At 70.4% G+C, this 45,814-nt stretch carries 21 protein-coding genes (1 of these 21 running past the window's edge); 7 read left to right on the top strand and 14 right to left on the bottom strand.

Annotated features, from left to right (window positions below; all coding sequences use genetic code 11):
* On the bottom strand, positions 1–14,215 hold a 14,215-nt coding region (locus tag KME78_RS49385), incomplete at its 3' end, for a non-ribosomal peptide synthase/polyketide synthase (protein ID WP_219536937.1).
* 121 nt (positions 14,216–14,336) lie between these two features.
* The gene (locus KME78_RS49380; RefSeq protein ID WP_219536936.1) at positions 14,337–16,247 is read right to left on the bottom strand and encodes an ABC transporter ATP-binding protein; all 1,911 of its coding nucleotides are present in this window, start codon (positions 16,245–16,247) and stop codon (positions 14,337–14,339) included.
* Positions 16,248–16,626: 379 nt separating this feature from the next.
* On the opposite strand from KME78_RS49380, the gene KME78_RS49375 reads away from it, so the two are divergent.
* From KME78_RS49375 to KME78_RS49365, 3 genes are all read left to right on the top strand, one after another.
* Positions 16,627–17,646 (top strand): 3-oxoacyl-[acyl-carrier-protein] synthase III C-terminal domain-containing protein, encoded by a 1,020-nt coding sequence (locus KME78_RS49375; RefSeq protein WP_219536935.1) that lies wholly within the window; start codon positions 16,627–16,629, stop codon positions 17,644–17,646.
* A 62-nt stretch (positions 17,647–17,708) separates the two neighbouring features.
* Positions 17,709–19,589 carry an HAD-IIIC family phosphatase gene (locus tag KME78_RS49370; RefSeq protein WP_219536934.1) on the top strand — a complete coding sequence of 627 codons (1,881 nt, stop codon included), beginning with the start codon at positions 17,709–17,711 and terminating at the stop codon, positions 19,587–19,589.
* Positions 19,576–19,827: an acyl carrier protein gene (locus tag KME78_RS49365; protein WP_219536933.1), complete on the top strand. Its 252-nt coding sequence runs from the start codon at positions 19,576–19,578 to the stop codon at positions 19,825–19,827. Before KME78_RS49370 ends, KME78_RS49365 begins: the two co-directional genes overlap by 14 nt.
* On the opposite strand, the gene KME78_RS49360 is transcribed toward KME78_RS49365, so the two are convergent.
* The 10 genes from KME78_RS49360 to dpgA are packed head-to-tail and all read right to left on the bottom strand — an operon-like array spanning position 19,807 to position 30,187.
* Positions 19,807–21,051, bottom strand: coding sequence for a cytochrome P450 family protein (locus KME78_RS49360; protein WP_219536932.1), 1,245 nt, complete (start codon positions 21,049–21,051; stop codon positions 19,807–19,809). The two genes, KME78_RS49365 and KME78_RS49360, sit on opposite strands and share 21 nt — an antisense overlap.
* 37 nt (positions 21,052–21,088) lie before the next feature.
* Positions 21,089–22,396, bottom strand: coding sequence for a cation:proton antiporter (locus KME78_RS49355; protein WP_219536931.1), 1,308 nt, complete (start codon positions 22,394–22,396; stop codon positions 21,089–21,091).
* 7 nt (positions 22,397–22,403) lie between these two features.
* A complete protein-coding gene (gene vioD, locus KME78_RS49350; protein WP_219536930.1) occupies positions 22,404–23,519 on the bottom strand; it encodes a capreomycidine synthase in 1,116 nt (371 codons plus the stop codon).
* 6 nt (positions 23,520–23,525) lie between these two features.
* Entirely contained in the window at positions 23,526–24,350 is an 825-nt protein-coding gene (locus KME78_RS49345) for an alpha/beta fold hydrolase (RefSeq protein ID WP_219536929.1), read from the bottom strand.
* Positions 24,347–24,568 (bottom strand): MbtH family protein, encoded by a 222-nt coding sequence (locus KME78_RS49340; RefSeq protein ID WP_219536928.1) that lies wholly within the window; start codon positions 24,566–24,568, stop codon positions 24,347–24,349. Before KME78_RS49340 ends, KME78_RS49345 begins: the two co-directional genes overlap by 4 nt.
* A 38-nt stretch (positions 24,569–24,606) precedes the next feature.
* Complete coding sequence (locus KME78_RS49335) at positions 24,607–26,190, bottom strand: MBL fold metallo-hydrolase (RefSeq protein ID WP_219536927.1); 1,584 nt, start codon at positions 26,188–26,190, stop codon at positions 24,607–24,609.
* Positions 26,191–26,215: 25 nt separating this feature from the next.
* Positions 26,216–27,046 carry an enoyl-CoA-hydratase DpgD gene (gene dpgD / locus KME78_RS49330; RefSeq protein ID WP_219536926.1) on the bottom strand — a complete coding sequence of 277 codons (831 nt, stop codon included), beginning with the start codon at positions 27,044–27,046 and terminating at the stop codon, positions 26,216–26,218.
* Between the two features lie 41 nt (positions 27,047–27,087).
* The gene (gene dpgC, locus KME78_RS49325) at positions 27,088–28,386 is read right to left on the bottom strand and encodes a (3,5-dihydroxyphenyl)acetyl-CoA 1,2-dioxygenase DpgC (protein ID WP_219536925.1); all 1,299 of its coding nucleotides are present in this window, start codon (positions 28,384–28,386) and stop codon (positions 27,088–27,090) included.
* Complete coding sequence (dpgB, locus tag KME78_RS49320; protein ID WP_219536924.1) at positions 28,383–29,075, bottom strand: enoyl-CoA-hydratase DpgB; 693 nt, start codon at positions 29,073–29,075, stop codon at positions 28,383–28,385. The genes dpgC and dpgB overlap by 4 nt, the downstream gene beginning before the upstream one ends.
* Complete coding sequence (gene dpgA, locus KME78_RS49315; protein ID WP_219536923.1) at positions 29,069–30,187, bottom strand: 3,5-dihydroxyphenylacetyl-CoA synthase DpgA; 1,119 nt, start codon at positions 30,185–30,187, stop codon at positions 29,069–29,071. Before dpgA ends, dpgB begins: the two co-directional genes overlap by 7 nt.
* A 535-nt stretch (positions 30,188–30,722) precedes the next feature.
* Between dpgA and KME78_RS49310 the strand changes: the two genes are divergently transcribed.
* The gene (locus KME78_RS49310; protein WP_219536922.1) at positions 30,723–31,493 is read left to right on the top strand and encodes an AfsR/SARP family transcriptional regulator; all 771 of its coding nucleotides are present in this window, start codon (positions 30,723–30,725) and stop codon (positions 31,491–31,493) included.
* Between the two features lie 47 nt (positions 31,494–31,540).
* Here the strand turns inward: KME78_RS49310 and KME78_RS49305 are convergent, their stop codons facing one another.
* Complete coding sequence (locus KME78_RS49305; RefSeq protein WP_219536921.1) at positions 31,541–32,857, bottom strand: aminotransferase-like domain-containing protein; 1,317 nt, start codon at positions 32,855–32,857, stop codon at positions 31,541–31,543.
* Between the two features lie 108 nt (positions 32,858–32,965).
* A complete protein-coding gene (locus tag KME78_RS49300; RefSeq protein ID WP_219536949.1) occupies positions 32,966–33,226 on the bottom strand; it encodes a hypothetical protein in 261 nt (86 codons plus the stop codon).
* Between the two features lie 25 nt (positions 33,227–33,251).
* Here KME78_RS49300 and KME78_RS49295 point away from each other — a divergent pair, with 25 nt between their 5' ends.
* The 3 genes in view from KME78_RS49295 to KME78_RS49285 are tightly spaced (at most 13 nt apart) and all read left to right on the top strand, a layout consistent with a single transcriptional unit that may run on beyond the window.
* On the top strand, positions 33,252–34,787 hold the full coding sequence (locus KME78_RS49295; RefSeq protein ID WP_246653639.1) for a tryptophan halogenase family protein: 1,536 nt from the start codon (positions 33,252–33,254) through the stop codon (positions 34,785–34,787).
* The gene (locus tag KME78_RS49290; RefSeq protein WP_219536919.1) at positions 34,784–41,743 is read left to right on the top strand and encodes a non-ribosomal peptide synthetase; all 6,960 of its coding nucleotides are present in this window, start codon (positions 34,784–34,786) and stop codon (positions 41,741–41,743) included. Before KME78_RS49295 ends, KME78_RS49290 begins: the two co-directional genes overlap by 4 nt.
* A gap of 13 nt (positions 41,744–41,756) precedes the next feature.
* Positions 41,757–45,814: the 5' portion of a non-ribosomal peptide synthetase gene (locus KME78_RS49285; RefSeq protein WP_219536918.1), read on the top strand. It continues 2,710 nt past the right edge of the window; 4,058 of the gene's 6,768 nt are visible here — the first part of the coding sequence; the start codon lies at positions 41,757–41,759; its stop codon lies off the right edge, out of view.

The raw sequence follows: 45,814 nt of genomic DNA, 5'->3' as shown, positions 1-45,814 counted from the left end.
AGAGCCAGCGGTGGTGGTCGGTGGGGGTGTAGTGGGTGTGGGACCAGGCGGTGTGGAGTGTGGTGAGGTTGTGGTGGGTGATGAGGGTGGCTTTGGGGCGTCCGGTGGTGCCGGAGGTGTAGATGACGGCACTGATCTGCTCGGGGTGAATCTGCGCTGAGGGGTAGGTCGTCGGGTTGGCGGCCAGAGTCATCTGGGTGGCTGGCTCGTCGAGGGTGAGGGTGGCGGTTGGGGTGGGCAATGCCGTGCGGGTGGTGGTTTGGTTGATGAGGAGTCCGGCTTGGCTGTCGGTGAGCATGTAGGTGAGCCGGTCGGTGGGGTAGTCGGGGTCGAGGGGTAGGTAGGCGGCGCCGGTCTTCCATGTGGCGAGGATGGCGATGATGACGTCTATGCCGCGTTCGAGGCAGAGGCCCACGATGGTTTCTGGGCCGGCTCCGAGGGCTTGCAGGTGGTGGGCGAGTTGGTTGGCGCGGGTTTCCAGCTCGGTGTAGGTGAGGGTGGCCTGGTCATGGACGATGGCTTCGGCTTCGGGGCGGGCGAGGGCTTGGGCGGTGATCAGTTCGATCAGTGACTGGTCGGTGGTGGGCTGGTGGGTGGCGTTCCAGTCGGTGATGAGCTGGTGTTCGGCGGGGGTGAGGATGGCCAGGTCGGACAGGTGCTGGTCGGGGTTTTCGGTGATGGCGGTGAGGAGTTCGGTGAGGTGGCTGACCATGCGGTGGATGGTGGCCGGGTCGAACAGGGTGGTGCTGTATTGGATGGAGCCGATGAGGGCGCCGTCGTGGTTGTGGCCTAGCAGGAGGCTCAGGTCGAACAGGACTTGTTCGGCTGATTCGCTGTCGTCGGGGTGTTCTTGGCTGGTGGTGGTGTAGTCGAAGAGGGTTTGCACCAGTGGCGTGTTGGAGCGGTCTCGGTCCACGGCCAGGTCGTCGATGAGCTGCTCGAAGGGCAGGTCTTGATGGGTGTAGGCGGCCAGCGCGGTGGCGCGGATCTGGGCCAGTAAATCGGTGAAGGTCGGATCGGCTCGCAGATCCGTGCGCAGGGCGAGGGTGTTGACGAAGAAGCCGATGAGATTCTCGGTTTCCGCGTGGTTGCGGTTGGCGACCGGGATCCCGACGATCAGGTCATCTTGGCCGGTGTACTTGTTCAGCAGGACGGCGTAGGCGGCCAGCAGCGTCATGAACATGGTGCTGGCGTTCTGGCGCGAGATTTCCTGCAGTCGCCGGGTGGTCTCGGCGTCGAGGTGGAAGGTGATCGCGGCGCCGTCGGTTGAGCGCACGGCCGGGCGCGGCCGGTCGGTCGGCAAGTCCAGGATCGGTGGATCGGCGAGCTGAGTGCGCCAATAGTCGAGCTGTTCCTCCAGCATCGACCCGGTGAGCCAGTCGCGTTGCCACACCGCGAAGTCCGCGTACTGGACGGTCAGGGGCGGCAGCGGGTTGGGTTGGCCTGTCGAGAAGGCCCGGTAGAGGGCATCGAGTTCGCGGCCGAGGATGTCGGCTGACCATTGGTCGGCGACGATGTGGTGCATGCACAGGGCGAGGATGTGCTCGTCGTCGCCCAGCCGCAGGAGGCTGCCGCGGATCAGGGGACCGGTGGCCAGGTCGAACGGTTTGGCCGTGTCCGAGGTCACCCAGGCGCGGGCTGCTTGGGAGGGGTCGGCTTGGCCGGTCAGGTCCACCAGGGGCAGGTCGAATCCGGTTGGTGGGTCGATGATCTGCCAGGGCACTCCGTCGGCGTCGGCCACCAGCCGGGTACGCAGCACCTCGTGCCGCTCAACGACGGTCTCCAGCGCCGCTTCGAGCGCGCTCAAGTGCAGTTCCCCGTCCAACGGCATGGGGAAGGGGACGTTGTATTCGACCGATCCCGGTTCGAGCTGGTTGAGGAACCAGAGTCGTTGCTGGGCGAAGGACAGCGGCAGCTTTTGGTCGCGCGGCACGGCGGCGATGGGCGGTGCCTGCTCGCCGGTCTTACCGGTGTCGATGAGGGTGGCCAGGTCGGCGATGGTGGGGTGGTCGAACAGGTCGGCCACGCTGAGATCCGTGCCGAAGGTGGCGCGGGTGCGGGTGACCGCCTGGGTGGCCAGGAGCGAGTGTCCACCGAGGTCGAAGAAGTTGTCCGCGATGCCCACAAGAGGCAGACCGAGCAGGTCGCCCCAGATTCCGGCCAGCAGTTCCTCGGTGAGGGTGGTGGGCGGCTGGTATGTGTCGGAGCGGTCGTTGCTGGGGGCGGGTAGCGCTGCGCGGTCGATCTTGCCGTTGGGGGTGAGGGGGAAGCTGGCGAGTTCGACGTAGATGGCGGGGATCATGTGGTCGGGCAGGGTGGTTCGCAGGTGGTCGCGTAGTTCGTTGACCGGCGGGAGTGGCTGCTGGTCTGTCAGGAGGTAGGCGACGAGGCGCTGCTGGTGGGCGATGACGTGTGCGGCGGCGATGGCCGGATGGCTGGTCAGCGCGTGTTCGATCTCGGCGGGTTCGATGCGGAAGCCGCGCAGCTTGATCTGCTGGTCGGTGCGGCCGAGGAAGTCGAGCTGGCCGTCCGCCCGCCACCGCACCAGGTCGCCCGTGCGATACAGCCGCGATCCGTCAGGACCGGCGATGAAGCGTTCGGCGGTGAGGGCGGGGCGGTTGTGGTAGCCGCGGCTGATGCCCGCGCCGCCGATGTAGAGCTCGCCGGGGACGCCGACCGGGACGGGCTGGAGGTGCGGGTCCAGGACGTGGGTGTGGGTGTTGACGATAGGGCACCCGATGGAAACAGCGTCCCCATCGTCGATGGCTTCCATCGTGGCGGTGGCGCAGATGGTGGCTTCAGTGGGGCCGTAGGCGTTGATGTGGCGGTGGTGGGTGGCCCAGATTTTGGCCATGTGTGGTGGGCAGGGTTCGCCGCCGGTGATGAGGGTGCGTAGGTGCGGGAGGGTGGTGGTGTCGAGGTGTTGCAGGAGGGTGGGGGTGGCTTGGGTGATGGTGACGTGTTGCGTGTGCATGAGGTGGTGCAGGTCGGGGGTGGATTGGCGGGCGGTGGTGTCGGCGATGATCAGGTGGGCGCCGGTGGTGAGGGTGGTGAAGATTTCGCTGGCTGCGACGTCGAAGCTGAAGGAGGTCAGCTGCAGGGCGGTGTCGTCAGGGGTGACGCCGAAGGCGGTGATCTGGGCGTCGATGATGGCGGCCAGGTTGCGGTGGCTGACGATCGTGCTCTTGGCTGTGCCGGTTGAGCCACTGGTGTAGATGAGGTAGGCGGCCTGGTCGGGGTGAATCACCGTGGCCGGGCTGTGGGAGGGGGCGGCGTCGATGGCCGGGTCGTCGAGATCGACTGTCGGGATGCCAGGGATGGCGGTGTGCCCGATGAGGAGACTGGCTCCGCTGTCGGTGAGCATGTAGGCGAGTCGGCCGGCCGGGTAGTCGGGGTCGAGGGGCAGGTAAGTGGCGCCGGCTTTCCAGACGGCGAGCATGGCGATGATCATGTCGGGGCTGCGGTCCAGGCTCAGGGCGATCACGCTCTCGGGCTGGACGCCCAGGGTGAGCAGGTGGTGGGCGAGCTGGTTGGCACGCGCCTCCAGCCGGCCATAGGTCAAAGCGGCGTCGTTGCAGGTCACTGCCACGCGGTCGGGGTGGAGGGCGGCGCGGGTGCTGATCTGGGCGGGGATCAGCTGGTCCGGAAGAGGACGGTGGGTGTTGTTCCAGCCGGTGATCTGCTCATGTTCGCCGGGCGTGAGGAGCGGCAGCCCGGACAGATGCTGGGCGGGGTCTGCGGTGATCGCGGTCAGCAGATGCTGGAGATGACCGATCAGCCGCTCGATCGTGGCGGCGTCGAACAACGCGGTGCTGTATTCCACGACACCGTTCAGACCATTCCCATCCTCAAGGAACGCGACCATGAGGTCGTGCTTGGCGGGAGGCTCGTCCATCCCGGCCGTCCAGTCGTCCTCGCCGCCTCCCGCGGCGTAGTTGAATCCGGCCTGAACGAGAGGGGTGCGGGAGCGGTCTCGAGGGATGGCCAGCTCGTCGATGAGCTGCTCGAAGGGCAGGTCCTGGTGGGTGTAGGCGGCCAGCGCGGTGGCACGGATCTGGGCCAGTAGATCGGTGAATGTCGGGTCGGCTCGCAGGTCCGCGCGCAGGGCGAGCGTGTTGACGAAGAACCCGATGAGCTGCTCGGTCTCGGGATGGTCGCGGTTGGCGACGGGCGCGCCGACGACCAGGTCGTCCTGGCCGGTGTACTTGCTCAGCAGGACCGTGTACGTGGCCAGCAGGGTCATGAACATCGTGGCACCGTGGCAGCGGGAGATCTCCTGCAGCTGCCGCGCAACCTGCGCGTCCACGCGGAAACGGATAGCCGCCCCGGCAGTGGAGCGCACGGCCGGGCGCGGCCGATCGGTCGGCAGATCGAGTACAGGTGGATCGGCGAGCTGGGTGCGCCAGTAACCCAGCTGCTCGTCGAGCACCGGCCCGGTGAGTCGGCCACGCTGCCACACCGCGAAGTCGGCGTACTGGACAGGAAGCGGCGGCAGTGGGCTGGGCCGGCCCGCCCGGAACGCCTCATACAGGGCCGTCAGCTCGCGGACCAGGATGTTCGCCGACCACTCGTCGGAGACGATGTGGTGCATGCACAGGGCGAGGACGTGCTCGTCCTTCGCCAGCCGCAGCAGGCTGCCGCGGATGAGCGGGCCGGTGGCCAGGTCGAACGGAGTGGACGCGTCCACAGCCAGCCAGGTTCGTGCCGCCCGCGCGTGGTCGGTCAGGTCCACCAGGGGCAGATCGAACCCGGAGGGCGGGTCGATGATCTGCCAGGGCACCCCGCCGGGGTCGGCGACGAGCCGGGTGCGCAGTACCTCGTGCCGCTCGACCACGGCGTTCAGCGCCGCCTGAAGGGCCGCCGGGTCCAGGTCCCCGTGCAGCGAGATCGGGCACGGAACGTTGTACTCGACCGACCCTGGCTCCAGCTGACTCAGGAACCACAGCCGCTGCTGGGCGAAGGACAGCGGGAGTGCCTCGTCGCGGGGGACGAGCGCGATCGGCGCCTGCGCGCTCACCGTACTGGCGTCGATGAGGGTGGCCAGGTCGGCGATGGTGGGGTGGTCGAACAGGTCGGCCACGCCGAGCTCGGTGCCGAACGTGGTGCGGGTGCGGGTGACGGCCTGGGTGGCGAGGAGCGAGTGTCCGCCGAGGTCGAAGAAGTTGTCCGAGATGCCCACAAGAGGCAGGCCGAGGAGGTCGCCCCAGATTCCGGCCAGCGCCTCCTCAACGGGGGTGGCGGGTGGCCGGTAGGCGCCCGCCAGGTCAGGACGGCTGCTGTCGGGCGCCGGCAGCGCGGCGCGGTCGATCTTGCCGTTGGGACTGAGCGGGAAGGCGGCCAGTTCGACGAACGCGGCCGGGACCATGTGGTCCGGCAACGTCTGGAGGAGAAATCGGCGGAGCTCCCCGACCGTGGGGATGCCGTGGTCGGCCGGCACCAGGTAGGCGACGAGCCGTTGGCCGGTGAGAACGACCAGAGCCGCGGTGACGGCGGGGTGGGTGATGAGAGTGCGTTCGATCTCGGCGGGTTCGATGCGATAGCCGCGGAGTTTGATCTGGTGGTCGGTGCGGCCGAGGAAGTCGAGCTGCCCGTCCGCCCGCCACCGGGCGAGATCCCCCGTACGGTACAGGCGCGATCCACCGAGGGTGGCGATGAAGCGTTCGGCGGTGAGGGCCGGACGGGAATGGTAGCCGCGGGCCAGGCCCTCGCCGCCGATGTAGAGCTCACCGGGCACACCGACCGGCACCGGGTTGAGGTGGCGGTCCAGTACGTAGACGTCGGCGTTCGGGATCGGCGGCCCGATGGGGGTGTCCTCGCCGGTGATGACGGCGTTGGTGGCGCAGACGGTCGCCTCGGTCGGCCCGTACGAGTTGATCATTCGGTGGTGTGGCGACCAGGCGCCGGCCAGCGCCGGGCGCAGCCGCTCGCCCGCGCTGATCAGGGTGGTGAGCGTCGGCAGGTCGCCAGGGGCCAGCATGCCCAGCAGGGATGGCGGCAACGTGGCCACGTCGACCTGCTCATCGCGAATGAGCGCGGCCACCAGTTCGGGCCTGCTCCGCTGTTCGGACGTGCAGATGACCAGCCGCGCGCCCGCCGCCAGCGTGACGATGATCTCCCACACGGCCGTGTCGAAACTGAACGAGGCGAACTGCAGCACCGCGCTCGTGTGATCGATGCCGAAGACCGGGCGCATGGTGGTGGCCAGGTTGGTCGCCCCGCGATGGACCACCCGCACCCCCTTGGGGCGGCCGGTGGAGCCTGAGGTGTAGATCAGGTACGCGGCCTGCGCGGGCAGCACCTCGACCGTGGGTGCGGTGCCGGGCTGGGAGTTCAGGACGGCTTCGGTGGCAGGGGCGTCCAAGGTCAGCGTGCGCACCTGGTCGGGCAGGTCCCCGAGCATGGATCTCGTGGCCGCGTGGGTCACCAGCAGCCGGGCGCCGCTGTCGGCGAGCATGTAGGACAGCCGGTCGGGGGGATAGCCCGGGTCCAGCGGCAGGTACGCGCCGCCCGTCTTCCACACGGCCAGGAGCGCGATGATGAAGTCGGCGTTGCGGTCCAGGCACAGGCCGACCACGCTCTCCCGCTGGACGCCCAGAGTGAGCAGATGGTGGGCGAGGCGGTTGGCGCGGTCATCGAGTTCGCCGTAGGTGAGGGCCCGGCCGTCGCAGGACACCGCGATCGCGTCGGGACGGGTGCCGGCGTGGGCGCTGACCAGCTCATGGACCCCGGACACGCTGGGGATCTCGGCCGTGGCGGAGTTCCAGTCGGTGATGAGTTGCCGGTGTTCGGCGGGGGTGAGGAGAGGCAGGGCGGTCAGGTGCCGGGCGGGGTCCTCGGCGATCACCGCGAGCAGCTGGGTCAGGTGATCGACCAGGCGGCGGACGGTGGCCGGGTCGAACAGGGCGGTGCTGTACTCCACGACGCCCTGGAGGGCGTCGCCGTCCTGGTTGAACGCGACGAGCAGGTCGTACTTGGCAGCCGGCTCCGTCAGCTCCGGGGCCTGACCGGTCCTGGTCGTGTAGTCGAAACCGGTCTGCACGAGCGGCGTGCGGGAGCGGTCGCGGGGGATGTTGAGGTCGTCGATGAGCTGCTCGAACGGCAGGTCCTGGTGGGTGTAGGCGGACAGGGCGGCGGTCCGGACGCGGGCCAGGAGTTCGGTGAAGGTGGGGTCGTCGCCGAGGTCCGCGCGCAGGGCGAGGGTGTTGACGAAGAAGCCGATGAGCGGTTCGGTTTCGGCGTGGTCGCGGTTGGCGACCGGGATCCCGACGACCAGGTCGTCCTGGCCGGTGTACTTGCCGAGCAGGACGGCGTAGGCGGCCAGCAGGGTCATGAACATGGTGCTGCCGTTGTGGCGGGCCACCTGCCGCAGCCGCTGCGTGACCTCGGCGTCCAGCTGGAATCGTACGGCCGCGCCGCTGGTCGAGCGGATGGCGGGGCGGGGGCGGTCGGTGGGCAGGTCCAGGACCGGCGGATCGGCCAGTTGGGTGCGCCAGTAATCCAGCTGCCGGTCCAGCACCGGCCCGGTGAGCCGGCCGCGCTGCCACACCGCGAAGTCGGCGTATTGGACGGTCAGAGGTGGCAGGGGGTTGGGCTGGCCTGTCGAGAAGGCTCGGTAGAGGGCGGTCAGTTCGTGGCTGAGGACGTCGGCTGACCAGCCGTCGAAGATGATGTGGTGCATGCACAGGGCGAGGAGGTGCTTGTCCTCGGCCAGGCGCAGGAGTTTGCCGCGGATCAGGGGACCGGTGGCCAGGTCGAAGGGGGTGGCCGCGTCGCCGGCGATCAGTGTTTGGGCGCGATCCGCCTGCCCGGTCAGGTCCACCAGCGGGAGCTCGAACGCCGAGGGCGGGTCGATGACCTGCCAGGGCACGCCGTCGGCGTCGGCGACGAGCCGGGTGCGGAGCACCTCGTGCCGCTCGACGATGGTGTCCAGAGCCGACCGCAGTGCGTGCGCATCCAGCTCTCCGTCCAGCGGCAGGAAGGAGGGGATGTTGTATTCGACCGATCCCGGTTCGAGCTGGTTGAGGAACCAGAGTCGTTGCTGGGCGAAGGACAGCGGCAGCGGCTGGTCGCGTGGGACGGCGGCGATGGGTGGTGCCTGTTGGCTGGTCGTCCCGGTGTCGATGAGGGTGGCCAGGTCGGCGATGGTGGGGTGGTCGAACAGGTCGGCCACGCTGAGATCCGTGCCGAACGCGATGCGGGTGCGGGTGACGGCCTGGGTGGCGAGGAGGGAGTGTCCGCCGAGGTCGAAGAAGTTGTCCGCGATGCCCACAAGGGGCAGGCCGAGGAGGTCGCCCCAGATCCCGGCTAGCAGTTCCTCGGTGAGGGTGGTGGGTGGCTGGTATGTGTCGGAGCGGTCGTTGCTGGGGGCGGGGAGTGCCGCGCGGTCGATCTTGCCGTTGGGGGTGAGGGGGAAGGCGGCGAGTTCGACGTAGATGGCGGGGATCATGTGGTCGGGCAGGCCGGCACGCAGGTGGTCGCGCAGCTCCGCGACCGGCGGCATGTGGATGTCGGCCGGGCTGAGGTAGGCGATGAGCCGCTGGTCGTGGAGGGTGACCACGGCGGCGGAGATGGCCGGGTGCGTGGTCAGCGCGTGTTCGATCTCGGCGGGTTCGATGCGGAAGCCGCGCAGCTTGATCTGCTGGTCGGTGCGGCCGAGGAAGTCGAGCTGGCCGTCCGCCCGCCACCGTACGAGGTCGCCCGTGCGATACAGCCGCGATCCGCCGGGGGCGGCGACGAAGCGTTCGGCGGTGAGAGCCGGGCGGCCGTGGTAGCCGCGGCTGACCCCGGAGCCGCCGATGTACAGCTCGCCGGGCACACCGACCGGAACGAGCTGGAGATGCCGGTCCATGACATGGGTGTTCGTGTTGGCCAGGGGAGCCCCGATCGGGATCGCGTTCCCGTCGTCCCGAGTGGTGCCCATGGTGGCGCAGATGCCGGCCTCGGTCGGGCCGTAGGCGTTGAAGTGCCGGTGATGGGCGGCCCAGAGCTCGGCGAGGTGCGGTGGGCACGGCTCGCCGCCGCTGACCAGCGTGCGCAGGTGGGGCAGGTCGGTGGTGTCCAGGTGCTGCAGCAGCGTGGGGGTGGCCTGCGTGATGGTGACCTGGTGATGGTGCATGAGATGCCGTAGGTGAGCGCTGTTGTGCCGCTCGTCGGCGATGACCAGGTGGGCGCCGTTGGTGAGGGTGGTGAAGATCTCGCTGGCGGCCACGTCGAAGCTGAAGGAGGTCAGCTGCAGTGCCGTGTCGTCAGGAGTGATGGCGAAGGCGGTGGACTGGGCGTCGATCGTGCTGCTCAGATTGCGGTGGCTGACGACCGTGCCCTTGGCCCTGCCGGTGGAACCCGAGGTGTAGATCAGGTACGCGGCCTGGTCGGGATGGATGACCATGCCCGGGGTGTGGGAGGGAGCGGCGTCGATGGCCGGGTCGTCGAGATCGACTGTCGGGATGCCAGGGACGGCGGTGTGGCTGATGAGGAGGTCGGCGTGGCTGTCGGCGAGCATGTAGGACAGCCGGTCGGCGGGGTAGCCGGGGTCCAGAGGCAAGTAGGCTCCGCCGGCCTTCCACACGGCCAGCATGCCGATGATCATGTCGGGGCTACGGTCCAGGCACAGGCCGACCACACTCTCGTGCCGCACGCCGAGGGCGAGGAGATGGTGGGCGAGCCGGTTGGCGCGGGCTTCCAGCTGGCCGTACGTCAGGACCGTGTCGGGGCCGGTGACGGCGATGCGGTCGGGGTGGGTGGCGGCGCGGGCGCTGATCTGGGCGGGGATCAGCTGGTCCGGGAGCGGACGGTGCGTGGTGTTCCACTCGGTGAGCTGCCGGTGTTCCCCGGGGGTCAGCAGGTTCAGTCCGGACAGGCGCTGACCGGGGTCGGCGGTGATGGCGGTCAGCAAGTGCTGGAAGTGGCCGATCAGGCGCTCGATGGTGGCGGCGTCGAACAGCGCGGTGCTGTATTCGACCATGCCGGCCAGACCGTCACCGTCTCGGTTGATCGCGACCATGAGATCGCACTTGGCCGGCGGCTCCGCGAGCTCGGCCGTCCACCCACTGTCCCCGGTGTAGTTGAAGAAGACCTGGGTGAGGGGGGTGCGAGAGCGGTCACGGGGGATGTCGAGCTCGTCGACGAGTTGCTCGAACGGCAGGTCCTGGTGGGTGTAGGCAGCCAGGGCGGTGGTACGGATCCGGGCCAGTAACTCGGTGAAGGTCGGGTCGGCGGCCAGGTTCGCGCGCAGGGCGAGGGTGTTGACGAAGAAGCCGATGAGGTTCTCGGTTTCGGCGTGGTTGCGGTTGGCGACCGGGGTGCCGACGACCAGGTCGTCCTGGCCGCTGTACGTGCCCAGCAGGACGGTGTAGGCGGCCAGCAGGGTCATGAACATCGTGGTCGAGCTCTGACGTGATATCTCCTGCAGCCGCCGGCTGACCTCGGCGTCCACGCGGAAGCGGACGGCCGCGCCAAGGGTCGAGCGGACGGCGGCGCGCGGCCGATCGGTGGGCAGGTCGAGCACGGGAGCACCGGCCAACTGGGTACGCCAGTAGCCGAGCTGCTCCGCCAGCACCGGTCCGGCGAGCCAGCCGCGCTGCCACACCGCGAAGTCCGCGTACTGGACCTTCAGCGGCGGCAGCGGGTCGGGCCGGCCGGCCTGGAGCGCCTCGTACAGGGCCGTCAGTTCGCGGACGAAGATGCTCGCCGACCACTCGTCGGAGACGAGGTGGTGCATGCACAGCGCGAGGATGTGCCGGTCCTTCGCCAGCCGCAGCAGGCCGGCCCGGACCAGCGGGCCGGTGGCCAGATCGAAGGGCGCGGTCACGTCAGCGGCCACCCACCCCCGGGCCGCCCGCGCGGGGTCGCTCTCGCCGGACAGATCCACCAGCGGCAGGTCGAACGCCGCCGGAGGGTCGATGACCTGCCATGGCACGCCCTCGGCGTCGGTCACCAGCCGGGTCCGCAGCACCTCGTGCCGAGCCACGAGCAGGTCCAGCGCCGCGCGCAGAGCGGCGACGTCCAGCTCCCTGTCCAGCGGGATCGGCGCCGGGACGTTGTACTCGACCGACCCCGGCTCCATCTGGTCGAGGAACCACAGCCGCTGCTGCGCGAACGACAGCGGCAACGGCCGGTCACGCGGCACGGCCACGATGGGCGGCGGCTGCTCACCGGCCGCACCGGCGTCGATGACGGCGGCCAGGTCGGCGACGGTGGGCTGGTCGAACAGGTCCGCCACGCCGATGTCAGTACCGAACGCGGCCCGCACCCGCGAGACGACCCGCGTCGCGAGCAGCGAGTGCCCGCCGAGCTCGAAGAAGTCGTCCGCGGCTCCTACCCGGTCGAGCCCGAGCAGGTCGGCCCAGATGCCGGCCAGCACCTCTTCCGTGGGCGTGGCCGGAGGCCGGTAGCCGCCGGTGAGGTCGGGACGGAGGTGGTCGGGCGCGGGCAGGGCGGCGCGGTCGAGCTTGCCGTTCGGCGTACGCGGGAGGGCGGTCAGCTCGATGAAGACCGCGGGCACCATGTAGTCGGGCAGCGTGGCCGCCAGATGGGCGCGCAGCTCATCCACTGGTGGAATCGGGCCCGCACCCGGCACGAGGTAGGCGATGAGGCGGTCGTGGTGGAGGGTGACCACGGCGGTGGCGATGGCCGGATGCGCGGTCAGGGTGTGTTCGATTTCGGCGGGTTCGATGCGGTGGCCGCGGAGTTTGATCTGGTGGTCGGTGCGGCCGAGGAAGTCGAGCTGCCCATCCGCGAGCCACCGCACGAGGTCGCCGGTGCGATAGAGCCGCGATCCGCCTGGAGCGGCGATGAAGCGATCGGCGGTGAGAGCCGGCCGGTGGTGGTAGCCGCGGGCGAGGCCGGCGCCGCCGATGTAGAGCTCACCGGGCACACCGACCGGCACCGGGTTGAGGTGTTGGTCGAGGACATGGAGGTGGGTGTTGGCGATGGGCCGGCCGAGAGTGATGTCCTGGCCCTGGCTGAGGTGCTGGCGGGTGGACCAGATGGTGGTTTCGGTGGGGCCGTAGAGGTTCCACAGTTCGGCGGTGCGTTCGTGCAGAACGCCGGCCAGGTCCGGAGGGAGGGCTTCGCCACCGCATAGGGCACGCAGGCGAAGGGGCCGGTCGTCCTGGGTGAGGAGTTGCCAGGTGGCGGGAGTGGCCTGCATGACGGTGGCGCCAGAGGCGGAGATCAAATGAGCCAAGGCGTCGGGAGTGCGGGTGGTGGCGGCGTCGGCGATGACGACCTGGGCGCCGGTGGTGAGGGGGAGGAAGAGTTCGAGTCCGGCGATGTCGAAGCCGGGGGTGGTGACCGCCAGCAGGATGTCGTCTTGAGTGAGGCCCGGGGTGTGGCCCATCGAGGCGAGGAAGTTGGCGAGGTTGGTGTGGCTGATGACGACGCCTTTGGGGCGGCCGGTGGAGCCACTGGTGTAGATCATGTAGGCGGCTTGCCCGGGCAGGGCCGGGGCGGCGAAGGGCTCGCCCTGGGGGAAAGCGTCGTCCAGATAAAGCGTGGCCGGGGCCTCGAGGCCGGTGGCGCGGTGGGTGATCAGCAAATGGGCGCGGCTGTCGGTGAGCATGTAGGACAGGCGTTCGGCGGGGAAGTCGGGGTCGAGGGGCAGATAGGCACCCCCTGCTTTCCAGACCGCCAGCATGGACACGAGCAGGTCCAGGCCGCGGGGCAGGCACAGCCCGACCACCGTTTCGCGCTGGACGCCGAGAGCCCGAAGGTGCCCGGCCAGGTGGGCGGCGCGGGCGTCGAGCTCGGCGTAGGTCAGGGTGGTGTCGCCGTACCGGACCGCGACCGCGTCCGGCCGTCCGGCGACCAGCTCGTGCACACCACCGGCAGGCACCGGAGCATGGGTGGCGTTCCACCCGGCGGCGGACCGCCGCTCGGCCTCCGACACCATCGGCAGGTCGCCGACGCGCTGCCCGCCGTCGGCCACCATCGCCTGGAGGATCTCCTGGAGATGCGTCAGCAGCCCCTCGATCGTGGCATGGCCGAACCGGGCGAGGTCGTACGCCATGCTGATCTCGATCTGCTCACCCGGATATACCGCTACCGTGAGCGGATAGTTGTTGTGCTCGCGGGCGAAGTTCTCCGACATGCGCAGCGCGTCCCCGCCCGAGGCGATGCCGGGGAAGTTCTCGAAGACGTACACACTGGTGAACAGCGGCTGCCCAGAAGGCACGGCGGTCCAGCTCTGAATGCTGGTCAGCGGCGTGTGCTCGAACCGCCGGGCCGCGGTCTGTTCCCGCTGAAGAGCGCGTAACCAGGCGACCAACGGATCCCCGCGCTCCACGCGGACCCGAGCCGGGATCGAGTTGAGCAACAGGCCGACCATGGACTCGGCGCCGTCGAGGTGGTCGCCGCGGCCGGAGGTGACGCTGCCGTACACGACGTCATCCGAGCCGCTGTACGCCGACATCAGCACCGACCAGGCGCCCTGCACCAGCGTGTTCACCGTGAGGCGATGCCGGCGGGCGAAGGCCGACAGTGACGAGGTGAACGCGCGGTCCAGCCGCGCCCGCCGGGTGTGGTTGCCTTGCCGCCCGGTGTCGCCCTCGACCTCCAGCGCGGTGGCGGACTCGACGCCGCGCAGGCGCTTGCGCCAGAACCGCTCCGCCGGTGCCGCGTCCTGGCCCAAGGCCCAGGCCACGTGGTCGCGGAAGGGCCGGCGGTGCGGGAGGCCGGGCGCCACGCCGGCCAGGACCGCGTGGTAGGCGTCGAGGAACTCGTTGAGCACGATCGGCGTGCTCCAGCCGTCGAGGGCCAGGTGGTGGCGGCTCCACACCATCTGGTGGCGGCGCTCGGCCAGCCGGAGGAGCGTGACGCGTACCATGGTCGGCTGCCCGGGCTCCGCGCCCCGGGCGAGGTCGGCGGCCAGGAAGTCGACCAGTGCCCGTTCCTGGCTCTCCTCGTCCAGGTCGGCCCAGTCCAGCGTGGTCAACGGGAGGGGCACCGAGCGGGACACCACCCACATGGGGTTGGGCAGGTCCTCCCACACCGCGGTCCCGCGCAGCGCCGCGTGCCGCTGGAACACCAGCGTCCAGGCTCGCTCGAACGCTTCGACGTCGAGGTCGCCCTCCAGCAGCAGACCGGTCTGCAGCCAGTACACCCCGGAGCCGGGCACCAGCAGCGTGTGCAGCAGCATGCCCTGCTGCATCGCGGTCAGCGGATAGATGTCCTCGATGGCGCGGTCCTGGGCGCCGGCCCCCAGCCGAGACGTCATCATGGTCGACCTCCGAAGCGGAACAATCAGTTACTGGACCAAACTCAGGCAGCAGACGCTCATCAGCTGGAGCCCCTGACATACGAATCCCGCAGGACACCGGTGCCGGTGCCCTGCGGGATCTTCACAGAGCGCCGGTATCCGGCATGTCCGGGACGACCGGCGGTCGCACCCGGTCCCCGACCAGGGCCACCCCATTGAGGCTGTCTTCGAGGAACCCGCTCGCCTGCATGGTGAACAGCTCGGCATAGAGCCCGTCGGCCGCCATCAGGGAGTCGTGGTCGCCGTGTTCGACGATCTGGCCGTCATGCAGCACGATGATCCGGTCCGCCGTACGTACCGTGGAGAAGCGGTGGGAGATGAGCAGGACCGTCCGGTTGGCGTACAGGTCGCGGACACTCTCGAAGAGCGCGCGCTCGGCTCGGGCGTCGAGGGAGGCGCTGGGCTCGTCGAGGATCACCAGCGGTGCGTCCCGGAAGAACGCCCGCGCGAGCGCGACCCGCTGCCACTGCCCGAGCGAGAGGTCCTGCCCCTCGCTGAACTGCGGCGACAGGATCGTCTCGTACGAGTTCGGGAGCTTGGCCAGGAATCCGTCCGCGCCCGCGGCCCGTGCGGCCGCCCGGACGTCGTCCATGCCGACCTGCTTCTCCGCCGACCCCAGGCGGATGTTCTCCTCGGCCGGCAGGGCATAGCGGATGAAGTTCTGGAAGAGCACGGCGACCGACTCGCGCCACGACTTCGCCTCGATGCCGCTCAGGGCGACGCCGTCGACCAGGATCGCGCCCTCGCTCGGCGGGTAGAGGCCGGCGAGGAGCTTGGCGAGCGTGGTCTTGCCCGAACCGTTCTCGCCGACGAGGGCGATGACCTCGCCCGCGTTGATCGTCAGCGACACCCCGTCCAGTGCCCGCCGGCGCGAGCCCCGGTAGGCGAACGCGACGTCGCGCACCTCGATCCGGTCGAACGAGCCCGCGTACGGCGTCCCGGTCACTTCCCTGGCCAGCGCCGGCTCCATGGCCAGGAAGTCCTTCAGATCCCGGATCAGCGGCGCGGACTCGAAGAACTCGTTGGTGCCCATCACGGTGTCCTGCAGCCGCTGGCTGAGCAGGAGCAGGATGCCCGCCACCGTCGCCGTCTCGGCCAAGGTGAGGACGCCCGACAGGTTCAGCATGATCAGGATGCCGGCCGTGAGCGCGACCACGGCGTTGCTGCCGATCGAGGCGATCAGCTGCGAACGGAACCGCTTGCTCAGCATCCTCAGCATGAGATTCAGGCGGTGGGACATGACGTCATGCCAGCGCGTGGTGAGATAGCGCGCGGTGTTGAACGCGCGGATCTCCTGGGCGGGCTCTCGGGCGGTCAGCAACTCGAACAGGTAGTTGCGGTTGCGGTCGGTGGGCGTGGTCTGCCGGATGAAGTCGAAGTGCTGCTCGCCGCCGCGCACGCCGCCGATCCAGATGGGCACCACGACCACCGCGGCGACCAGGGCGATCCACACGTTCACGGTCACCAGCGCCACCCAGCTACCGGCGACGGTGAACAGCGCCTGCCCGATCCTGATGAGGTTGTGCACCATCTGGGCGGGGCGCACGGCCGCGCTGGCGGAGGCCCGCTGCAGCCGGTCATGGAAGGTGGAGTCGTCGAAGTCGTCGAGCTCTGCCAGGGAGGCCACCTTGAGGATCTCGCCGCTCACGTACATGCTCGTACGCTCGCTCAGGATGATGCGGCGGTTGTTGATGAACGCCTGGCTGATGACGATGGCGACATTGGCGCACAGGAAGACCGTCACGGCGCCCAGGAGCCCGCTGGTGCCCGCTCCGTCGTTCGCCTTGATCAGGTTGGACAGCACCTGCTGCACCTGGATGAGCGCGGCGAAGACACCGATGCCCTGGATCACATCGGCGATCATCACGAAGGAGAAGTCACGCGGGCTCGCCTTCTTGACGATGCCCACCGCGCCCGCCACCAGCCGGATGGTGTCGCGGAACTTGGGCCGCTGCGGCTTGGGGGGTGGCGGGACGTCCGGCGGGGCGGTCATTTGCGCCCGGCCAGAGGATTAACCAAGATTCCAGTCGTGCAATGCATTGAATTCTCCGCATTGTGCGATAGTCGCTGGACATTGGCATGCATGTGATTTGATAAAGCCTAGACCTCGGCCCGAGAACAATGCAAACTCTAATCCCACGATAAATTCAGGAATATTATCGGCGGGTTGCTGGCGGACCGCTGGAGGATATGTGGAACGGCGCTAGCGCATTTCTGTGGGCAGGAAATCGCCGCACTGTATGCCGCTTTCGCTCCACTTGCTTCCTCCCTATGCTGGGCAAACGTGCTGCCCAGGCCGGGAGGTGGCCACGATCGACGCACGCCGGATAAACGGCCGACGGCATTCTGCGCAACCCTTTGGAGGAATGGAGATGTCCTTCGGGATCTCGGCCATCGGCCGCGCGCTGGGCAAACCGATCGCCGTCACCGACATACTGGCGGACGGCGCGGGCGACAAGGCGCGCAGGAACCTCCAGGCAAAGGGCTACCGCCGGCTTTATCGCGCGGACGACGGCGTCGGCGTCTGTGACCTGGCCGCCGACGCCGCCGAGAGCGCCCTTGCCAAGGCGGGGGTGCGCCCGGGGCACGTCGACCTGGTCGTGCTGGCGATCTCCGACCTCGCCGAGTACCTCTACTGGGACGCGGCCGCCGCCGTGCAGGCCGCGATCGGTGCCCGGCGCGCCGAGGCGGTGCTCATGAACCAGGCGTGCAGCGCCGGGATCCTCGCCTTCGACACCGTTGCGGGAAAGCTCGCCACCCACCCGGACTACGAGACGGCGGTCGTGGTGACCGCGAACCGGGTGTGCGAGCCGTACTGGGACCGGGCCAGGACCGGCACGTCCGTCAGCTCGGACGGCGCGGTGGCCGCCGTGCTGCGCCGCGGCCATCCGCACTGCCGATGGCTGGTCACGGAGGTCATCACCGACGGCCGGTACGTCGACTTCATGCGCATGGAGGTGGGCGGCCAGGCGCGGCCGTTCTCCCCGGCCGGGCCCAAGCCCGAGATCCGGTCGCTGGTCGATCGGATGGACGCCTTCTTCGAGGGCGACGGGCAGGCGGCCTACCGGTTCTCCACGACGATGAGGGCCCGCAACCGCCTGGTGCTGGAGCGCGCCTGCGAGCGTGCCGGCGTGCCGTCCGGGTCGCTCGCCAAGATCATCTATCTCAACGACTCCATCAGCGCCTTCGGCGGGCTGGCCAAGGAGCTGGGCATCCCTCTTGACCGCACCAACGCCGAACTGGCGATGGACCACGGCCACTTCGGCACCGCCGACCAGCTCCTGTGCCTGGAGCGATACCTCGCCGACGGCGAGCTCAGGACCGGGGACACGGTCGCCCTGCTGAGCATGGGCAGCGGCATGCACTGGAGTTGCACGCTGCTCGCCGTCTGAGCGCCACCAGTGTCGGCTCGAACGTCCCCGCTCGAACCTACCGGCTCGAAGGAGAAGCAGACGTGAACGACCTGCTCGCCCGCGTGCGGCGGCTCGCCCTGCCGGGCGCGGAACCCGACCCGGAGCTGCTGGAGCTGCTGAGCCGCACGCCGGACCTCGCCGCCGCCAGGGAGGCGGGCCGGCTGCTGGCGAAGGTGCGCGCCTGTCTCGTCACGCCGCCGGGGCGCGCGCCGGACCGGCTCCGCGTCGCCGTCGCCGCCTCCTTCACCTGCGACGCCGTGCCCCCGCTGCTGCGGATCGAGCTGCTGCGGGCGGGCATCGACGCCGAGCTGCACGTGACGGGGGCCGACGAGCTGCTGATCGAGCTCACCGACCCGGGCTCGGGCCTGGCGGCCTTCGCCCCGCAGATCACGCTGTGCCTGCTGGACGAGGGGATGTTCCTGCCGTACGACGCCGACCCGGCGGACCTGGCCGGGCTCAGGGAGCAGGTCCTGGAGCGGGCCGAGCTGTTCCGTACCGCCCTGCGTGGCTTCCGCGCGCGGTCGGGGGAGTCCGTGCTCATCCACACGGTCCCGCTGCCCGCCTCCCGGCTGCGCTCCGTCATCGCGTACCGCTCGCGGGCGGCGCTCGGCGGGATCTGGCGCGCGCTCAACACCCGGCTGCTCGACCTCGCCGAGGAGCTCGAATCCGTGCACGTCATGGACCTGGAGTCGCTCCTGACCGACCACCCCGACCGGCTCAGGGACGAACGCCTCCACCACTTCGCCAGGATGGCCTGGTCGCCCTCCGTGGAACGGCTCTACGCCCAGGAGGCCGCGGGCTTCTGCCGGGCGGTGGCCGGACGCTCGGCCAAGTGCCTGGTCCTCGACCTGGACAACACGCTGTGGGGCGGCGTGCTCGGCGACGACGGGCCGGAGAACATCGAGGCCGGCCCCCTGTATCCCGGCAACGCCTACCTCGAGACGCAGCGGACGGCGCTGGCCCTGCGCCGCCAGGGCGTGCTGCTGGCCATCAGCAGCAAGAACGACCAGGCGCTGGTCACCAAGGTCTTCGACGAGCACCCCGCCTTCGCGCTGCGCAACGGCGACTTCGCCGCCTCGGCGGTCAACTGGGCGGACAAGGCGGGCAACATCGCCGCCCTGGCCGCCGAGCTCAACATCGGCCTGGACAGCGTCGTCTTCGCCGACGACAGCAGGTTCGAATGCGAGCAGGTACGCCACGCGCTGCCCGAGGTGACCGTGGTCCACCTGTCGGGCGACCCGTCGGAGCACGCTCGTCAGTTGCTCGCCGAGGGCCACTTCGACGTGCCGGCCACCACGTCCGCCGACCGGCAACGCACCGCGCTGTATCAGGCGCAAGTCCAGCGGCGGCACTGGGAGGCGGAGACCGAGGGGTCCCTGCGGCGATACCTGCACGGGCTCGATCTGCGGGTGACCGTACGGGCCGCCGACGACTACATGCTCCCGCGCATCCACCAGCTCGGGCTCCGGACGAACCAGTTCACGCTGCTCGGGCGGTCACACCCGGAGGCCAGGACCCGCGAGATGGCGGGCTCGGACGCCTGCCGCGTGCTGGGCTTCGAGGTCGCCGACAGGTTCGGGCCCGAGGGAGTGGTCGGCGCCGTGTGGATCAGCCGGGCCGCCGACCACTGGCTGCTCGAGAACTACGTCATGAGCTGCCGCGTCTTCTCGCGCGGCATCGAGTTCGCCGTCCTGCAGTCCGTCGTCGACCAGGCGCGGGCGGCGGGGGTCGCGCGGATCGAGGCCGACCACCGGCCGACCGGCAGGAACGGCCCGGCCCGGCGCTTCCTGCTGGAGGCGGGCTTCACCGCGGACCGCGAGGCGGAGGGACTGACGCGGTACGTGCTCCCGCTCGACCCGCCGCCCGCGCTGCACCCCGACTGGATCACCCTGGAGAGCGAGGACCGCCATGCCGTCGCATGAACTTCCCGAGGACCTGGCACGCATCGTCGCCGACGTCACCGACCTGCCGGCCGAGGCGATCACTCCCGGCTCCTGCTTCCAGGACCTGGGCGAATGGAGCAGCCTGGCGGCGCTGCGGCTCCTCACCGCCGTCGAGGAGCACTTCGGGATCCGCCTCGAGCTCCGCCGCTACCTGGACACCGAGACCGTCGGCGAACTGTCCGACATGATCGCGGGGTCAGCGGAGGCGGACCGGTAGTCTCGTCAGGCCGCGCAGGATGCTGTCGCCGCTCCCACGCCACCCCAGCTCCGCCGGGTCGACGGCGAGCGTGATGTCCGGGAACCGGCGGAGCAGCGAGCCGAAGGCGATCTGCCCTTCGAGCCTGGCCAGCGGCACCCCCAGGCAGAAGTGGACGCCGTGCCCGAACGCGACGTGCCCCACCTCCCCGCCGCCCGCGAAGCGGGTGATGTCGAACCGGTCGGCGTCCGGGAACCGCGCGCTGTCGCGGTCGGCCGAGTTGATCGACACGTACACGACCGACCCGGCCGGAATGGTGACGCCGCTGAATTCCACGTCCTCGGTGGACACCCGGATCGTGCTCCGCTCGACCGGCCCGTCGTAGCGGAGCATCTCCTCGATCGCCGGTCCCAGCAGGGAGGGGTCGGACTTCAGCAGGGCCAGCTGTTCCGGATGGGTCAGCAGCGCCAGCATGCCGTTGCCGATCAGATTCACCGTGGTCTCGTGACCGGCGATGGTCAGCAGCAGGGTCATGCCGATGAGTTCGAGCTCGGACAGGCCGTCACCGGCGCCGGCCCCGGCGATCAGGCTGGCCAGGAGGCCGGGCTGCTGCTCCGGGGGCAGGCCGGGATCGACGGCGGCCCGGATCTCGGCCAGTTGCTCGGTCACGTACGCGCGGAACTCCGTCGCCGCCGTCTTCCTGGCCAGCACGTCGTCCTCGGTGAACGTGGGCCGTTCCAGGGCGTCGGTCCAGGCGTGCAGCCGGTCACGGTCGGTCTCGGGCAGCCCGAGAAGCTCGCAGATGACGGTGACGGGAAGCGGGACCGCGAAGGCGGAGACCAGGTCGGCCTCGTCGCCGGCCGCCATCGCGTCCAGCAGCGCGTCGGTGATCTGCTGGACGCGCGGCCGCAGCGCCTCCACCCGCCCCCGGGTGAACGCCTTGCTGACCAGGCGCCGCTGGCGGGTGTGGTCGGGTGGGTCGCTGCTCAGCATGTTCTTGCCGGAGGGGCCCTCGCCCTCGGAAGCCGCGCCGATCCGGCGCAGCCACTCGGGGGTGTGCCGGGGCTCCTTGGACAGCCGGGGGTCGGTGAGCGCTGCCCGGGCGTCCTCGTAGCGGGTGATCAGCCAGAAGTCCGCGCCCATCGGCCCCCGCACGCGGTGCACGGGGGCGAGTTCGCGCAGCCGGGAGTAGATCGGGTAGGGGTTGGTCTGGAACTCCTGGGTCCACAGATCCACCGTCGTCATTGCTGCTCCTGTCACGACAGGCCCGCCGGGCTCCGGGTCACCCGGGCACGATGAGGCGTTCCCTCTGCTTCTCTTGCGTGGTGATGGCGATGTGGCGCACGGCGTACCGCAGCATGGGCGGTGCCATCAGCGACGTCGCGAGGGCGGTGAGGATCACGATCGTGTACATCGCGGAGTTGAGCACCCCGAGCCGCAGCCCGGTCATCGCGATGATGACCTCGATCACGCCGCGGGCGTTGAGCCCGGCCCCCAGCGCCAGCGCGGTCCAGTGGTCCAGCCGGGCGATCCGCGAGGTGAGGTAGACCCCGGCGAACTTCCCCGCCACCGCGACGGCGACCACGCCGACGGCCGCGAGCAGGATCGACGGCTGGGCCAGCGCGGTCAGATCCATCCGCAGCCCGGCGGCGGCGAAGAAGATCGGGGCCAGCACGGAGACGACCAGCGTGCGCAGCGGCGCTATCCGCTCACGGTCCACCCAGCCCGAGGAGCCGATGAGGATGCCGGCGAACAGCGTGCCCGCGACCCCCTCCATGCCCAGGGCCTGCGTGCCGGCGGCCGACGCGATCAGTACGACGGACACGACCGCCACCGTCACACCGCGCTCGGGGGACCGCGCGGCCGCCCGCAGCGCCGAGTTCACCAGATATCGCCCGGCGGTGGCGGCGAACAGCACCGCCAGCAGCAGGTACGCCACCGCCAACGCCACGTTCCCCGTCCGCACCCCTGTCGTGGCCATGGCGGAGACCACGGCCAGCAGCAGCCAGCCGACGACGTCGTCCACGGCCGCCGCACTGATGATCAACTGGCCGACGTCGCGGTGCATGAGGCGCAGCTCCATCAACGTCTTGGCGATCACCGGAATGGCGCTCACGCACAGCGCGACCCCCAGGAACCAGGCGAAGACGGTACGGTCGGAGCCCTGGGCCACCAGCGCGGCCGGCAACGCGTACCCCGTCGCGATGCCCAGTCCGAGCGGCACCAGCAGGCCGCCGACGCTGACCCACGCGGCGGCGACGCCCTTCTTCCTGATCAGAGCGAGGTCGATGTTCATCCCGGCGATGCCGACCAGCAGCAGCACCCCGATCTGCCCCACGGCGTCGACCAGATGCGTCTGCTCGGGGACGGCGGGGAAGATCCAGCTCGCCGGGCCGGGCAGGGCCCAGCCGAGCACGGAGGGGCCGAGCAGCACGCCCGCGCACAGCTCGCCCGCGATCGCGGGCATGCGCAGGCGGATCGCGAGCCGCCCCAGCAGCAGCCCCGCCCCCAGGAGGAGGAAGATCTGGACCAGGAACACCAGCAGCTGATGCCCGGGGATCGGCGCCATCGGCCCGGCCAGGAGGGTCATGATCGGTTCACCGCCGCCAGGAGGCCAGCGCGCCGGCCAGCCGATCGAGTCCCTGGGCGAGCTGGTCGGTCGGCCCGCCGAAGCCGAGCCTGATGTGACCTGGGCAGTCGAAGCACGCCCCGGGGATGACCAGCACCCCATGACGCTGGAAGAGCTCCTGGCAGAAATCCCAGGTGTCGTCCAGCTCCAGCAGCCGCGGGAACGCCGCGACCCCGGCGGCGGGCAGCGACAGGGACAGCAGGTCCCCATGGCGCTCCGCCCACTGCTTGACCATCTCCCGGTTGATCGCGGCCTGCTTGAGCCGCGGCTCGACGAAGGCGTCGGCGTTGCGCAGCACGCGCAGCGCCAGCAACTCGACCAGCGGCGACACGTGCAGCGTCGAGTAGTCCCTGATCCGCACGCAGTCCTCCAGCACTTCCGGTGGCGCCAGACACCAGCCGAACCGCAGGCCGGGCAGGCCGAACGCCTTGGAGAACGTGCCGAAGCCGATGCCTCGCTCGTAGCGGGTCGAGATGTCGGGAAGCGGGTCGCCGTCGTAGACCAGGCGGGCGAAGGCGGCGTCCCACAGCACGTACGCCCCGACCCGGCCCGCCAGGGCGATCAGGGCGTCCATCTCGGCCCGGCCGATGGTGCTGCCTGTCGGGTTCTGCGGGAAGTTCACGATGATGGCGCGGGTCTGCGGGGTGACCAGGGCCGCCAGCTCGTCCAGCGACGCCTGCCAGCCCCGCTCCTCCGCCAGCCGCCAGACCTTGGTCGTGCAGCCCAGCGCGATGGCGTACTCGACCAGCAGGTGATAGCCCGGCGCGACCACGATCACCTCGTCGCCGGGCCGCAGCAGCGCCATCATCACCAGGGAGATGGCCTCGCCCGAGCCGTTGGTGGTCATCACCTTGCCCGGATCGGCGCCCGGCTCCAGCGCCGCGACGGCGGAGCGGACCTCCGGGGCGCCCAGCGAGTAGCCGTCGTCGAACACCAGGTCGTCGATCTCCTCGCGGCTTATCCCGGCGATCGCGCGTAACTCGCTCATGGAGTAGGGCTGCACGCCGCTGGAGCTGATGTCGATCTCGGCCTGGAAGTAATAGTCGCGCAGCCAGTCTTCTAGAGGTGCCGAGCGAAGTTTCATGGGTCGTCAATCCGTCCGCTTGAGGAATTCGAGGATCGCCGCGTTGACCTCGTCCGGGCGTTCCAGGTGGCCGAAGTGCCCCGCTTTGTCGATCTCCACCACGTCACAGTCCGGGATCGCCGCGGCGACCTCCCGCCCGAGGTGCGGCGGGGCGATCAGGTCGTCGGAGAACGCGACGACCCGGCAAGGGGCGCTCACCGAGCGCAGGGCCGCCCGCTGGTCGTCGGGGCTCTCGGCCCAGACCTGGCGGGCGGCGGTCACTCTGTCGCTCTGGCTGTGCCGGAAGAGGTCCAGCCAGGGGGAGACGGCCGCGTCGTCGTTCAGCGTCACCGGCGAGAGCATCTCGAAGGCCATGACGGCCGCCTCGAAATCCCTCGGCAACGCGACGCCGCTCGCCGCCAGCGCCTGCCAAGCACGGGTGTGCTGCTCCCTGGTGGCATCCGAGCGCGCCTTGGTCGCGATCAGTACGGCGCACCTGACCAGCTCCGGATGGTGAATGGCCAGTTCCTGGGCGATCAGCGCGCCCAGTGAGTAGCCCACGATCCGGCACGGGCCAGTGCCCAGGGCCTCGATCAGGCCCTTGGTGTCGGCCACCATGTCGGCCAGCGCGTACTTCCCAACCGGCGCGTCCGAGGGCGTCAGCCCGCGATGGTTGAACGTGATGGCCTGGTACCCGGCGTGGGTGATGGCCGGCGTCTGGTGGAGCGTCCACACCCGGCCGCCGGCCCCGGAACCCATGATCATGAGCACCCGCTCGCCCCGGCCCCAGCGGTCGTAGGCGAGACGGATGCCATTGGTGAAGACGTACGGCATGACGGGGTCGCTCGTCATTTACCGTCGAGGGCCAGGCGCAGGCTCTTGGGCCGCATGTCGGTCCAGTTGGCCTCGATGTAGGCGTCGCACTCCTCCTTGGGAGCCGGGTCGCCGACCTCGTCCCAGCCGCTGGGGACCGGGAGGTCGGCCGGCCACAGGGAGTACTGCTCCTCGTGGTTGATCAGCACCTTGAAGCGGGCCTCGGGGTTCTCGAAGTCGAAGCTGGTCGTACGCATGGTGATCTCCTTTGTCTCTTTCCTTGGGGGTGTGGGTGCTACCAGCGCCATTCCTGCTGCTCCAGCAGGTGTCCGGCCTTGACGTCCTTGCTCGCGCACCACGTCAGGAACTCCCGGACCTGCTGGAGCTGAATGGATTCGGGGTTGTAGCTGGTGGCCATGACGTGGCCGAGCCAGCTCTCCTCGCCCATGGCGTACACGTACGCCTCGCGCGCGCCCAGTTCGGTGACGATCGCCCCGGCCTGCGCGGCGTTCGAGCCCGACAGCTTGCGCGAGTTGCTCATCTTCTTCGTCACCGGCCTGGTCAGCAGTGCCTTGTAGAGCCAGGTCAGCGGGGCGCCGTCGCACTCCATGCCGAGGAAGGCCAGGTCGGCGCTGCCGAGATGGGCCCGGATGTAGCGGTAGAGCGCCGGCTCGATGCCCGACGAGTCGGCGCCGATGAAGATCGACTTCCCGGCCATCTCGACCCAGTACGTCGACTTGGCGCGGATGTCCAGGTCGGCGTGCTCGCCGAGGAACGGCGTGGCCGTGACCTTGCCGCCGGGGAAGGGCACCTCGTCGAAGTCGTCGACCTCCAGCACCGGCAGGCCCAGGTGCCGCAGATAGAGGCCGAGCGACGGGTCGCACAGGTTGCCGCGGGAGGAGCGCGGCACCACGACCGTGCCCACCCTGCCGCGCAGCTGCAGCAGCGTCTCCAGCACGATGTGGTCCTGGTGCCCGTGGGTGATCAGCACCAGGTCGAGGTGATCGGGCAGGTCCGCCAGCGTGTACCTGCCGGTCGCGTTGGTGTCGGCGCTGATGAACGGGTCGGTGACGATGGCGGCCTCCGGCGTCTGGAGCACCAGGCAGGCATGACCGAAGTAGCGGATGCGGCCGCCGGCCTCGATGTGGCGGTCGGGCGCCTGGCTGGGCCGGTCCGTCAGCAAGGTCGCCAGCTGAGCGGCCTGCGCGTCGTCCAGCTCCAGGGCCTCACGCAGTCTGCTCAGGCTGGTGGGCCGGATCCGGGCCCCGAACAGCTCCTCCAGGCCCGGATGCCGGAACGGGACGCGCAGGTCCAGCACGTCGGGCGAGGCCAGCCGCGGCGTGCTCAGGATGAACGGCCGCTCGACACCCGGCTCGATCGACAGCTGCACCGACTGCCGGGCCTCGGTCCACGCCGCGCTCTCATAGACCAGCGGCTCCAGGAAGTGCAGCGACGGCTGGTTGCTGGTGTCGTAGGCGATCTCCACCAGGCCCGCGAGCTCGGGCGGCAGCTTCGGGTACAGGGGAGTCAGGTCGAACCCGGTGGCCCCCTGGCGGATCAGGTCCTCGGCCTTGGCGATGGCCTCGGCGAACCTGAGCAGGTCGGCCCGGTCCTTCTTGATCGAGTCGAGCAGCTCGCGGACCTCGGCCGCTCGCGCCTCCTCGATCCCGACGAAGTAGCCGCCCCGCATCTCGGGGTTCTGCGTCGCCGTCACATGCACGCGCGGCGACTGCAGGTAGGACTCCAGCAGGGGCACCTGCAGGAAGGCCAGGTTCATCGCGGCCTGCACCGGCGCCACGGTGAGCAGCCAGGCGTAGAAGCCGTCCACCAAGGGCTCAATGATGACATTTGGCCGTAGATAGTGCTGTTCGTCGCTCATAAGGGCTCCTTCCGGAGTTGAGGGATCATGTTCCGCTCCACATGGGTTCGCGTTTCTCGCTGAACGCCAGGGGGCCCTCGGTCGCGTCGCGGCTGCGCCTGCGCCGGGTCTCCCAGGGGTACGTGGTGTCGAAGGCCGCGTCGAGCGGCAGGTGGAGGGACCGGTGGACGGCCTCCTTGATGGCGCGCAGCGACAGCGGGGCGCAGCGCAGCAGGTCGTCGATCCACCCGGCGACGCACCGGTCCAGCTCCGCGGCCGGGACGACGTCATTGGCGAGCCCGTGCCGCAGAGCCAGATCGGCGGTCAGGTGGCGGCCGGTGAGCAGGTAGCCCATGGCCGTTTTGAGGGGGAGCTGCCTGGCCAGCCGGAACGCCCCGCCCGCGCCGGGGATCAGGCCCAGCCGCGCCTCGGGCAGCCCGAACACCGACCTGTCGGAGGCGACGATGATGTCGCAGGCCAGGGCGAGCTCGAAGCCGCCGCCCAGGGCGTACCCGTCGACCCGGGCGATCACCGGCGTGGTCAGGTCGAAGCGCTCGGTGAGCCGCGGCCAGCCGGGCTGTCCCCGGCTGCCGAACGTCGTCGCCGGGACTCCGGCCTGGTCCAGGCGCGCGCGTTCGCGCAGGTCCTGGCCGACCGAGAAGGCCCGCTCCCCGGCACCGGTGAGCACCGCCACCCGCACCGAGTCGTCGGCCTCGACGTCGTCCCAGATCTCGGCCAGTTCCTCGTGAGTGCGGGCGTCCATCGCGTTCAGCACGGCGGGCCGGTCGAGCGTGACCCAGGCCACCTGGTCCCGCTTCTCGTAGCGCACCCGCCTGTCGCGGCTGACCGGCGCGCGGCTCGTTGACCCGGTGCGCATTGGGTCGATGCTCGCCGGCTCGGTGCTCATCGGCTCGGTGTTCATCGGCCTGTGGCCCTCCCGGCGAAGCGGCCGGCCTTGCCCAGCACGTCATCGCTGTAGAGCCGGAGCGCCTGCTGCAGCGCGAACTCCGCCATGTAGTGGCGGAACCCCTCCTGCGGCTCCTCGGCCAGGTTCAGCATCCGCCGGTTGGGGATCACCGCGGGGCCCGCCAGCCGCGCGGCCGCCCGCGCCAGGACGGCGTCGAGGTCCGCGGGCTCCGCCACCTCGTCGACCAGCGCCCGCGCGTCGGGCTCGGTCGCCCACACCCGCCGTCCGCCCAGGATGACCTGCCGGGCCAGCCGGGGCCCGGCCACACGGGAAAGCCGGAGGTTGGCCGCCCCGGGCACGATCCCCTCCTGCGCCGCGGGCAGGCTGAGGTACGCGTCCGCCGCCGCGATGACGTGGTCGAAGACCAGCAGCAACTGCGCGCCGCCGCCTATGGCGAAGCCGTCGACCACGGCGATCCACGGCTTGCCCACGGTGGGGGAGTGCCACGACGTCTCGTGCTCCACCAGCACGCCGCGCGTCAGCTTGGCGATGTAACCGAGCTCTCTGCGCAGCAGGAAACCGACGAGCGAGATGTTCCCCGCGTGCAGGCTCTTGAGGTTGATGCCCGCGCTGAAGACCCGCCGGCCCCGGTAGCGGGGATGGGTCATCTCCCCGCCCCTGAGCACGCCGACCCGTACGGCCGGATCCAGCAGCGCCAGGTCGACGGCCGTCTCGATGTCGTCGACCTGCCGTTCGTCCTCGGCGTTGAGGCAGTCGTCCCGGCACATGGTCAGGTGGGCGACGCCATCGCGCCGCTCCATCCGCACGGAGCTCAGGTCGGCCGTCCCGGTCCGGGCGAATTCCGGCAGCAGGCCGAGTGCGCGCGGGGTCGGGCGGAGCATGGCGTCGAGCAGGTGCGAGCCCGCCTGGGCCGAACGCAGCACGGCACGCAGGAAGATGCCCTGATCGATTTCGTACCCCTCCTTGTCGGCCTGCCGCCTGTCCCGGTCCGCGTCCAGTTGCGCGGCGGTGGGCACCAGGCCGGGGAAGGCGGCCGCCGCGGCCTCGACCAGCTCCGGCAGGCGCAGGTCGAGGGTGCGGAAGGCGGTCAGCTCGTCGTAGACGGCCTCGGCGTGCGCGTCCATGAACGACGAGCGGGCCCGCCGGGCGGCGTTCTTCGCCTCGGCCGCGGACACCTGCTGCCCGGCCGAGCGGGCGGCGGGCTCCGGCAGCGCCCGCAGGATGTCGTCGGCCAGCCCGGCGGACTCGGCCAGCAGTTTGCGGGCGGCGGAGAGGTCCGGGGCCGTCATGTGTCCACCCGGGCGGTGGCCCGTCTGAGCGTGCGGTCGCAGGCGGCCAGGTGCACGCCGAGGGCGTCCTCGAAGCTGGTCATGGTGGCGTTGAGCATGAGCTGTCTGCGGATGGCCAGCTCGCTGCCGGTCACCGAGCCGGCCAGCTGGGCCACGCGGGCCCACACCTCCGCGGCGTCGTCCACCAGCTCGTCGACGAGGTGTAGGGACAGCGCCTCGGCCGCGGTGATCGGCTGCCCGAACAGCACGGTCCGGCGTGTCGGCGCGGCGCCCAGCTGCTGCGACAGCCGGTACGTCGCCATGCCCGGCCAGGTCGCCTCGGAGTCCACGGACAGCAGCAGCCGCGTGCCCGTGCCGGCCAGGCGGTAGTCGCTGGCCAGCAGCACGTCGAACGCGGCGCCGCCGCAGTCACCGGAGGCGACCGCGATGGTGGGGATGGGCAACCGCTCCAGCCGGCGCAGCGCCCGCTCCCACTTGTTGACCAGCGCGACTGTCAGGCCGTCGGTCCACGGGCCCCGCGGGGCGCCCGACACGTCGACGACGACGGCGCCCCGGCCTTCGTGGTCGTCGGCGCGGTCGCACAGCGCGGCCACCTCGCGTACCAGCTCGGCGGAGAGAGAACGGGTGCCGTCGACGCGCAGCAGGAGAGCGTCCCTGTAGGCGTCCGGAGTGAGGTCGGTGTTCACCATTGGATCAGCGCCGTCTCGATCGTCGAGCCCGGTCCCATGGTCATGAGGACGCCGTAGTCGCCCGTCTTGGTCACTAGCTCCTCCAGGAGCCGCTCGTAGGAGAACAGGAAGGATGCGCTCGACACGTTCCCGTAGTCGCGCAGCACCCCCGTGGTGTGGCGTACGTCGTGGCGGGTCAGACCCAGGTTGACGGTGACGGCGTCGATGACCTTCTTGCCGCCGGAGTGCACGAGCCAGTGCCGGACGTCGCTGCGGCGCAGGCCGGACTTGCCGAGCAGGCGGTCGACGACCTCCTCGGCGTGGGCACCTACGACATAGGGGATGTCCGGGTCGAGGAAGAAGCTGAACTTGCCCGCGGCGTCGTCCCAGTCGTAGCGCATGGCGTCCAGCGCGTCGGTGATGAGCGTGCTCTCGAAGGAGAGAATCCGCGGGCCGCGCGGCGCGGACAGCGCGTCCTCCCGCGGCCCGGCGACCAGGGCGAGCGCCGCCGCGCCGTCCCCGAACAGGCTGTTGACCACGGCCGTACGCATGGTCGAGTCGAAGACGTAGGCGGCCGAGCACGCCTCGGCGCACAGCACCACGGCCAGCTCGCCGGGATGGGCCACGCTCCAGCCGGCGGCGACGTTGAGCGCGTTGAGCCCCGCGTTGCAGCCCATGCCCACGATGTCGGAGCGGCTGCAGCCACGGTCTATCCCCAGCTCCCGGATGAGTAACGCGCTCAACCCAGGCGTCAGGAATCCCGTCGACGTGACGCAACACAGATGCCGGAGATCCGACAGCTCCGCTCCAGCGTCCTTCAAGCAGGCCGTCAGCGCGCGGCCACCCATGTCCACGGCCTGCGCCTTGTGTTTGTCCAGCAACTCTCCCTGGGACTCCATGACGCGCTTCCCGTCGGCGTCGATGGGGGGAAGGGTGAGGTGGCGCCGCTGGATGGCGCTGTTGAGGAACAGCGAGCGGATCCGGGCGTCGTCGATCGCGAACGTGTCCAGCACTTCCTGCTGGGAGTAGGAGTCGGGGGAGACGGCGGTGCCGACTCCGATCATCTGGGCCCTGTCCTGGGCCGGACTCGGGCGCTCGGCCGGAGTCGTGAGGACGTTCGCCGTGCGGATCATCGGTAGGTCCACCCCCACATGCGAGTCCTGCTGCGGGGCTTACGTCGCCCATTCATTGGTTCACCTTTCTGAGCAGCGTCGATATACTTTTCAATCGACCGGGAGGAATAAATAGAAGAATGCTCCGTCAACTGCGCGGAGTGAGTTTGCGGCGAGGCGGCTGACGCGGATCGCGTTATGTTTGCGGGAGGTCGCCGGCGCCGAGCGGTTGCGCCGGACTTAGTGAAGCGAACAACCGGGGAAAAGTCCATGCCACGGTTCTTGCGACTACCTGGACGATACGTGAACCTGGCTCACATCTGGTGGGCGGCCGTACCACAACCAGCCCTTCGCTTCCGATGGTGTTCAGTTGTTATGTGGAAATGAGACATTTCATGATTTTTTGTATTTTATTGACTTCTGATATTTGGCCACTCTAGAGTGCGAATCCGAGACCCACGGCCGGTCACGGGGGCCGGCGCGATGATCCACGTAGACGACGTGGGTGGGGGGACTCCAATGCAGAGTCCAAAAACGATCTTGACTGGGGGCAGTCATGAACTTCGCGATTCTCGGGGCGCTTGAGGTCAAGCATCCGGGTGGGAAGATCCACATCACCGCACCCAAACAGAAAAGCGTCCTCGCGACGCTCCTGCTCGACGCGGACCGTGAGGTCCCCGTCGAGCGCCTGGTGGACTACGTGTGGGACCGGCGGCCGCCGACCGCGGCCCAGACCACTCTGCAGTCCTACGTCTATCGCCTCCGGCAGCTGTTCGGTCCCATGCCGGACGTGCACCTGCAGTCGAGCGCTTCCGGGTACGCCATCGAAATCGGCTCCTGTGTGCTGGACTTGCGCTATTTCCAGGATCAGGTGACCGAGGCGCACGAGCAGATCAAAAACGGCAACAAGACCAATGCCGTGGCGGCCTTCAGAAGAGCATTGTCCGCGTGGCGGGGAAATGCGCTGGCCGGCGTTCCAGGAGATCTGATGCGTCAAGAAGCCTGTCTCCTGGACAATCAGCGCATCGCCGCGTACGAAGAATTGATGAATCTTGAACTGGATCTGGGCAACCATCGCAGGGTGATCCCCGAGCTGCACAAGGTTGTCGCTGAGTATCCATTTCACGAAGTATTCGTGGCGCAACTCGTTCTCGCGCTCTACCGGTCCGGCCGGCAGGCGGAGGCGCTGCAGAACTATGCGCTGGTCAGGCGCAGGCTCCGGGACCAGCTCGGGATAGAGCCCGGGGCGGAGCTCCAGCAGTTGCAGAAGGCGATTCTGGGACGGGTGCCGGCCTCGGAGATCACGCTCGTCTCCTGGCTTTGCTGATGATCCTGACCGGCTTGACTCTGGCCGGGGAGCTGAACGGAGCTCGCTCATCTCCCCGGCCTCCTGATCTCGGAGCGAACGAACTCGGCCAGCCGCGAGACGCCCGCCTCGATCTCGGCCGGGCTCAGATAGCTGGTCGACAGGCGGATGCCGTGGTCGTCGCCGCCCTGCGGGTAGAAGTAGCTCATCGGTGTCCAGATGACCCCGTACTCCTCGGCCGAGCGCGCCAGCGCCGCCTCGTCGGCGCGGAACGGGACCCGCAGCGTGAGGAAGAAGCCACCGCTTGGTACGTTCCAGCTGACCCCGAGCCGCTCCCGCACGTCCAAGGGGAACACGCGGTCCAGGCAGTCCAGAGTGGCGCGCATGGTGTCGGAGTAGTACGCCGCCGTCTTTTCGGTCAGGTCGGTGACCCGGCCCCCGGACTCCAGCAGCGCGCCCGCGATGGCGGCCTGGCTCAGCGACGGCGTGTTCACGGTCAGCATGCTCTTGATCTTCACCAGCTCGTCCGCGAGGAGCCCGGTACGCCCCCGCGCGTCGGTCACGACCTGGTCGGCGACGGCGAAGCCGACCCTGGCCCCGGGGAAGACCGTCTTGGAGAAGGACCCCAGGTGCACCACCCGGCGGTCCCGGTCGAGCGTCTTGATGGTCGGTAGCCGCCGGCCCGTGCTGACCAGCCGGTAAGGGCTGTCCTCGAGGATCAGCAGGTCGTGCCGCGCGGCCACCTCCAGCAGGTCCCGCCGGGCCCGCAGCGACATGGTGACCCCCGAGGGGTTGGCGTGGTCCGGGTTGACGTAGACCGCCCTGGGCCGGCGTCCCGCGGCCACCTGCTCCTGGACCGCCGCCGCGACGTCGTCGCCCGACAGGCCGTCCTCGCGCTCATGGACGGCCGCGATCTGGACGCCCAGCAGGTGCGCCGCGCCGGTGATCCCCACGTAACAGGGGCTCGGCAGGAGCAGGACGTCGTCGCGGCCGGCCATCAGCGCGCGGATCGCCAGGAACATGGCCTCCTGGCAGCCGAGGGTGACCACGATCGACTCGGCGGGCACGTCGATGTTCTCGTCCTCGCGGAGCGAGGCGGCGATCAGGTCGCGGATCTGCCCGCCGGTCGGACCGTACTGGAAGATGGCGTCCCTGATGTGCGCCGGCGAGTCTCCGCGCGCCGCCAGATGGTCCAGGTAGCGGCGGATGTAGGTGAAGATCTGCTCCACGTCGAAGAATCCGTCATAGGGCCGACCGGGGGCGAAGGAGATCGCTTCGCGATACCGGTGGGTGATCTCGTTGAGGAAGTTCATCGTGTCCATCACCGGCAGGGACACACTCGCGTGGAGGTCCTCCCGGTTGAGGTCCGCGGTCGGTGAGTTCATTTTCCCTCGGCTGCATTCCAAGACGGCGGAAAACGCCGTGCCGGCCATATGCATATTGGTGTTCTTCGCAATAGGTTCACATGGTCGGCCGAGGCTCGACAAGAGGCTTCAGTGGGCCTCCAACGAAACGCCATCGAGGCTACGGCAAATTTTCATCCGACCGCCATTGATTGCTTTTTGCGTCGCCATCATATGGGCGGTGAGCTGCGCAGACAGGTTGCTTTCAAGATATCTCTTGCGGTTTTCAGGTGCTTTATCTACAGTCACAGAGATCAGTCTGAAGTCAATCCGCTGTTTTCCGCCGAATCGTTGTTCATTCTTAAGTGAAGGGGACTCCACGATGGACCACCGGATCAGAAATGTCGTCATCCTCGGCGGTGGTACAGCGGGTTGGATGACCGCCGCGTACCTCGGCAAGGCGCTGGGCGCCGAGGTGAACGTCACCGTCCTCGAAGCCCCGTCCATCCCCCGCATCGGCGTGGGCGAGGCGACGGTGCCGAACCTGCAACGCGTGCTGTTCGACTTCCTCGGCCTGTCCGAGGAGGACTGGATGCGCGAGTGCAACGCCAGCTTCAAGATGGGCATCAAGTTCGTCAACTGGCGCACCGGCGGCCGCGGACAGGCCGGCCCCCGCCCGTTCAACGGCGGCAGCGACCACTACTACCACCTGTTCGGGCTGCTCCCGCAGCACGAACAGCTACCGCTCTCGCACTACTGGACCCTCAAGAAGCTGGCCGGCCAGACCGACGAGGAGTTCGCCTACGCCTGCTACCGCGAACCCCCGGTGCTGGACGCCAACCTCGCGCCCGCCTACCTCGACGGCGAGCGCTGGACGAACTACGCCTGGCACTTCGACGCCAACCTGGTGGCCGCGTTCCTGCGCCGCTTCTCCATCAAGGAGCAGGGCGTCAACCACGTCGAGGACGAGATGACCGAGGTGCTGTTCGACCAGCGCGGCTACATCAGCGCCTTACGCACCAAGGGCGGCCTGCTGCTCGAAGGCGACCTGTTCGTCGACTGCTCGGGGTTCCGCGGGCTGCTGATCAACCAGGCGATGCGCGAGCCGTTCCTCGACATGAGCGACTACCTGCTCAACGACCGGGCGGTCGCCACCCAGGTGCCCAACGACGACGAGGCGAACGGCGTGGAGCCGTACACCTCGGCCATCGCGATGTCGTCCGGCTGGACGTGGAAGATCCCGATGCTCGGCAGGTTCGGTGCCGGCTACGTCTACTCCAGCCGATTCGCCTCCCAGGACGAGGCGACCGAGGAGTTCTGCGGGCTGTGGGGCCTGGACCCGTCCGAGACCCCGCTGAACCACGTCCGCTTCCGCGTCGGCCGCAACCGCCGCGCCTGGGTGCGCAACTGCGTCAGCATCGGCCTGTCGTCCTGCTTCCTCGAACCGCTGGAGTCGACCGGGATCTACTTCATCACGGCGGCCATCTACCAGCTCGCCAAGCACTTCCCCGACAAGCGTTTCGATCCCATCCTGATCGACCGGTTCAACCGGGAGATCGAGGTGATGTTCGACGACTCGCGCGACTTCATCCAGGCGCACTTCTACTTCGCCCCCCGCGCGGACACCCCCTTCTGGAAGGCCAACAAGGAGCTGCAACTCGCTCCCGAGATCCAGGAGAAGATCGCGATGTACCGGGCTGGGCTGCCGGTCAACATGCCCGTGACCGACGAGAAGACCTACTACGCCAACTTCGACGCGGAGTTCCGCAACTTCTGGAACAACAGCAACTATTACTGCATCTTCGCGGGGCTCGGTTTCGTCCCCGACCACCCGATGCCCTCGCTCACTTATCAGCCCGACCTGATCAAGAGCGCGGAGCCCGTCTTCGACGGCATCAAGAAGCGTCAGCAGGAACTGCTCAGCACGCTGCCCACAACGTACGCGTACCTGCGGCAGTTGCACGGCAAGTGACCCGCCGAGCGCCCGCCGGCCGGAGAGCGGCGTCCTGTCTGCCGGACCTCTTCGCCGCCCAGGTGCGGCGCAGGCCCGACGCCACCGCGGTGGAGTCGGGAGACCTGCGGCTGTCCTACGCCCAGCTCGATGAGCGCGCCAACCGGCTCGCCCACCACCTGCTCGCCCGTGATGTGCGACCGGGGGACCTCGTCGGCCTCTGCCTCGCCAGGGGGCCGGACACGGTGGCGGGCCTGTTGGGGGTGCTGAAGGCGGGGGCGGCGTACATGCCGCTGGACCCGGCCTACCCGGCCGAGCGCCTGGCCTGGATGCTGGCCGACGCCCGCCCCCGGCTCGTGCTCACCGACCGCCGGTCGGCGCACCGGCTCCCCGGCGGTGACCGGCCGGTGCTCTCGGCGGACGAGCTCCTCGCCGACGGGCTCGCCACACCACCGCCGGTACGGATCCGGCCGGACGACCTCGCCTACCTGATCTACACCTCGGGCTCGACCGGCACCCCCAAGGGCGTGCTGGTCGAGCACCGCAGCCTCGCGCACGTCTGCGCGGCGTGGGAGGAGATGTACGGGCTGTCCGCCATGCGGCCGCGATGGGTGACCGTGAGCGGGTCGTCCGTCGACCTCTTCCTCGCCGACCTCATGCGCTCCACCCTCTTCGGCGGCACCCTCATCATCGCGCCCGACCCGGCCGTCACCGACCCGGCTCTGCTGCTCGACCTGATCGAGCGGACCGGGGCCACCGCTCTCGAAGCCATCCCCGCGCTCGCCGGCCTCCTGGCCCACGAGGCCGGCAGCCGCCCGGGCGGGCTGCTCGGGCTGGAGCTGCTCTCGGTCGGCTCGGAAGGCTGGCTGGCCGAGGACTGCCGGGCGCTGCTGGCGCGGGTGCGTCCGGCGACAACCGTGGTCAACGCTTACGGCGCCACGGAGACCACCATGGACTCGTGCGTGCACCGGCTGCCTGCGGGCGGCGTGCCTGATGTCGGTGGGTTCGCTGTGGGCGGCGTGCCGGGTGCCGGCGCGTTCGCCGCGATTGGGCGTCCGGTCGGTGCGACCACCGCGTACGTGCTCGACGGCCACCTGCGGCTCGTCGCGGACGGCGAGGTGGGCGAGCTGTTCATCGGCGGTCCCGGGGTGGCCAGGGGCTATCACGGGCGGTCGGCGCTCACCGCGCGCCGCTTCCTCGCCGACCCCTTCCGCGGCGACGGAGCCCGCATGTACCGTACGGGCGACCTGGGACGCCGCCGGGAGGACGGCGAGCTCGAATACCTCGGCCGGCTGGACGACCAGATCCAGGTCAACGGTTTCCGGGTCGAGCCAGGCGAGATCGAGAACGCACTCGTCCGCCATCCCGGCATCACCCGGGCCGTGGTGGCGGCCCGAGAGCCCGGACGACGGCTGGCGGCGTACGTCGTCCCCGCAGCCGACACGCCCCCGCCCGGCCGGCACGAACTCCGCGAGTTCCTCGCCGCCTGGCTCCCCGACCGGATGATCCCGGCCGAGTTCGTCGTCTTGGACCGACTCCCGCTCCTCCCCAACGGCAAGATCGACCGATCCGCACTGCCCGCCCCGACACGACCCGCCCGCACGAACCGCAAAGGTCCGCCCGCTGCGGCGGACCGTGCTGGGTCGCCCGCCACGGCGGACCGTGCCGGGCCGGGGGGCGCGTCGGTGCGAACGGAGATCGAGGCCGCTCTCTTGGGCATCTGGGCCGAGGTCTTCGGCGGAGATGACCTCGGCACCGAGGAGAGGTTCTTCGACGCCGGCGGCGACTCCATCCTGGCGATGAGGCTTCTTGCCCGAGTCCGTGCCGATCTCGGGGTCGCTCTGCCGTACCGGGCGATCTTCGATCACCCGTCGGTCGCCGAGCTCGCGCGGGAGATCTCGCGCGCGGCGCGCGGCGAGGACGAGATGCGCCTCCCCGAGCATGAGGACAGCGAGGACAGCGAGGACAGCGAGGACACAGCGCCCGTTCCCTTGTCACCGCCGCAGCGGCGGCTGTGGTTCCTGCACCGCTACCGGCCGGACGCCGGCTACACCGTGGGAAAGGTCCTGCGGCTGAGCGGACCGCTGGACGCGGCCGCCCTGGCCGCCGCGGCGACCGCGCTGGTCGCGCGGCACGAGGCGCTGCGCACGACGTTCGATCCGGCGGACGGCGAGGGCGCGCAGGTCGTGCACCCACCGAGGGAGGTACGCCCCGAAGTCACGGACCTGACCAGACTGCCCGCGCCGGAACGGGAACACGAGCTCGACCGTCTCCTCCGTACGGACCTGGGACGGGTCTTCGACCTCACAGCCGGACCACCGCTGCGCCTGCGGCTGATCCGGCTGGCTGACGACGACAACGTGCTGGCGATCACGATGCACCACATCGTCACCGACGACTGGTCGCAGGAGGTGCTCCTGGACGAACTCGGCGCCTGCTACGCGGCCGTCCTCCGGGGCACGCCGCCACGGCTGTCGCCGCTGCCCGCCCGCTACGCCGACTTCGCCCGATGGAGCCGGCGTCCGCGTGCCGTACACGACGATCAGCTGGCCTACTGGCGGCAGCGGCTCGCCGGGATGACGTCGACGGCGCTGCCCCATGACCGGCCCGTCCCGGCCGAGCCGAGCGGGGCGGGGGACGCGGTGCGGATCACGGTGCCGCCCGCCGTCGTCGAGCGCCTGCGGCGGCTCGGCAGGTCCCGCCGTACGACCCTGTCCACCACGCTGTTCGCGGCCTGCCACGCGCTGCTGGCCCGGTGGTCCGGCACGCCCGACGTGGTGACCGGCACGGTGGTGTCCGGCCGCGACCGGCCTGAGTGGGAGGACGTCGTCGGCTGCTTCGTCAACACCGTCGTGCTGCGCTGCCGCGTCGAGGAGACGGGGTCGTTCGCCGACTGCCTCGATGACATGCGCCGTACGGTGCTGGAGGCCGTCGCCAACTCCGGCGTCCCGTTCGAGCGCGTCGTCGACGACCTGCGGCCGCGGCGCGTGCCAGGACGGACCCCGCTGATCAACGCCCTGCTCGTGACGCAGAACGCGCCCGCGCGTGCGCGCCACTTCCCCGGCCTGCGGGTCGAGGACGTCGAGCCGGCCGAGGTGGTCTCACCCTTCGACCTCACGATCGAGTTCCGCGAGATCGAGGCGGGGATGCGCGTGGCGGTGGTCTACAGCAAGGACCTGTTCGAACGGGGCACGATCGAGCACCTCGCCACCGGCCTGTCGGCGCTGCTGGCCGCCGTCGCGTGTGACCCGGACCGGCCGCTGCGTGCCGTTCTGGACGACGAGGCCGAGATGCGCGGCCCGCGGCTCGGGCCCGGTGCGGTGGAGTCCGTGCTGGCCCGCCACCCTGCCCTGGCCGAGGCCCGGGTGGTGCCGAGCCCGGCTTCCGCGAGCGACCTGGTCGGCTACGTGGTGCCCAAGCCCGGCCTCGACGCGCCGGCTCCCATGGTCCTGTCCAGGTTCGTGGGTTCCGTCCTGCCGGAGCGGCTGGTGCCGTCGGCGTTCGTGGTCCTCGACGCCCTGCCGACCGACTTCGGCGAGCTGCCCCAGCCGAAGGAGCGGCCCGATGTCCGGTACGTCGCCCCTCGCACCCCGGTCGAGCGGGCGCTGGCCGCGGTCTGGGCCGAGACGCTGGGGCTGGCCCGGGTCGGGGTGGAGGACAACTTCTTCGAGCTGGGTGGCGACTCCATCACCGGTATCCAGCTCGTCACCAGCGCGGGTCGTGCGGGCTTGCGCTTCACGGCGAGGGATCTGTTCGAGCACCAGTCGATCCACCGCCTGGCCGAATCGGCCGTCACCTTCACCGACCCCGCCTGCGATATGCCGGCATCCGTGCCACCGCCGCCAACCGGTGCCGGTGCCGGCGTCGGCGTCGGCGCGCGGACTGCCGTGTCGCTTCCGGCCGCCGACGTCGAGGACGTGTTCCCGCTCACCCCCGTACAAGCCGGCCTCCTCTACCACTCCCTGGCCGACCGGGACTTCGACGTCTATGCCCGGCGGCTCACGGTGACGATCGAGGCGGACGGCGGGATCGACGTGCGGGCGCTCGGCCGGGCCTGGCAGCATGTCGTGGACCGTCACCCGGCCCTGCGCAGCACGGCCCACTGGGAGGGGTACGACGAGCCAGTTCAGGCGGTGCACCGGGCGTTCACCCTCCCCATCGCCTATCTCAACGGGGCGGGCGCGGCGATCGGCGGCGACCTGCGCGCTTCCCCGCGGACGCGGCTGGCCATGGAACGCCTGTCAGACCGTCGCGTCCGGGTGGTGTGGAGCACGCATCACCTCTTCGTCGACGGCTGGAGCCTGTCCCAGGTCCTGTCCGAGGTCCTGACCGCCTACGGCGCGATCTCCGCGGGCGGTCAGCCGGACGCCACGCCCGCTCCGGCCTTCCGTGCCTACGCCGACTGGCTGGGCGGCCACGACCAGAGCGGCGCGATGGAGTACTGGCGCGCCGTCATGGCGGGGTTCGACTCCCCGACGCCGCTGCCGTGCGACCGGCCGCCGGTCCCGGGGCGCACCGTGCGGTCGGTCAGGGACGTCACGGTCCGGCTGGGGGCGGATCGGTACGAGGAGGCGCGGGTCTTCGCGCGGCGGCACCGGCTGACCCTCAACACCATCGTCCGGGCCGCGTGGGCGCTGCTGCTGTCCCGTTACGGAGAAGGCGTCGACGACGTGGTCTTCGGAGCGACGGCGGCGGCCAGACCCGCCGAACTGCCGGGCGCCGACGCGATCGTGGGCCTCATGATCAACACTCTGCCCGTCAGGGTGCGCGTGGACGGCGGCGCTCCGGTGGCGGTGTGGCTGCGGTCGATCCAGGACCGGCAGACGGCGGCGGCCGCGTTCGGCCACCTTCCGCCGTCGTGGCACCAGGAGAACAGTGGACTGCCCCCGGGGGTCGCACTGTTCGACACGGCCGTCGCGTTCGACAACCTGCCCGCTGATCCGCTCGCGCTGAGCGGGGGCGGGCTCCGCGTCGTGCACGCCGACGCGGACAACACCACGAACTACCCGCTCGGCCTGGTGTGCCATACCGAGGGCGACCTGGTGATGCGGCTCTGCTACGACCCCTGCCTCTTCGACGACGGCACCGCGCGACGGCTGGCGGCGCATCTGCGCGCGCTGATCGGCGAGTTGATCGCGGATCCGGAGCGGCCCCTGTCCCTGGTGGACCTGCTGAACCCGGGGGAGCACCGGACCTTGACCGACACCTGGACCCGCCCGCGAGCCACGCCGGAGGCGCCGGTGTGCGCGACCGAGCTGTTCGCCAGGCAGGTGCGGAACGCGCCGGCAGCGGCGGCGGTGCTGTTCGAGGACCAGAGCCTGACCTACGCCGAGCTGGACCGGCGATCCGACAAGCTGGCGCACCACCTGGCCCGGCAGGGTGTGGGCCCGGAGGTGACCGTGGGCCTCGCGCTGCGACGCGGCGTGAACCTCGCCGTCGCCGTACTCGGCGTCCTGAAGGCGGGCGGCGCCTACCTCCCGCTGGACCTCGCCTACCCCGCCGAGCGGCTCCGCTGGATGCTCCGGGACTCCGGTGCGGCACTGCTGATCACCGACGCCGACTGTCTGGATCAGGTGGTCCCGGTGGTGTGCCTGGACCGGGACGGCCCGTTGATCGAACAGGCACCCGCCCACCCTCCGCGAACCCCGGTGCGCCCCGGCGGCGCGGCCTACGTGATCTACACCTCCGGCTCGACCGGGCGGCCGAAGGGCGTGGTCGTCACCCACGCCGGGATGGCCGGCCTGCTCGAAACCTACCAGGCCTTGGGCGCGGGCCCCGGCAGCCGTGTGCTGCAGTTCGCCTCGCCGAGCTTCGACGCCGCGTTCTGGGAGCTGAGCATGGCGCTCCTCACCGGAGCGACCCTGGTGATGGCCCCGCCCGAGCGGCTGCTGCCCGGCGCGCGGCTGTCGGAGCTGGTCGCCGACGCCGGGGTGACCCACCTGACCGTGCCGCCCGCCCTGCTGGCGCTGCTGCGGCCGGGCTGCCTGCCCCAGGACGTCCGGGTGGTCGTCGCGGGCGAGGCGTGCCCGCCGGAGCTGGCCGGAGAGTGGGCCACGCGCCACCGGATGGTCAACGCCTACGGGCCGACGGAGACGACCGTGTGCGCGACCATGAGCGAGCCGCTGTCCGGCCGCGGTCCGGTGCCCATCGGACGGGCGATCGCCGGTCGCCAGGTGTACGTGCTCGACCGTGAGCTGCGTCCGGCGCCCGTGGGGGTGCCGGGTGAGTTGTTCGTCTCCGGTCCCGGCCTGGCCAGGGGCTACCACGGCCGGTCCGCCCTGACCGCGGAGCGGTTCGTCGCCTGCCCGTTCGGCGAGCCGGGAGCGCGCATGTACCGGACGGGCGACCTGGTCCGCTGGTCGTCCGACGGCGAACTGCACTTCGTCGGCCGGGCCGACGACCAGGTCAAGGTGCGTGGTTTCCGCGTCGAACCAGGCGAGGTCGAGGGGGCACTGTCCCGGCACGCCGCGGTCGCCCAGGCCGTCGTGGCCGCGTACGGCGACGGCGCGGCCAGGCGGCTCATCGCGTACCTGGTGCCGGGACGGTCACCGGCCCCGGACGACGGTGAGCTGCGCGACCACCTTCGCGCCGGGCTGCCGGGTCAGCTGGTTCCGTCGCAGTTCGTGTGGCTCGATCGGCTGCCCCTGACCAGGAACGGCAAGATCGACCGCCGCGCGCTGCCCGAACCGGGGCTCGGCCCGGCCGAGCCCCGGGCGCTGCCCAGGACCGACGCCGAGCACGTGGTCGCCGGGCTCTGGACGGAGATCCTCGGCGGGGACGGGCGGCCGGACGTCCGCCGGAAGTTCTTCGAGTGCGGCGGCTCCTCCCTCACGCTCGTACGGCTCAGCGGCCGCCTGAGCGAAGTGGCGGGGACCGAGGTCCCGGTCTCGGACCTGCTGGAGCACTCCACCATCGAGGCCATGGCCAGGTTGATCGGAGGACGCCGTGCCGACCCGGCCGGGGACCACGAGCTTTGAGACGGGAGGCGCTATGGGACGGGAGCCTGTGGCCGTCATCGGGCTGGCGCTCGCCCTGCCCGGCGCGGACGACCTGCGATCCCTGCACGAGAACCTCTGGCACGGGCGGATCAATATCGGCCCGCCGGGACCCCTCCGGGTCCAGGCGACCGCGGACGGCCATCCCGACGGCGGTTACCTGGACCGCGTCGACCTGTTCGACCACGCCTTCTTCGGGATCTCGCTGGGCGAGGCCGAGGCGATGGACCCGGGCCAGCGGCTCGGCCTGCCCCTCGTCCACCGCGCGATCGAGAACGCCGGCTACGCGCCGGCGGCCTTACGCGGATCGAACACCGCGGTGATCGTCAGCGCGTCGAGCCGGGACTGCCCACCCCCCGACGACCCGCATGCGATCTTGGGAACGATGCCGGCGGCCGCGGCGGCACGCATCGCCTACGTGTTCGACCTCACGGGCCCGGCCCTGGTCGTGGACACCGCCTGCAGCGGCAGCCTGGCCGCGCTCGCGCTCGCCGTGGACAAGCTGCGTGACGGACGGGCCGATCTGGCCATCGCCGGAGGGATCGGCGTCCACCAGGCAGAGCCGGGTGACGCCCTGCGCGGGGTCGAGTCGCCCGACGGGGTGTGCCGCCCGTTCGACGCCACGGCCAACGGCACCGTGGGCGGCGAGGGAGGCGGGTTCGTCGTCCTGAAGCGCCTGAGCGACGCGCTGACCGACCGCGACGTCATCCACGCGGTGCTGCGCGGCGTCGCGGTGAACCAGAACGGCTCCCGCGCCACCAGCATGAGCGCCCCGAGCCGGCGGGCCCAGGCGGACGTGATCCGCGCCGCCTGGCGGGACTCGGGCATCGAACCGGCCACGATCGGCTTCGTCGAATGCCACGGCTCGGGGACGGAGCTGGGCGACCTGGTCGAGGTGGACGGGTTGCTGCGGACCTTCACCGGGGTGGCGCCGCTGGAGATCGGCACGGTGAAGGCCAACATCGGACACCTGGACCACGCCTCCGGCATCGCCGGCCTGTTCAAGGCGATCGCCGGTCTGCGGTACGGCGCGCTCTACCCCACCCCGCGCTTCGAGACCCCCAACGCGCTGCTCGCGGACACCGACACGGTACGGGTGAGCACCCGCGCGCGTCCCTGGCCGGGGCCGCGCCGGGCCGGGCTCAGCTCGTACGGGATCACCGGCACGAACGTGCACGCGGTCGTGGAGCAGCCGCCGGAGCCCGCCGCCCCGCCGCGGGAAGGCCCTGTTCACCTCGTCACCGTCTCGGCGGTGTCACGCGCCGCGCTCGAACGCCGCATCCAGCAGCTGACCGACTTCCTGCGGAAAACCGAGCACGGACTGCCCGAGGTGGCGCACGCGCTCAACCGGGGCCGCGACGACCACCCGTACCGCTGGGCGGGCACGGCACGCGACAAGGCGGGCCTGCTCGCGGCGCTGAGCACGGCGCGGCTCCCCGATCGGGCGGTGGCCAGGGACGTGCCGGTCGTCATGCTGTTCCCCGGTGATGGTCAGGTCGAGGACGCCGCCTGGGCCGGCCTGCGTACGGACTTCCCCGCCCTGCCCGCCGCGGCCGGCGAAGCGCCCGGCGGTCGCCTGTTCGCCCGGCAGCACGCCCTCTACCGGCTGCTTCGCTCGCTCGGTCTGACGGAATCCGGGCTGGCCGGCTCGGGGGTGGGCAACCTGGTCGTCCGCGTGGCGCGCGGTCGGCTCCCCGCGGCCGAGGCGATGCGCGAGGCGGCCGGTTCGCCGCTCACCGACGCGGTCGACGCGGCCGGGCTGGAGCGCGCCGTACGCGGCTTCACCAGGGACAACGCCGTGCTCCTCGCCATGGCGCCGGGCACGCTGACCCGGGAGATCTCGCGGCTGGCTCCGGAGCTGCCGATGGTCGATCCGCCGGCGGAGGGAGTGCTCGCCGCGCTCGGCAGGCTGTATGAGCTGGGAGCGGCCATCGACTGGGAGCGCCACTACGCGGACATGCGGATCCCCCGGGTCGAGGTGCCCACCTATCCGTTCGAGCCGGTGTCCTGCCGGACCCGGCCGCCCCGCACACCACCCCTGCTTCCGCCCGGAGACGACGTCGAGGAGCACGTGGCGGCCATCTGGGCCGAGGTGCTGAAGAGCGGTCCCCTCGGGCCCGCGGCGGACTACTTCCAGCTCGGCGGGACGTCGATCGCGGGCATCACCGTGCTGCGCGAGCTGGAGCGGCGCTTCGGCGTCCACCTCGGCTTCGCCGACCTGTACGAGCGCCGCACAGTGCGGGAGCTGGCCGCGGTCGTCCGGGATCGGCGCACGACCGCGCCCGGGGACGCCGGCTGGGCGATAGCCCGGGTGCCGCGCGGCGGGCGGCTGCCGCTCTCCTACAACCAGGAGCAGCTGTGGTACCTGGACCGGCTGAACCCCGGCGGCTCGCTGTACAGCATCCCCGGAGCGCTGCGCTACCACGGGCCGCTGGACCCGGCCGCCTTCGAGGGGGCGCTGCGCGACCTGGTCGACCGGCATGAAGTGTTGCGCGTCCGTGTACCGGACGACGACGGCGTGCCGTACGCGCTGGCCGACACCATGCCCCGGCTGAAGGTGATCGACCTGCGCCCGCTCCCGGCGGAGGAGCGCGAGCGCCAGGCGGCGGCGCTCATGCGCGAGGAAGCCGGCACGCCTTTCGACCTGGGACGGGGCCCGCTGTTCCGCGCGACCCTGGTCGAGCTGGCCGGTGACGACCACCTGCTCCTGTACACCTGGCATCACATCGTGTTCGACGGCTGGTCCCCGTCGGTGTTCTTCGCCGACCTGGCCGAGCTCTACGACGCCCGCCTGCACCGGCGGGCGCCGGACCTGGTCCCGCTGCCCGCCCAGTACGCCGACTTCGCCGCCTGGCAGCGATCCCGGTTGACGGGCGAGCGGCTGGTGCGGGGGCTGACGTACTGGCGTGCGCGGCTGGCGGACGCGCCGTTCCACGAGCTGCCCCTCGACCGGCCCCGCGGGCAGGTGGAGTCGCATGCCGGGGATCTCGTCGAGTTCACGCTGGACGCGCGGCTCACCGAGCAGCTGAGGACGTTCAGCAGGCGGGAGGGGGTGACGACGTTCGTCACCATGCTCGCCGTGCTCGACGTCGCGTTGTACCTGTGGACGGGACAGGAGGACGTGGTGGTGGGCGCCGCCACCTCCGGCCGGGTCAACCCCGCCACTCACGACATGATCGGCTACTTCAACAACGTGCTGCCGTTCCGCACCCGAGTGCGCGGTGACCTCGGCCTGCGCGACCTGGTCCGGCGGTGCGCGGACACCGTCGCGGGCGCCCTCGATCACGAGGAGGTCCCGCTCTCCAGGATCGTCGCCGAGCTCGCGCCGCGCCGGGATCCCGCCCGGCATCCTCTGTTCAGCGTGGGCTATTCGTACCAGAACGCCCCGGCGCACCCGGCCGCGCTCCCCGGCTTGGGGCCGCCGTCGAACGGGCAGTCGGCCACCGGCATCGCGCCGGGCACCAGCAAGGTGGACCTCACCTTCGGCGTCAGCGACGAGGAGCCGGACGCGATGACCGGCTACCTGGAGTACGCCGTCGACCTGTTCGATCGGGGCACGGCGCGGCGGCTGGCGGACCTCTTCCAGCAGGTGGCGACGGCCGCGGTGGCCGAGGGCGACAGGCGCGTGGACGAACTGGTCCCCGGGTGGCACAGGCCCGGCCCCGGCAACGGCGAGCGGTCCGCGCGCGAAGACGACCGGTCGGTGTGTGCGGCGGTCGAGGCGCACGCGGCGGAGCGTCCCGATCATCCCGCCGTGGTCACCGGCGCGGGTGGCCGGTCCTACCGCGAGGTCGACGAGCGGGCCGACCGGCTCGCTCGGCGGCTGGTCGCGGCCGGGGTGGGAGCGGGGAGCATCGTGCCGGTCATCGCGAGACGCGGCGCCGGGCTCGTGATCGGCTGGCTCGCCGTGCTCAAGGCGGGCGCCGCCTTCGCGCCGCTCGACCCGGCGGCGCCGGCCGCGCGTCTGGAGTCGATCCTGACCGAGCTCGACGCGCCGGTCCTGCTCACCGACGGCCACGCCGCACCCTGGTCCGCGCCGGGCAAGCGGCTGAC

Origin of the sequence: Nonomuraea guangzhouensis (assembly GCF_019396345.1) — a bacterium.
Lineage (GTDB): Bacteria > Actinomycetota > Actinomycetes > Streptosporangiales > Streptosporangiaceae > Nonomuraea > Nonomuraea guangzhouensis.
The sequence above is the reverse complement of the archived record's forward strand: the minus strand, read 5'-3'. Positions and strand labels throughout refer to the sequence as shown.

Excerpts from the sequence above, each read along its gene's own strand:
- KME78_RS49380 (WP_219536936.1), bottom strand. The coding sequence starts at position 16,247 with ATGACCGCCCCGCCGGACGTCCCGCCACCCCCCAAGCCGCAGCGGCCC.
- KME78_RS49375 (WP_219536935.1), top strand. The coding sequence starts at position 16,627 with ATGTCCTTCGGGATCTCGGCCATCGGCCGCGCGCTGGGCAAACCGATC.
- KME78_RS49365 (WP_219536933.1), top strand. The coding sequence starts at position 19,576 with ATGCCGTCGCATGAACTTCCCGAGGACCTGGCACGCATCGTCGCCGAC.
- KME78_RS49360 (WP_219536932.1), bottom strand. The coding sequence starts at position 21,051 with ATGACGACGGTGGATCTGTGGACCCAGGAGTTCCAGACCAACCCCTAC.
- KME78_RS49355 (WP_219536931.1), bottom strand. The coding sequence starts at position 22,396 with ATGACCCTCCTGGCCGGGCCGATGGCGCCGATCCCCGGGCATCAGCTG.
- vioD (WP_219536930.1), bottom strand. The coding sequence starts at position 23,519 with ATGAAACTTCGCTCGGCACCTCTAGAAGACTGGCTGCGCGACTATTAC.
- KME78_RS49345 (WP_219536929.1), bottom strand. The coding sequence starts at position 24,350 with ATGACGAGCGACCCCGTCATGCCGTACGTCTTCACCAATGGCATCCGT.
- KME78_RS49340 (WP_219536928.1), bottom strand. The coding sequence starts at position 24,568 with ATGCGTACGACCAGCTTCGACTTCGAGAACCCCGAGGCCCGCTTCAAG.
- KME78_RS49335 (WP_219536927.1), bottom strand. The coding sequence starts at position 26,190 with ATGAGCGACGAACAGCACTATCTACGGCCAAATGTCATCATTGAGCCC.
- dpgD (WP_219536926.1), bottom strand. The coding sequence starts at position 27,046 with ATGCGCACCGGGTCAACGAGCCGCGCGCCGGTCAGCCGCGACAGGCGG.
- dpgC (WP_219536925.1), bottom strand. The coding sequence starts at position 28,386 with ATGACGGCCCCGGACCTCTCCGCCGCCCGCAAACTGCTGGCCGAGTCC.
- dpgB (WP_219536924.1), bottom strand. The coding sequence starts at position 29,075 with ATGGTGAACACCGACCTCACTCCGGACGCCTACAGGGACGCTCTCCTG.
- dpgA (WP_219536923.1), bottom strand. The coding sequence starts at position 30,187 with ATGATCCGCACGGCGAACGTCCTCACGACTCCGGCCGAGCGCCCGAGT.
- KME78_RS49310 (WP_219536922.1), top strand. The coding sequence starts at position 30,723 with ATGAACTTCGCGATTCTCGGGGCGCTTGAGGTCAAGCATCCGGGTGGG.
- KME78_RS49305 (WP_219536921.1), bottom strand. The coding sequence starts at position 32,857 with ATGAACTCACCGACCGCGGACCTCAACCGGGAGGACCTCCACGCGAGT.
- KME78_RS49300 (WP_219536949.1), bottom strand. The coding sequence starts at position 33,226 with ATGACGACATTTCTGATCCGGTGGTCCATCGTGGAGTCCCCTTCACTT.
- KME78_RS49295 (WP_246653639.1), top strand. The coding sequence starts at position 33,252 with ATGACCGCCGCGTACCTCGGCAAGGCGCTGGGCGCCGAGGTGAACGTC.